This is a genomic window from Nibrella viscosa, assembly GCF_039541875.1.
Taxonomy (GTDB): domain Bacteria; phylum Bacteroidota; class Bacteroidia; order Cytophagales; family Spirosomataceae; genus Nibrella; species Nibrella viscosa.
This window is the reverse complement of the sequence record NZ_BAABHB010000006.1, coordinates 173,015-230,461: the sequence shown is the minus strand read 5'-3', so window position 1 is coordinate 230,461 and position 57,447 is coordinate 173,015. Positions and strand designations below refer to the sequence as shown.

53 protein-coding genes and 3 tRNA genes (2 of these 56 only partly in view) are annotated in these 57,447 nt (G+C 52.0%); 23 read left to right on the top strand and 33 right to left on the bottom strand.

Annotated features, from left to right (window positions below; genetic code table 11):
* The 6 genes from ABD931_RS16730 to ABD931_RS16705 form a co-directional block, all read right to left on the bottom strand.
* Positions 1-1,336 carry the 5' portion of an ABC1 kinase family protein gene (locus tag ABD931_RS16730; RefSeq protein ID WP_345268972.1) on the bottom strand. The gene continues 11 nt to the left of window position 1, outside the view, so the window shows 1,336 of its 1,347 coding nt (coding positions 1-1,336); the start codon lies at positions 1,334-1,336; its stop codon lies beyond the left edge, outside the window.
* An 82-nt stretch (positions 1,337-1,418) separates the two neighbouring features.
* On the bottom strand, positions 1,419-2,102 hold the full coding sequence (locus tag ABD931_RS16725) for a TetR/AcrR family transcriptional regulator (RefSeq protein ID WP_345268971.1): 684 nt from the start codon (positions 2,100-2,102) through the stop codon (positions 1,419-1,421).
* A gap of 81 nt (positions 2,103-2,183) precedes the next feature.
* Positions 2,184-4,283, bottom strand: coding sequence for a ComEC/Rec2 family competence protein (locus tag ABD931_RS16720; RefSeq protein ID WP_345268970.1), 2,100 nt, complete (start codon positions 4,281-4,283; stop codon positions 2,184-2,186).
* Complete coding sequence (locus ABD931_RS16715; RefSeq protein ID WP_345268969.1) at positions 4,280-4,729, bottom strand: GNAT family N-acetyltransferase; 450 nt, start codon at positions 4,727-4,729, stop codon at positions 4,280-4,282. Before ABD931_RS16715 ends, ABD931_RS16720 begins: the two co-directional genes overlap by 4 nt.
* A gap of 4 nt (positions 4,730-4,733) precedes the next feature.
* A complete protein-coding gene (locus ABD931_RS16710) occupies positions 4,734-6,053 on the bottom strand; it encodes a M43 family zinc metalloprotease (protein ID WP_345268968.1) in 1,320 nt (439 codons plus the stop codon).
* Positions 6,034-6,984: a PhoH family protein gene (locus tag ABD931_RS16705; RefSeq protein ID WP_345268967.1), complete on the bottom strand. Its 951-nt coding sequence runs from the start codon at positions 6,982-6,984 to the stop codon at positions 6,034-6,036. The genes ABD931_RS16710 and ABD931_RS16705 overlap by 20 nt, the downstream gene beginning before the upstream one ends.
* A 370-nt stretch (positions 6,985-7,354) precedes the next feature.
* Here ABD931_RS16705 and dnaB point away from each other — a divergent pair, with 370 nt between their 5' ends.
* Positions 7,355-9,967 carry a replicative DNA helicase gene (gene dnaB / locus ABD931_RS16700; protein WP_345268966.1) on the top strand — a complete coding sequence of 871 codons (2,613 nt, stop codon included), beginning with the start codon at positions 7,355-7,357 and terminating at the stop codon, positions 9,965-9,967.
* An 82-nt stretch (positions 9,968-10,049) separates the two neighbouring features.
* On the opposite strand, the gene rlmD is transcribed toward dnaB, so the two are convergent.
* Positions 10,050-11,477: a 23S rRNA (uracil(1939)-C(5))-methyltransferase RlmD gene (rlmD, locus tag ABD931_RS16695; protein WP_345268965.1), complete on the bottom strand. Its 1,428-nt coding sequence runs from the start codon at positions 11,475-11,477 to the stop codon at positions 10,050-10,052.
* 136 nt (positions 11,478-11,613) lie between these two features.
* Here rlmD and ABD931_RS16690 point away from each other — a divergent pair, with 136 nt between their 5' ends.
* Positions 11,614-13,788, top strand: coding sequence for a T9SS type B sorting domain-containing protein (locus ABD931_RS16690; RefSeq protein ID WP_345268964.1), 2,175 nt, complete (start codon positions 11,614-11,616; stop codon positions 13,786-13,788).
* A 49-nt stretch (positions 13,789-13,837) separates the two neighbouring features.
* Here ABD931_RS16690 and ABD931_RS16685 read toward each other — a convergent pair whose 3' ends face one another.
* Positions 13,838-14,284, bottom strand: a complete 447-nt coding sequence (locus tag ABD931_RS16685) for a CHRD domain-containing protein (RefSeq protein ID WP_345268962.1) — start codon at positions 14,282-14,284, stop codon at positions 13,838-13,840.
* Between the two features lie 105 nt (positions 14,285-14,389).
* Positions 14,390-15,025, bottom strand: coding sequence for an SH3 domain-containing protein (locus ABD931_RS16680; protein ID WP_345268961.1), 636 nt, complete (start codon positions 15,023-15,025; stop codon positions 14,390-14,392).
* Positions 15,026-15,188: 163 nt separating this feature from the next.
* Between ABD931_RS16680 and ABD931_RS16675 the strand changes: the two genes are divergently transcribed.
* Both ABD931_RS16675 and ABD931_RS16670 read left to right on the top strand, forming a co-directional pair.
* A tRNA-Lys gene (locus ABD931_RS16675) sits at positions 15,189-15,264 on the top strand.
* Between the two features lie 80 nt (positions 15,265-15,344).
* Positions 15,345-15,420 (top strand) — tRNA-Lys (locus ABD931_RS16670).
* 111 nt (positions 15,421-15,531) lie between these two features.
* On the opposite strand, the gene ABD931_RS16665 is transcribed toward ABD931_RS16670, so the two are convergent.
* Positions 15,532-15,915, bottom strand: a complete 384-nt coding sequence (locus ABD931_RS16665; RefSeq protein ID WP_345268960.1) for a DUF3127 domain-containing protein — start codon at positions 15,913-15,915, stop codon at positions 15,532-15,534.
* Positions 15,916-16,190: 275 nt separating this feature from the next.
* On the opposite strand from ABD931_RS16665, the gene ABD931_RS16660 reads away from it, so the two are divergent.
* A tRNA-Leu gene (locus ABD931_RS16660) sits at positions 16,191-16,272 on the top strand.
* Between the two features lie 59 nt (positions 16,273-16,331).
* Here the strand turns inward: ABD931_RS16660 and ABD931_RS16655 are convergent.
* Positions 16,332-16,949 (bottom strand): deoxynucleoside kinase, encoded by a 618-nt coding sequence (locus tag ABD931_RS16655; protein ID WP_345268959.1) that lies wholly within the window; start codon positions 16,947-16,949, stop codon positions 16,332-16,334.
* Positions 16,950-17,127: 178 nt separating this feature from the next.
* Here ABD931_RS16655 and trhO point away from each other — a divergent pair, with 178 nt between their 5' ends.
* Positions 17,128-18,096 carry an oxygen-dependent tRNA uridine(34) hydroxylase TrhO gene (gene trhO, locus ABD931_RS16650; RefSeq protein WP_345268958.1) on the top strand — a complete coding sequence of 323 codons (969 nt, stop codon included), beginning with the start codon at positions 17,128-17,130 and terminating at the stop codon, positions 18,094-18,096.
* A 41-nt stretch (positions 18,097-18,137) separates the two neighbouring features.
* Here the strand turns inward: trhO and ABD931_RS16645 are convergent, their stop codons facing one another.
* Complete coding sequence (locus ABD931_RS16645) at positions 18,138-18,647, bottom strand: GNAT family N-acetyltransferase (protein ID WP_345268957.1); 510 nt, start codon at positions 18,645-18,647, stop codon at positions 18,138-18,140.
* 57 nt (positions 18,648-18,704) lie between these two features.
* Between ABD931_RS16645 and surE the strand changes: the two genes are divergently transcribed.
* Positions 18,705-19,478, top strand: a complete 774-nt coding sequence (surE, locus tag ABD931_RS16640; RefSeq protein WP_345268956.1) for a 5'/3'-nucleotidase SurE — start codon at positions 18,705-18,707, stop codon at positions 19,476-19,478.
* Positions 19,479-19,500: 22 nt separating this feature from the next.
* Positions 19,501-21,072, top strand: coding sequence for a GH3 family acyl-acid amido synthetase (locus ABD931_RS16635; RefSeq protein WP_345268955.1), 1,572 nt, complete (start codon positions 19,501-19,503; stop codon positions 21,070-21,072).
* 112 nt (positions 21,073-21,184) lie between these two features.
* On the opposite strand, the gene ABD931_RS16630 is transcribed toward ABD931_RS16635, so the two are convergent.
* Positions 21,185-21,820 (bottom strand): LysE family translocator, encoded by a 636-nt coding sequence (locus ABD931_RS16630; RefSeq protein ID WP_345268953.1) that lies wholly within the window; start codon positions 21,818-21,820, stop codon positions 21,185-21,187.
* Positions 21,821-21,837: 17 nt separating this feature from the next.
* A complete protein-coding gene (locus tag ABD931_RS16625; RefSeq protein WP_345268952.1) occupies positions 21,838-22,386 on the bottom strand; it encodes an NUDIX domain-containing protein in 549 nt (182 codons plus the stop codon).
* A gap of 71 nt (positions 22,387-22,457) precedes the next feature.
* Here ABD931_RS16625 and ABD931_RS16620 point away from each other — a divergent pair, with 71 nt between their 5' ends.
* Entirely contained in the window at positions 22,458-23,486 is a 1,029-nt protein-coding gene (locus ABD931_RS16620) for a cation diffusion facilitator family transporter (protein ID WP_345268951.1), read from the top strand.
* A gap of 235 nt (positions 23,487-23,721) precedes the next feature.
* Complete coding sequence (locus ABD931_RS16615) at positions 23,722-24,639, top strand: sugar phosphate isomerase/epimerase family protein (RefSeq protein ID WP_345268950.1); 918 nt, start codon at positions 23,722-23,724, stop codon at positions 24,637-24,639.
* Between the two features lie 78 nt (positions 24,640-24,717).
* Here ABD931_RS16615 and ABD931_RS16610 read toward each other — a convergent pair whose 3' ends face one another.
* The 3 genes from ABD931_RS16610 to ABD931_RS16600 form a co-directional block, all read right to left on the bottom strand.
* Entirely contained in the window at positions 24,718-25,413 is a 696-nt protein-coding gene (locus tag ABD931_RS16610) for an SDR family NAD(P)-dependent oxidoreductase (protein WP_345268949.1), read from the bottom strand.
* Positions 25,414-25,498: 85 nt separating this feature from the next.
* Positions 25,499-26,227 (bottom strand): GTP cyclohydrolase I FolE, encoded by a 729-nt coding sequence (gene folE / locus ABD931_RS16605; RefSeq protein WP_370469327.1) that lies wholly within the window; start codon positions 26,225-26,227, stop codon positions 25,499-25,501.
* Positions 26,208-26,627 (bottom strand): 6-pyruvoyl trahydropterin synthase family protein, encoded by a 420-nt coding sequence (locus tag ABD931_RS16600; protein ID WP_345268946.1) that lies wholly within the window; start codon positions 26,625-26,627, stop codon positions 26,208-26,210. Before ABD931_RS16600 ends, folE begins: the two co-directional genes overlap by 20 nt.
* A gap of 349 nt (positions 26,628-26,976) precedes the next feature.
* On the opposite strand from ABD931_RS16600, the gene ABD931_RS16595 reads away from it, so the two are divergent.
* The 6 genes from ABD931_RS16595 to ABD931_RS16570 all read left to right on the top strand — a co-directional run bounded on the left by ABD931_RS16595 (position 26,977) and on the right by ABD931_RS16570 (position 32,827).
* Positions 26,977-28,206, top strand: coding sequence for a sugar MFS transporter (locus ABD931_RS16595; RefSeq protein WP_345268945.1), 1,230 nt, complete (start codon positions 26,977-26,979; stop codon positions 28,204-28,206).
* A gap of 74 nt (positions 28,207-28,280) precedes the next feature.
* The gene (locus ABD931_RS16590) at positions 28,281-29,354 is read left to right on the top strand and encodes a GHMP family kinase ATP-binding protein (protein ID WP_345268944.1); all 1,074 of its coding nucleotides are present in this window, start codon (positions 28,281-28,283) and stop codon (positions 29,352-29,354) included.
* 195 nt (positions 29,355-29,549) lie between these two features.
* On the top strand, positions 29,550-31,568 hold the full coding sequence (ispG, locus tag ABD931_RS16585; protein WP_345268943.1) for a (E)-4-hydroxy-3-methylbut-2-enyl-diphosphate synthase: 2,019 nt from the start codon (positions 29,550-29,552) through the stop codon (positions 31,566-31,568).
* 97 nt (positions 31,569-31,665) lie between these two features.
* Positions 31,666-31,848: a DUF6728 family protein gene (locus tag ABD931_RS16580; protein ID WP_345268942.1), complete on the top strand. Its 183-nt coding sequence runs from the start codon at positions 31,666-31,668 to the stop codon at positions 31,846-31,848.
* A 4-nt stretch (positions 31,849-31,852) separates the two neighbouring features.
* Positions 31,853-32,203: an MmcQ/YjbR family DNA-binding protein gene (locus tag ABD931_RS16575; RefSeq protein ID WP_345268940.1), complete on the top strand. Its 351-nt coding sequence runs from the start codon at positions 31,853-31,855 to the stop codon at positions 32,201-32,203.
* Between the two features lie 69 nt (positions 32,204-32,272).
* A complete protein-coding gene (locus ABD931_RS16570; protein ID WP_345268939.1) occupies positions 32,273-32,827 on the top strand; it encodes a tetratricopeptide repeat protein in 555 nt (184 codons plus the stop codon).
* Between the two features lie 78 nt (positions 32,828-32,905).
* Here ABD931_RS16570 and ABD931_RS16565 read toward each other — a convergent pair whose 3' ends face one another.
* The 3 genes from ABD931_RS16565 to ABD931_RS16555 form a co-directional block, all read right to left on the bottom strand.
* Positions 32,906-34,114, bottom strand: coding sequence for a thioredoxin family protein (locus ABD931_RS16565; RefSeq protein ID WP_345268938.1), 1,209 nt, complete (start codon positions 34,112-34,114; stop codon positions 32,906-32,908).
* Positions 34,115-34,137: 23 nt separating this feature from the next.
* Positions 34,138-34,497 carry a gliding motility protein GldC gene (gene gldC / locus ABD931_RS16560; protein ID WP_345268937.1) on the bottom strand — a complete coding sequence of 120 codons (360 nt, stop codon included), beginning with the start codon at positions 34,495-34,497 and terminating at the stop codon, positions 34,138-34,140.
* A 235-nt stretch (positions 34,498-34,732) separates the two neighbouring features.
* A complete protein-coding gene (locus tag ABD931_RS16555) occupies positions 34,733-35,470 on the bottom strand; it encodes a DUF4197 domain-containing protein (RefSeq protein WP_345268936.1) in 738 nt (245 codons plus the stop codon).
* 76 nt (positions 35,471-35,546) lie between these two features.
* Here ABD931_RS16555 and ABD931_RS16550 point away from each other — a divergent pair, with 76 nt between their 5' ends.
* From ABD931_RS16550 to ABD931_RS16535, 4 genes are all read left to right on the top strand, one after another.
* Positions 35,547-36,803 (top strand): competence/damage-inducible protein A, encoded by a 1,257-nt coding sequence (locus ABD931_RS16550; protein ID WP_345268934.1) that lies wholly within the window; start codon positions 35,547-35,549, stop codon positions 36,801-36,803.
* 44 nt (positions 36,804-36,847) lie between these two features.
* Positions 36,848-38,224 (top strand): dihydrolipoamide acetyltransferase family protein, encoded by a 1,377-nt coding sequence (locus ABD931_RS16545; RefSeq protein WP_345268933.1) that lies wholly within the window; start codon positions 36,848-36,850, stop codon positions 38,222-38,224.
* A 100-nt stretch (positions 38,225-38,324) separates the two neighbouring features.
* The gene (locus ABD931_RS16540) at positions 38,325-38,939 is read left to right on the top strand and encodes a hypothetical protein (protein ID WP_345268932.1); all 615 of its coding nucleotides are present in this window, start codon (positions 38,325-38,327) and stop codon (positions 38,937-38,939) included.
* The gene (locus ABD931_RS16535) at positions 38,936-39,463 is read left to right on the top strand and encodes a 5' nucleotidase, NT5C type (protein WP_345268931.1); all 528 of its coding nucleotides are present in this window, start codon (positions 38,936-38,938) and stop codon (positions 39,461-39,463) included. The genes ABD931_RS16540 and ABD931_RS16535 overlap by 4 nt, the downstream gene beginning before the upstream one ends.
* 51 nt (positions 39,464-39,514) lie before the next feature.
* Here ABD931_RS16535 and ABD931_RS16530 read toward each other — a convergent pair whose 3' ends face one another.
* From ABD931_RS16530 to ABD931_RS16495, 8 genes are all read right to left on the bottom strand, one after another.
* Entirely contained in the window at positions 39,515-40,348 is an 834-nt protein-coding gene (locus ABD931_RS16530) for an acyl-CoA desaturase (RefSeq protein WP_345268930.1), read from the bottom strand.
* A gap of 93 nt (positions 40,349-40,441) precedes the next feature.
* A complete protein-coding gene (locus ABD931_RS16525; RefSeq protein WP_370469326.1) occupies positions 40,442-41,107 on the bottom strand; it encodes a DUF4159 domain-containing protein in 666 nt (221 codons plus the stop codon).
* Positions 41,108-41,180: 73 nt separating this feature from the next.
* Positions 41,181-41,879 carry an RsmE family RNA methyltransferase gene (locus tag ABD931_RS16520; protein ID WP_345268927.1) on the bottom strand — a complete coding sequence of 233 codons (699 nt, stop codon included), beginning with the start codon at positions 41,877-41,879 and terminating at the stop codon, positions 41,181-41,183.
* Positions 41,880-41,896: 17 nt separating this feature from the next.
* Entirely contained in the window at positions 41,897-43,096 is a 1,200-nt protein-coding gene (locus tag ABD931_RS16515; protein WP_345268926.1) for a vWA domain-containing protein, read from the bottom strand.
* Between the two features lie 79 nt (positions 43,097-43,175).
* On the bottom strand, positions 43,176-44,018 hold the full coding sequence (locus ABD931_RS16510) for an AAA family ATPase (protein ID WP_345268925.1): 843 nt from the start codon (positions 44,016-44,018) through the stop codon (positions 43,176-43,178).
* A 98-nt stretch (positions 44,019-44,116) separates the two neighbouring features.
* The gene (locus ABD931_RS16505; protein ID WP_345268923.1) at positions 44,117-44,680 is read right to left on the bottom strand and encodes a hypothetical protein; all 564 of its coding nucleotides are present in this window, start codon (positions 44,678-44,680) and stop codon (positions 44,117-44,119) included.
* A 102-nt stretch (positions 44,681-44,782) separates the two neighbouring features.
* Positions 44,783-45,961, bottom strand: a complete 1,179-nt coding sequence (locus ABD931_RS16500) for a M28 family peptidase (RefSeq protein ID WP_345268921.1) — start codon at positions 45,959-45,961, stop codon at positions 44,783-44,785.
* A gap of 93 nt (positions 45,962-46,054) precedes the next feature.
* On the bottom strand, positions 46,055-48,244 hold the full coding sequence (locus ABD931_RS16495; protein ID WP_345268920.1) for a glutamine synthetase III family protein: 2,190 nt from the start codon (positions 48,242-48,244) through the stop codon (positions 46,055-46,057).
* Between the two features lie 420 nt (positions 48,245-48,664).
* Here ABD931_RS16495 and mtaB point away from each other — a divergent pair, with 420 nt between their 5' ends.
* Positions 48,665-49,996, top strand: coding sequence for a tRNA (N(6)-L-threonylcarbamoyladenosine(37)-C(2))-methylthiotransferase MtaB (gene mtaB / locus ABD931_RS16490; protein WP_345268919.1), 1,332 nt, complete (start codon positions 48,665-48,667; stop codon positions 49,994-49,996).
* Between the two features lie 170 nt (positions 49,997-50,166).
* Here the strand turns inward: mtaB and ABD931_RS16485 are convergent, their stop codons facing one another.
* The 3 genes from ABD931_RS16485 to ABD931_RS16475 form a co-directional block, all read right to left on the bottom strand.
* Positions 50,167-51,495 (bottom strand): ammonium transporter, encoded by a 1,329-nt coding sequence (locus ABD931_RS16485; protein WP_345268918.1) that lies wholly within the window; start codon positions 51,493-51,495, stop codon positions 50,167-50,169.
* A 59-nt stretch (positions 51,496-51,554) separates the two neighbouring features.
* A complete protein-coding gene (locus tag ABD931_RS16480; RefSeq protein ID WP_345268917.1) occupies positions 51,555-52,748 on the bottom strand; it encodes a porin in 1,194 nt (397 codons plus the stop codon).
* A gap of 295 nt (positions 52,749-53,043) precedes the next feature.
* Positions 53,044-53,394: a 4Fe-4S dicluster domain-containing protein gene (locus ABD931_RS16475; RefSeq protein ID WP_345268916.1), complete on the bottom strand. Its 351-nt coding sequence runs from the start codon at positions 53,392-53,394 to the stop codon at positions 53,044-53,046.
* Positions 53,395-53,530: 136 nt separating this feature from the next.
* Between ABD931_RS16475 and ABD931_RS16470 the strand changes: the two genes are divergently transcribed.
* Both ABD931_RS16470 and ABD931_RS16465 read left to right on the top strand, forming a co-directional pair.
* Positions 53,531-54,565 (top strand): aldehyde dehydrogenase family protein, encoded by a 1,035-nt coding sequence (locus ABD931_RS16470; protein ID WP_345268915.1) that lies wholly within the window; start codon positions 53,531-53,533, stop codon positions 54,563-54,565.
* A gap of 93 nt (positions 54,566-54,658) precedes the next feature.
* The gene (locus ABD931_RS16465; protein WP_345268914.1) at positions 54,659-55,498 is read left to right on the top strand and encodes a universal stress protein; all 840 of its coding nucleotides are present in this window, start codon (positions 54,659-54,661) and stop codon (positions 55,496-55,498) included.
* A 63-nt stretch (positions 55,499-55,561) separates the two neighbouring features.
* Here ABD931_RS16465 and ABD931_RS16460 read toward each other — a convergent pair whose 3' ends face one another.
* On the bottom strand, positions 55,562-57,274 hold the full coding sequence (locus tag ABD931_RS16460) for an alpha/beta hydrolase (protein ID WP_345268913.1): 1,713 nt from the start codon (positions 57,272-57,274) through the stop codon (positions 55,562-55,564).
* 138 nt (positions 57,275-57,412) lie between these two features.
* On the bottom strand, positions 57,413-57,447 hold the final stretch of the coding sequence (locus ABD931_RS16455) for a hypothetical protein (RefSeq protein ID WP_345268911.1). Its footprint extends 589 nt past the window's final position; 35 of the gene's 624 nt are visible here — the last part of the coding sequence; the start codon falls outside the window, past its right edge — the gene reads right to left on this strand; the stop codon is at positions 57,413-57,415.

Genomic DNA, 57,447 nt, shown 5'->3' with positions numbered 1-57,447 from the left:
CGCCCTGCAGTTCATCCCGGAGCTTGCGCGACAGCAGCCAATCGGGCTTATGGGTAATTACGGTTGCTTTCAACTCATTCAACATGGAATACAAGCCGTAATACGTGCGATTGATGTATAAGCCATCCTGCGAGCCTCTGGCCACTTTGGAATTCTTCAGCTCATCAATCTTGGATAATTCTTCGGCAAAGGCGTAGACGCGGTCAAAATAAGCATCGTTGCCGAAGTCAAACTCGCGAACGCTGAAGGGCATTCCCAGCATGAAGATCATCTGCTTGAACAGGTCGGTGAAAAACGCTTCTTCTTTTGGACTGTCGCCGGGGACCAGAAACTCCAGGTTGCGGAAGATTTGCTTAGTCAGGGCCTCATCGTCCAGGGTGTCGAAGTTGATGAGCCGGAAATAATTCTCGTAGAAATAATCCGGGATTACCTTCACGCAGCCGAAGTCGATCACGCCCATCGTACCGTCGGCCCGCATCAGAAAATTGCCGGGATGCGGATCAGCATGAACCTGCTTCAGGGTATGTACCTGGTAATTGTAAAAATCCCACAACGCCTGCCCAATCTGGTTGCGCACCTCCTGCGATGGATTCGTTTTCAGGAAATCTTTCAGGTGCAGCCCTTCCAGCCAGTCCATCGTCAGAATGCGCTTGCTGGACAGTTCCGGGTAATATTTGGGGAATACCAGATTAGCAATATGGGCGCAGGATTCAGAAATAGCCACCGAACGTTTCAGTTCCAGATCATAATCGGTCTCTTCGAGCAACTTGGCCTCCACCTCTCCCATATAGCGGTCAATATCGCGCTCATTGAGGTTCAGCAGCCGTACCGCCAGGGGCTTGGCAATTTTCAGGTCGGAGGTCACGCTATCGGCCACGCCGGGGTATTGCACCTTTACGGCCAGCTTTTTGCCGCCTTTCCAGGCCTGATGCACCTGTCCGATGGAGGCTGCATTGACGGCCTCCATATCGAACCGGTCGTACAACTGCTGCGGAGATTTGCCGAAGTAATTACGGAAGGTTTTCACCACCAGCGGTCCTGACAAAGGCGGAGCCGAGTACTGCGACATGGCAAACTTATCGACATAGGCCCTGGGCAAAATGTTCCGGTCCATGCTCAGCATCTGCGCCATCTTGAGCGCACTGCCTTTCAGTTCACTCAGCGCGTCGTAAATGTCGGCCGCGTTATCCGAATGCAGTTCCTCATTCCCCAAACCCGGCTGAACAAGCTTTTTGCTGTAATGCTTAATATAATTGCCACCCACCTTGATGCCCGCCTTCACGAACTGGCTCGCTCTGGCGACTTTGGTGGTGGGAATATGGTTTTGTGATTTCATAGGTTAGTCGATAGTCGTTGGTCGATAGTCAATAGGACTGTCGCCGTGTATGAGCGACTACTGACTATCGGCTACCGACTAATTATCTATTTTGGTAAATAAACTTGGCAAGGTCGATCAGCGAATCCAGCGGGGAGCGGCCTACCAGGTCGAAGGTGGTGTTTACGGCTTTTTCGATGGCCGTATCCGTTTTTTCAAAGTTTTTACTCACATCGCGCACCCAGAAATCCAGGATATACAGGGTCTGAATCCAAAGGCCATCGGCGTAGCGGTCGGTGACAAACGGACGGGGTTCAACCTCCCGGCTTTCGCGGCCTTCGGCCAGCAGATCGCGGGCAAAGTCGAAGAAAGCGTCTTTAAAGGGATCGAGCGAACGGCTGCGAGAGACGGTACTCCGCCGGGCGCGCAGCACCGGATTGGGCTCGTTACGGGCAGTTCCCGACGCTTCACGCAGCCGGTTGAAGCTGTAGGTGACAAAGCTCCGCTGGCTTTTCAGCCCTTCGATCCAGGTGTAGTAAAAGGCGAGCAGCTTTTCCCGAACCGAATAGGTCAGGTACACGGTGTCGGCCTCTACCGTTTGCCGGGCTTCCTGAAAGAAAGCCAGCCAGATGTCGGCCTCAATGGCGTCGAACGAAGCGTAGTAGTTGTAAAACTCAACTTCGGGAATTTTCAATTTCTTGGCAAACTGATAAACGGAGGGTGGTTGTTTGCCATGTTCCAAAACGTAATCACTGTACGTTTTGCGGATTTTTTCCAGCGTTTCCATACACTGAAGAAACGGCTGGTTCAGGGAAAAAGTTTTAGTAAAACCGGCGTTACAACCGCCTTTCGGCTTATTTATTTTTACCTACAGGTCAGCGACAAACGCCCCCTGCTGCCGGACCGAAAAACAGCGGATCGTCTGTTTGGCGGCTGCGGCCAGTAGCTGATCCGTCAGCGCCGTTTTGTTGGAATCGTCAAAGAGGATTTGCCGGGCCACCACGCGTCCGTTCAGTTGCTCCCAGGATCGGAGGGCATTCCGGCGAATGATCAGGTAATCCACCACGGCCGGCAATTGCCAGCGTTGGTACCCGCTTAGCCGGTTCACCAGCAGAATACGTTTTCCCTGCCACACCAGCATCCGGTAATCGCTGCTTCTGACTTCGGGAATGGCAGACACAGCCGTATCCGTCAGAGATGCCACCGTCAGATTGGTGACGCCCCACTGGCCAAACGTGTTTTTCAGGTAAAATTCAAACGTCCGGGGGTCTTTGCTGATGTCGAGGTCGGTAAACAGGGTTGCTTTTGAGCCTTCAACAAAACTCACTGCTGTTTTGTGCGGGAGAAAATGCACCGCCAGCCGACGCTGATGCTTTTGCAGGTAGTGGTCGGTGAGCAGGGTGCCGGTCAGCGAGACACCCAGAAAGCAGGTGAACCAGAGGTACGACTTTTGCCTCGTTACCAGCAGCGCTACCCCGCTCAGGATAAGCAGGTATACCAGTACCAACTGCCCTGGCGACAGCCAAAGGCCCTCCCAGTTGGCCCCTGGTAACTGACCGGTCATGGCCACCGACTGGTTGAGCAGCCAGGTCGTGTGCTGCAACAGCCAGCCGGCTACTGCATTCAGCCCCGGAACCCAGCATACGGCCAGGGTGGCCATCGCTACCGGAAGCAACACCTGCGACAGCAGCATCACAGCGGGGTTGGCCAGCAGAAAGTAAGTTGGAAACTGATGAAAATAGAATACCGCCAGCGGAAAGGTAGCCAGTTGGGCCACCAGGGCCAGGGCCGTCATCTCCCATACCTTATTCAGCCACGAATACCGGAACGAAAGCGACTGGTACAAACCCGACTGCCAGGCCCCGATACCCGCCACGGCCAGATACGATAACTGGAACCCCGCCGAGAACAGGGCGTACGGATCGGCGCAAAGGATAAAAAATGCCGAAGCCGCCAGGGTATTGGGCATAGTATGCGTTCGCCCCAGCATTCGGGCCAGGATGAGCAGGGTCAGCATACCCGCCGAGCGCAGCACCGGTGGCGAAAAGCCGGTCATTAAGGCGTAAAACCAGAGAATGCCCAGTTGAATACCGCCAAGTAGGTATTTTCCACCCCGCCGTTTTTCCAGAAACCCCAGCAGTACCGCCAACACACCAAACAGGATGGCTACATGCAGCCCGGACACCGACAGAATATGCACCGCCCCCGATGCGGCATACGCCCGGTACTGCTCCGGATCAACCTCATCCCGAATACCCAGGATCATGGCGTTGATTATTCCGTATTCAGGTCTGGAACCTACCTGTCGGGTAAATACACTATCGGCCAGCCGGTTAACCTTATTAGCTACGGCCACCAGCCGACTGGGCGGAGCATAGCCAAGCACCTGCCGCTGATGGTGTTGCAGGTACTGCTGGTGATAAATGCCTCTGATGGCAAGAAACCGCTTATAGTTGAATTCGCCGGGGTTCAGCGGAGGGTCAATGGTGCGCGGGGCACCCGCTACCAACCACACGTCGCCGTATTGGGGCAGGGGAATACCGGCTTTAGCGAGGTAGGCTATCACCCGGCCACTGAGCGGTTGATAGTGCCCGTCGACCAGTCCCCGGCGCAGGGCCAGTTCAACGCGGTAGGTTTTAGCCCGCTCTTCGGGTTGGCTGGTCACCACCGCTTCATAGGCCTCCAGCGGCCGGGTCAGGTTTAGCAGGTTGCTGGAACGCGTGGCTGGGGTATGCAGGCTGGTAATGCCCCAGCCGAGGGCAAACAGCATTAGCAGACTCCCGATGCCTGACCAGAGGGTAAGCGGCCTAGGCTGCTGCCGGAGCTTTCTATGCCAGCCCCAACCGAACAGTACGGCACCCGATACACCGAGTCCGACGACCAGAACGGCCAGATCCGGCTGCCAGACATAAAAAAGGATGCCGCCGGTGAGGGCGGCTGCGTAGCGAACAAACGGGTAGCCTTTCATGAAACCGGGTAGGCCGTCATGGGCAAGACCATTTTGTAATGCATTATGCCGCACTCATCGAAAAGGTCACCCACCGGTTCAAAACCGAAGCCGGCATAGAGGGGCATGGCGCTTACCTGTGCGTGCATATATACGGTCTCCGGATGCCCGTGGTACAGAAACACATCATCCAGCACGGCGCGTACCAGGGCTTTACCGACGCCCTGGCCCCGGTAGTCTTTCCGGACGGCAAACCGTTCCAGCTTAATACCTTTAGGTGTTTCGCGCCAGCGGGCGGTTCCGCAGGGCACTGCATGGGAACGAGCCAGAAAATGACGGCTGGTTTTTTCGTATTCGTCGTATTCCTCGTCGGCGGGCACCTGCTGTTCTTCTACAAATACCTCCCTGCGGATGACAAAAGCCTGGTCTAAATCGGCAGGCTGCGTAATCAGTATAACCTCTATCATAGGCTTACCGGACCAATAGCCGGCTGCTTATCTTTTCTGAATCAGTAGTCACCTGAACCACATACATACCGGTAGGTAATCCAAATACCGGCAGAAAAACCCGGGTGCTGGGCACGTCGGTGTATTGCACCGACCGGATCAGCCGGCCGTTCAGGTCCAGAACCCTCAGCGTAAAGGTTTTAAACCCGGTAAATAGCACATCGGCAATAGCCTCTGCATCGGCCGGATTCGGCGATAGCTGGAGGGTGAGGGTCTCGGTTTGGGGCAGGGATTCCAGCGATCTGAGTAATCGCTGCCGGCGGGGACTTAACGTTAAAACCGCCCGAACCCGGTTGCGCTGACCCTGGGTAAACAGGTTCATGCACCGGTCCGGCGAATAATCCATGTAATTTTCGATCTGATTACGGGTCCGGACATTGTTACAATTAGAGAAGGTCTGGGTACACTGGGTGGTTTGGTTAGCCCGTTCGGTGGGGGGCGTATCGGCTACGTAATCATCTCCGCAGACGGAGTCGCCCCAGGTATGAATCAGCCCAAGCCAGTGCCCGATCTCGTGGGTAGTTGTCCGGCCGCAGCAATAGGTGCTGTTGCGAACGGTACCAATACTCCGGCCAAAATACCGATAGTCGATAATCACCCCATCCGTAAATTCATTCGTTTCGCCCACACTTAAGCCCGGAATGGTAGTCCCACCCTCCGGAAACTGAGCAATACCCAGGTAATTGTTTGCAAGCGGAGCTACCCAGATGTTTAAATACCGGTCGCTGGGCCAGTACGCAATCTGCGACAGCAGAACATCGTCTCTGAACACATCAAAGCTTTCTTTGGCATTGTAGTGGCGGGTAATGCCGGTGGTCGACCGCCCGTTGGGATCGGTCTGGGCCAGAAAAAATTCGATACCCATATCAGCCCCAACCGGATCGGTATTGAAACCGGGCGTACCCTCCTGCCGGCGGTAATCTTCGTTCAGCACCCGGATCTGAGAGGCAATCTGCTCGTCGGAAATATTGGGGTTATTGTCTCCCCCAATAAAGCCGGAGGTATTGTAGTGAATGACGTGAACCACAACAGGAATCCGATAGATCGTCTCGGTGGTCCGGCCCTGCGCCTGCTGGGTTTTAAATGCCAGGATCTTTTGATTGAGGGCGTCAATATTAGTCCGGCGGAAAGGGTCCCGTTGCCTCAGCACCTGTTCGTACTCCACATGACCGCAGCGTTTCAGGGCGGTGTCGGGCAGAGGCTGCGCCTGAAGAGAAAGGAAAGAGCCGGCCAGCCAAAGCCAGCCGACTCCCGAACATACTGTATTACTGACCCGCTTCTTCATAGGCGGCAATAATCTCTTTGACTAATCGGTGACGAACCACATCGCGTCCATCCAATTCAACGAAGGCAATGCCTTTAATATTTTTGAGAATATCCACCGATTCAATCAAACCTGACTTCTGCTTATGCGGCAGGTCAATTTGCGAACGGTCGCCGGTGATGATGGCTTTGGAACTGGGTCCCATCCGGGTCAGGAACATCTTCATCTGCATGGGGGTGGTATTCTGCGCTTCGTCGAGCAGGATAAAGGCGTTGTTCAGGGTACGCCCGCGCATATACGCCAGTGGTGCAATCTCAATTATTCGGTTTTCGAGGTAATATTTAAGCTTTTCAGCCGGGATCATGTCGTCCAGCGCATCATAGATCGGGCGCAGGTATGGATCAATCTTTTCTTTCAGATCACCGGGCAGAAAGCCCAGGTTCTCGCCGGCTTCTACGGCCGGGCGGGTGATAATGATCTTCCTGACTTCCTTATTCTTAAGCGCCCGCACAGCAATGGCCACGGCCGTGTAGGTTTTACCCGTACCGGCCGGTCCAACGGCAAACACCAGATCGTGTTTCTCGGCGGCTTCAACCAGTTTCTGCTGGTTGGCGGTCTTGGCCCGTACTACCACCCCTTTGGTACCATATACCAGCACATCATCGTCGGCTACGATCTCCGGACGCGCTTCCGGCTGGGTGCCTCCGCTTATATATTCCTTCACATTCTCGTGGGTTAGTTTACCGTATTTCTGGTAATGCTCCATCAGGGAATCCAGAATGTCGGTAATACGGGTAATTTCCGGAGTTGTGCCTTTAATGCGGATCTCGTTGCCCCGCGAAATGATCTTACTCATCGGAAAGGCAGCTGCCACTTCCTTAATGTTGTTATTTTCCACGCCCAGAAACTCAGGTAAGGATACATTCTCAAGCGTGATTACTTTTTCGACCAAATGCTCAGTTCGTTTAAAGGTTTGTGCGTATTCGTAGTCCGAAATATATCGGGTTTGTTTAAGAGTACAACAAATTTTCCGTAAAATTTATTCGTTGCTGCCTAAGTTTTATATGAAGAAAAAAACAAGTCAGCTTTTCGTTGATTTATCGCTAAAGCCCGTGTATATTGCTCACGCCGGTCCTGCTCCTAACCTGTAAAATGAAGCGTTTTTTCAACAAACCGTCCTGCCTAAAATTCAACTATTTTTTTGGCGTCGTTAGTCATTTTACAATCAGGTTGTTGAGCATATCAAATAACCAAAACCCCTGACCCGGTATGGTGCCCCGTCTTGCCTTATGTAGTAGCGTTTGCGTATACTTGCGTTAGTCATGGAAAACGCCAAGCCGAACAACTTTCGAAAACCACCTTCCGGCCAACCAGGTCGCCAACAAGCCAGTAACCGCTGGCTCGATACAGGTTTAGGGAAATTACCTCCACAGGCAACCGATCTGGAAGAAGCGGTGCTGGGCGCGTTGATGATTGAAAAAGACGCGCTCTCGGCTGTTATCGACATCCTGAAGCCGGAAAGCTTTTATAAAGAAGCGCACCAGCGGATCTACAATGCTATCCTGACGCTCTTTTCCGACTCTGAACCGATCGACCTCCTCACGGTAACCGCGCAGTTGCGTAAATCCGGCGAAATTGATGTGGTCGGGGGAGGTGGGTATATTACCGACCTGACTACGCGGGTCAACTCGGCGGCCAATATTGAATACCACGCCCGGATTATTACCGAGCAGGCCCTGAAACGGTCGCTGATTACCATGTCGTCGGAGATCCTGCGCGATGCTTACGAAGACACGACCGACGTCTTTAACCTGCTCGACCGCACCGAGCAGTCTCTGTTCCGCATTACCGAATCAAACATCCGGAAGAACTACGCGGACATGAGTACCATCGTTCGGCAGGCACTGAACGAGATGGAGACCAAGAAGAACCAGCAGGGTCTGACCGGTGTTCCATCAGGCTTTACAAACCTCGACCGGCTTACTTCGGGCTGGCAACCCACCGAATTGATTATTCTGGCCGCGCGGCCGGCGATGGGTAAATGCCTGGGTAAAGGCACCAAGGTAGTGATGTTTGACGGTTCGCTCCGAAAAGTCGAAGATGTACGGACCGGCGATCTGCTGATGGGCAACGATTCTACGCCACGCCGGGTGCTGTCTATCGCTCGCGGACGAGAGCGCATGTACTGGATACGCCAGAACCGCGGTATTGATTACCGGGTGAACGAAAGCCACATCCTTTCGCTGAAACGCAGCCGGAACGAAGGACCTCACCGGAACGGCGATGTCCTGAACATATCGGTCGGCGAGTATCTGACAAAATCGGATAAGTTTAAATCAAACTACAAAGGGTATAAAGTTGCCGTTGACTTCCCAGAGCAGGCTACACCCGTTGATCCGTATTTCCTTGGACTTTGGCTCGGCGACCGTATCGACGGACCGGGCCATTCCTACAGTTCAAGGATCAGTACTATAGACGCAGAAGTAGTCGAGTACCTGAATGAGTATGCTCATGCGCTCGAGCTGTCGGTTAGCCATTATCAGCAGGCGGGAAAATGTCCGGCCTATTCAATTACCAAAGGATTCCGGGGAAAACAGCAGTTCTTTTCGCTTCAAAAGGAGTTGCGGAGTATGAACCTGCTGGCCAACAGGCATATTCCGCAACCGTACCTGGTTAACTCCCGGCAAAAACGGCTGGCCCTGCTTGCCGGGTTGATCGACAGCGACGGGCATTATTTGGTACAATCCAACGGATATGAGATTACCCAGAAAAGTCTTGAACTGGCGCAGCAGATTAAATACCTGGCCGACACACTGGGATTCCGTACGTCGCTAAACGCTAAAAAAGCCAGTATTACCTCCATTAGCTTTGAGTCTGAAGTATACCGGGTTCGAATCTATGGCAATATCGACAGCATTCCGGTACGCATCGAACGTAAGAAAGCCCGGCCGCTCCAGAGTGGCTGCGACTGGCGCATGACCGGAATCACGGTGGAATTTGACAAAGAAGACGATTACTACGGGTTTACCATTGACGGTAATCACCTCTTCCTGCTGGAAGATATGACCGTAACTCACAACACGGCATTTGTGGTATCGGCGCTCCGGAACGCGGCCGTAGATCATGGGAAGCCGGTGGCTATTTTCTCGCTGGAGATGTCGTCGGTACAGTTGGTCAACCGGCTTATATCAGCTGAAGCGGAGATTGATAGCGAGAAAATCCGCAAAGGTACCCTGGCCCCGCACGAGTGGACGCAACTCCACCACAAGATCCAGCGACTGACCGAAGCACCCATCTTTATTGACGATACCCCTGCCCTATCCATTCTGGAACTCCGGGCAAAATGCCGGCGCCTGAAGGCGCAGCACGATATTCAGATGGTGGTGATTGACTACCTCCAGTTGATGACGGGAGACACTACCAAAGGCGGAGGGAACCGCGAGCAGGAAATTGCGTCGATTTCCCGGGCCCTGAAAAACCTGGCCAAAGAGTTGAACGTACCCGTAATTGCCCTCTCGCAGTTGAGCCGGGCTGTTGAAACGCGGGGGGGCGACAAAAAGCCGCAGCTCTCCGACCTTCGCGAATCGGGTTCTATCGAGCAGGATGCCGATATGGTGATGTTCCTGTACCGCCCGGAGTACTACAACATCACCCAGGACGAGAACGGCAATTCAACCGCCGGCGTCGGAGAGGTTATTATTGCCAAGAACCGGAGTGGTTCGCTGGATACGATCCAGCTCCGGTTCGTCAACCGCTTTACTAAGTTCTGCGACCTTGACTCCTACTTTGAACCGGTTCAGACACCCGGTTTCAGCAGCAATGTCTCCGGTCTGAGCAGTTTCGATAATCCACCGCCCGGCGGCACTATCCGCAGCAAAGCCAACGACCTTACCAATTTCGGCTACGCCGACCCCACGCAGGAAACGCCTTTTTAAATGATTAATGATGAACGATGAATGGGCTGACGCAGGTTTACATTCATCGTTCATCATTAATCATTCCGCCCGGCGGCCCGGATCATTTTCGCTGAAGCAGCACAACGTTCTCCACATGATGCGTATGCGGGAACATATCGACGGGTTGCACGGCCAGAACCTCGTATTTTTCGTCGAGCAGGTTCAGATCACGGGCCTGCGTGGCAGTGTTGCAGCTTACGTACACGATACGCTCGGGGGCTGCTTTGAGGAGTTGCTGCGTGACGGCTTCATCCATACCGGCGCGGGGCGGATCGGTAATAACTACATCGGGCCGACCATATCGGCCGAATAGCTGTTCGGTGAGCAGGTTCTTCATATCGCCGGCCAGGAATGTAGTATTGGTAATGCCGTTGACCTGCGCGTTCACCTGAGCGTCTGCCACCGCCGTTTCAACGTATTCGATGCCGACTACATCTTTAGCCTGCCGGGCCACAAAAAGAGCGATGGTGCCGGTACCGGTGTAGAGATCATAGACTCGTTCACGGCCGGTCAGCCCGGCCATTTCCCGCGCTATCCGGTATAACTGGTAAGCCTGCTGTGAATTGGTCTGGTAGAACGACTTCGGGCCCACCTGAAACACCAGGTCCTCCATCCGCTCCTCAATATAGGGAGCTCCCGCAAAGGTAATCACCTCCTGATCCTGGTAGGTGTCGTTCTTCTTGGTATTGATAATATAATTGAGTGAGGTAATCTCCGGAAACTGGGTTTTCAGATACGTCAGCAGGGAATGCAGCGTCTCCGGATGATCCTGCGCCACCTGCAGCGTCACCATCACCTGCCCCGTCGAAGCCGTCCGGATAATCAGCGTCCGGAGGTAACCCGTGTGGGTTTTCAGGTTATACATTGACAGGTTTTGTGCCAGGGCATAATCAGTGAAAGACAGGCGAATCGCATTCGACGGATCGGGCTGGAGGTGGCAGTGCGTAATCGGCAACACTTTATCGAAGCGCTTCGGAACGTGAAACCCCACCGTCCGCTGGTCGAACACCTGACCCGACTGAACCTCAGCCTGGGTGAGCCACCGCCCTTCGGCGCAGGTAAACTCCAGTTTATTCCGATAGTAGCGCGTTGGATCGGCCGGCAGGATCGGCTGAATCTCAGGCAGGGCCACTTTGCCGATGCGCGTCAGGTGATCGATCACCTGCTGGCGCTTAAACCGCAACTGCTCTTCGTACCGGATGTGCTGCCACTTGCAGCCTCCGCAGGTGCCGAAGTGCCGGCAGAACGGCTCCGTCCGCACTGCCGAATAGTCGTGTACTTTCTCGGCAACGCCTTCCCGGTACTGTTTTTTTCGGTTGGTAATCCGAATATCCACTACATCGCCGGGCGCGACCACAGGGCCACCCTCCCGGCCTTCAACAAATACCACCCCCTCCGACGTCCGGACAAGGCATTTGCCTTCGGCAGCCACATCGTCGATCCGAACCTGCTCCAACCGTTCGGGGGATTTATGGGTCTTTACACGCATAGTTCCTAAAAAACTGCTAATTTAAGCAACCGTTCCCGGACGGTAATCATACTAACCCGTGCCAATGAAACACGCCTACCTTCCTTTTTTTGGTAAATATCTGATAATCTGCATACTAGCTTGCATTTCGTCCCGTGTGTGGGCAACGCATATTGTTGGCGGAGAACTGGAGTTACAAAAGCAGCCAGCCGGCAGCGCCTACAGCCATCGGATAAACCTGAACCTGTACTTTGATGATATCAACGGCAATCCGGGAGCTGAAGACATCACCATCAACGTGTATGTTTACCGAAAGCGGGATAACGCGCTGATGGGCGGTGTCGAACTGATTAGGGTCAGCAACCAGTTGGTCAACTACTCGGTACCCGCCTGTGCCATCAGCATTTTGCGTACGCGACTCATCCGGTATACCCGGGATCTGACGTTTTCGCAAACGTTCAACGATCCCGGCGGTTATTATCTGGTTTGGGAACGCTGTTGCCGCAACAATACCATCAGCAACATTTTAAATCCCGGCGGTGCCGGTTCGGCCTTTTACCTGGAGTTTCCGGCTCCCTGGAACGGCCCGACGGCTGTTGTGAACTCCTCCCCTGTTTTTGGCACCGCCAAAGGTGACTACATTTGCCTGGGTCGGCCGTTCACCTTCGATTTCAGCGCCAAAGACCCGGACGGCGACAGCCTGGTTTACAGCCTGGTTACACCCTATAATGGCTTTAGCAACCAGAATCAACCGAATCCACAGGTATCCAATCCGGGGCCGTACCCAACCGTAAACTGGACCAGCGGCACCAGCCTTCAAAACGTCATTCCCGGACCGGCACCGCTGCGGGTCAATCCCCAAACCGGATTGCTGACGGTCACCGCCAACCGCACCGGCCTGTTCGTGTTCTCGGTACAGGTCGAAGAATACAGACGCCCGGCACCCGGCGCGGCCCGGCAACGGATAGGTCTGGTTCGCCGGGATTTTCAGTTGCGGGTAATTGAATGCCAGCTCAACGACCCGCCCAAAATCCTACTGCGGCCCAACGGTCAGCAAGACTTTTACAAAGCAGGCACGATCCTAACCATTTCGGAGCAGGAAACAAACTGCCTGAGTTTATTGATTACAGACCCCAACCCCAACCAGCGCATTCAGCTTTATAACCTGAGTGGTTCCCTGCCGGGTTTGGTCATAAACCCGACCGAACTGATTACCCGCACTACCCGCGACACCCTCCGGGCCGATTTCTGCTTTGGCCGGTGCGTTGGCCCCGGCGATGGCTCACCCGTTACGCTGGTTATTCTGGCAACCGACGAAGGATGTCCGCAGGGCTTGAGTGATACGCTGGTTGTCCGTCTGAACATAGTGCCGGACAATAACCGAAAACCCATCTCTCGTACCGATTTACCAAACAACCGAGGCCAGGTAACGGTAGGCTCCTCGCTGACGTTCACCGTCTTTGGCACCGACCCTGACAATGACCCAATTACGCTACAGGCCGTTGGAAGGGGCTTTTCGCTGGCCCAGGCCGGAATGGTATTTGCGCCGGTTTCTGGCGTCGGCAATGTATCCCAGGTGTTTCAGTGGCGTCCCCAGTGTGCGCAAACCGGCAACTATACCGTCGATTTCATCGTCACCGATACCCGCTGTAACCGGGCGCTCCGCGACACCGTGAGCGTTCAGTTAACGGCACTGGGCACACCTGGCCGCCCACCCACGGTAGTTACCACACTGGGGCAACCCGTTATCGAACTGACCGTAACGCCGGCAGGCTCACCCGAAGGATCGATAATATTTGATGTGCTGGCAAACGATCCCGACCGGGACACATTGCGGTTGCTGGCCCAGGGCCGCGGTTTCGACTGGCAGGCTGTCGGTATGAACTTCGTTAACAAAACCGGTTTGCCGACACTACAGTCTACCTTTCGATGGGATCCCACCTGCACCCTGCTACAAGGGAAAGAAGAAGCCACTTTTACGCTGGACTTTGTAGCCGACGATCGCACTTGCCAGCCCAAAAATAAGGATACCACCACGGTGCGGTTTACGCTGAAAGACCTGCCGGTTAATTATGACATCACCATTCCGAACGTATTTACGCCCAACGACGACGGGGCCAACGATTATTTTGCGGTACCGGACTTACCGATGGACAACTGCACCGAGCAATTCCGCTCGGTCGAAATCGTCAACCGCTGGGGCAAACGCGTCTTTTATTCAACTGACCGGCAATTCCGGTGGTATGGTCAGAATTTTCCGGCGGGCGTATATTATTACAGCATACACTATACCCGGCGGGTGTATAAGGGAGGAGTTAATTTGCTCCGCTAACGACAAAACCAGTACAGTGGGATCTGTCGTTAGCGGAAAAGCAAGGCCTTTATTCGATAGGATTAGCCCGGTTCTGCATGATATTGCCGCGAATTTCGCCGGCCGGGTTGTTGGCTGAGCCAACCTGCACGTAATAATTGCGGAAAATCAGGTCATTTTCCTGCGCCGGCGTCAGGGTCAGGTTTCCGGAGTTGGATAAGACAAACTCCTGAGGTCCGATGGTACCCGGCGCTCCCCGATAAATTCTGATATACGTAGGTGTTACACCCTGAGTGGTTACGGTGTAGCTCAACACGCGGGTAGCTTTATTGTATTTACCCGTAAAACTACCGGTAGCAGAGCTTGAGGAAGCCGGAATCATATTCCGGGCACTGAGCGGAGCCTCAAAGTTTAAGGTGTTGAATTTATCCGGGTCTTTATCGTTTTCGCAGGAACTAAACGGTAGGGTTAACGCCAGCAAAGCCGGAACCATTACCAATAAGGATTTACGAGTCATACACAGTAGAATTGGGATAGTCTGATGTTAAAGGCACAAGTATACTAGTTTTGTGTCAATTTGCGGTGTATGCTGCGATCCACATAAAAAATTCTCCAGCCATACCTATATGACCCAGATATTGTCCTTCCGGATGTAGTACAGCTGGTTATTCCAGAATATCCTCAGCCATATGTCTTTACTACCCAGGATGTTTACTTTATGACCCCGGCCAATTACGTCGGCCACCGGAGCAGCTCCGGAGGGCTCATTACGCAGGAAAACCCGGTCGTGGCTGGTAACGCCCGATTGATACCCCTCGGGTAGATTAACGAACAGCAGTAAGCCGATCAGATAGAACAACACTACCCATTTATGACGTTGCATGATCGTTTCTTTTTTAAACATTTTGGTAATCAGTACCAGAAAAACGTATAAGCCCAGCAACAACATCAGCAGTTGCAGATAAAGACCATATTGTTTGTAGAACAGGTAGAAGTAATTGAGGTCGTCGGTTTCGTAGCCGGTCAGTCCATTAATGCGGGCAATATCGCTCATCCGGCGGAGCACCTGTTCATCCGGGTGGCGGTCAAAATAGACCTGGAGGTAATAGAGTAGCCGCGGCACATCCCCTTTCTGCTCATATGCATACGCCAGTTTTAGCAGCATGGCATCGGTGGCGGGATTACCGTCGGCTAGGGCCTGTTCGTATAACAGCGCGGCCTCTTCATGCATGCCGGCCGCAAACAGAGAGTCGGCCACCTGTAAAGAACGAGGTTGAGCTAAGGCCCGGAAACTCAGCAAGAAGCAAAAAAATAGGCTTATTTTAAGAAATGTGGCTTGCATTAAAATGGAAAAACAGGTACTTTTGCATCGCGATTCGGGAAAGCTTCATGTGAAGCCCAATCAAACGCCAAAGATAGTAGATCTGGTAGCTCAGCCGGTAGAGCAATACACTTTTAATGTATGGGTCCTGGGTTCGAGTCCCAGCCGGATCACCAAAAAAGTTAAGCATTATGAGTTAAGAATTAAAAATTAAGGGTGACGTATAATTCATAACTCTTAATTCTTAATGCCATACGATCTGGTAGCTCAGTCGGTAGAGCAATACACTTTTAATGTATGGGTCCTGGGTTCGAGTCCCAGCCGGATCACCAAAAAATCGGCCACAGCAAGCGCTGTGGTTTTTTGTTTATATCTGGCTTAACAGCTACAAACAGCAGTGCCCCGCTTAATTCACGGGGCACTGCTGTTTAGGCTGCTTTTGATCAGAAAGGCAGATCGCTGCCTTCTTCGTCAAAGGTTACGCCGAAGGGAGTGCCGGCCGGCTGCGAAGCGACTTTGGGCTGGGCAGGCTGGTCGGGGCGAATGGTTTCGCCTTCCAGCAGTTCGATACGCCAGGCTTTAACGTCGGTATACCAGCGGTCGTTGTATTCGCGGGATTCAATGTTCACTGTTACTTTGAGGGTATCACCGGGGCTGTATTGTTGCAAGTCATTGGTTTTATCGCCCCAGGCGGTCATACATACTTTTTTCGGGAACTGGTCAATGGTTTCGATCACAAAATCCTGTTTGTTCCAGGCGCCATTTTTTCCCTGCCCGGTCACTTCCGGCAGAACCTTCACTAATTTTCCCGTTAATTCCAGTGCCATACTCTAAATTTTGATGCGTTAAAAGGTTGAATTTACAAATAAACCAGGAGTTTTTCCTCATTGCTCTGCTGGAAATTTGTGCATAGTCTGGCATATAGCCTTTAAGCGTCCCTAAGTTCAAAAATGGTTCGCCAACCGGAATCTGTATAAGGTACTGATTTCCTGTAAATACCAAAGAATACACCCGTATAGCCCCTGTTTTCAATAAAGTTTCATGTGTTTTCCCTTGTCTTTTTAGGTCATAACCTTTACTTTTGCACCCAGAATTTACTATTGGCCACGTGGTGAAACTGGTAGACACGCCATCTTGAGGGGGTGGTGCTGCAAGGCATGGGAGTTCGAGTCTCCCCGTGGTCACTAATTAACGGAGAAGGCCCTGCCAGTTATACTAGCAGGGCCTTCTCCGTATATCAGACTTACAGTACTTTTGACGTAAAATTAGCATCGATCTGCTCCACCACCTGCCGGAAATCGGCCGGCCGGGTTGCATAATCCAGTTCGTTCACGTCTACCACCACCAGCGGTCCGGCGGTGTAGGTCCGGGCAAATTCTTCGTAGAGCTGATTCAGGCTGCTGAGGTAACTTTCACTGATCGACTGCTCGAAACTACGGCCCCGTTTCCGGATCTGGCTGATCAGTTTGGGCAGGTCGGCGCGGAGGTAGATCATCAGGTCGGGGGGCTGCACCAGGCTTAACATACTCTCAAAAAGTTTGGTGTAGGTCTGGTAGTCCCGCTCCGACATATTGCCGCTCTCGTAGAGGTTTTTGGCAAAAATGTAAGCGTCTTCGTAGATGGTCCGGTCCTGCACCACGCTCTTCTCCGCGTTTCGAATGGTTTTGACCTGCTCGAAGCGGCTGTTCAGGAAATAGATCTGGAGGTTGAAGGCCCACCGCTCCATATCCCCGTAAAAATCGGCCAGGTACGGGTTGCCTTCTACGGCTTCGTACAGAACATCCCAGCCATAATGCTCGGCCAGCAGGTAGGCCAGCGTGGTTTTGCCGGCTCCAATATTTCCGGTAATTGCTATATGCATACAGACAAGTTAGGTTTTTGGGGTGGCGAATCTCCGCAATGAACCCCTGATTACCTAACATATTTGCTATTACTTTTTCTCCTGGTTTCTTATGAAACCCGCAGGGCCGGAACAGTGTTTTCAGGACGTCTGCCGCTCTTTTCGTATATTTGTGGTGATAAACAGGCAGCTACCTGATATGAAACCGTACCGCGTTCTTTTATACTACATCTACACCCCTATTGATAACCCGGAGCAGTACCGCGACGAGCACCACCGGCTTTGTCTCGACCTGAACCTGCTCGGCCGCGTCATTGTGGCTCCCGAAGGGCTCAACGGCACCGTATCCGGCCTGACCGATGACTGCCAGTGTTACATGGATACCTTGAAGACCGACGCCCGGTTTGCCGGTATCGACTTTAAGGTAGAGGAGCACGATACCCATGCCTTTAAAAAACTGCATGTGCGGCTGAAGGAGGAAATTGTCAACTCCGACCTGCCCGTCGACCCCCTGAAGCGCACCGGCATTCACCTGGAGCCGGAAGAGTTTAAAAAACTGAAAGATCAGGATGATGTGGTGCTGATCGATATGCGTTCCAACTATGAGCATACTGTGGGCAAGTTCAAAGGGGCTATTACGTTCGATATGGAAAACCTGCGCGAACTGCCGGAGCACATGCCCGAAATTGCGCACCTGAAAGATAAGAAGATCATAACCTATTGCACCGGCGGTATCAAATGCGAAAAAGCCAGCGCCTACCTGCTGGAGCAGGGCTTCGAAAACGTGTACCAGCTCCACGGCGGAATTATTAAATACGGGCTGGAAGCCGGTGGTGAAGATTTCGACGGCAAATGCTATGTATTTGATAACCGCCTGACGGTAGATATTAATAAGGTAAACCCAAAAGTAATTTCTACCTGCTACCGCTGCGGTACACCCAGCGACCGGATGGTCAACTGCGCCAGTGCCGGCTGCAATAACCATATACCCCTTTGCGAAGCCTGCGGGTGGCAATACGAAGGTACCTGTACCGACGAATGCCTGCACGCTGCCGACAAACGCGTTTACGACGGCACCGGCTATTACCAGAAGCCAACCAGTCATTACACGCCTTTTCTGGGCTATGTGAGCCGGAAGCGGAGTGAGGCAGCAGAGGTTAGTCGATAGTCGTTAGCGCTATCAGCTAGTGATACGTCAGCCACTAACGCCTATCGACTAACAACCAACTCCTTCTCCATCAGGTAATCATTCATCCAGTACGGCCCTACCGGAATGTCTTCTTCGCGGAGAATGCGGAAGCCCCGTTTTTCGTAGAATGTCCGGGCGGTGTTGTACCGGTTTACATTCAGCCATAACGTACGGCCGCCCCGCTCCCGGCAATAGTTCTCTACTCCATCCATCAACAACCGGCCAATGCCTTTTCCCTGCGTACCCGGCAGCACATAGATCTTTTGCAGCTTGTACACCTGCGCGTCGGCATCGATCAGGTTAAAAGATGCAAAGCCAAGCAGGATTCCCTCCTCTTCGGCCAGCAGAAACGTATGGCATTGCGTTGTCATCTGGTCGGTGAGTGAGGAGGCCGAGTACATCCGGTCAAACATGTACTCAATTTGCTCCTTTGATAAGATTGCTCGGTAGGTTGGCTCCCACGTTTGTTCCTGCATATGGATGATGGCCGGAATATCGGCTACGGAGGCAATGCGAAGTTTTACCTTCATTTTCGGGGGTGATTTTGTAATTTTGTCGTCCCGGCAAAGTAACTAAACAACCAGCACATGCCCGAACATAAGCCCCTTATATTAGTAACTAACGACGACGGTATAACGTCGCACGGTATTCGGACGTTAATTGAATTGATGAAAGAACTTGGCCATGTGGTTGTTGTGGCTCCCAATAGTCCGCAATCAGGTATGGGGCATGCTATTACCATCTCGTATCCGTTGCGGCTGTACCCCACCGATATTTTTCCGGATGTGCCGGCCTACGAATGCTCCGGTACCCCGGCCGACTGTGTGAAGCTGGCCAAACACCACGTGCTGAAAGACCGGGCACCGGATCTGGTGGTGAGTGGTATCAACCACGGTAGCAATACAGCCATTAGTGTGCTGTATTCGGGCACCATGTCGGCGGCCATTGAAGCGGCCATTGAAGGCATTCCGGCCGTCGGCTTTTCACTGAACGATTTCAGCCGGCAGCCGGATTTCTCGCATACGCACGACCATATTCTGAGCATTACCCGCAACGTACTCGAACGCGGCCTTTCCAGGGGAGTAGCTTTAAACGTGAATTTTCCGAGCCGCGGGAGTTCTCCCCTGCGGGGCATCCGTGTTTGCCGGCAGGCCCACGCCAAATGGCAGGAAATTTTTGACGAACGACGTGACCCGCACGGCCGCCGGTATTTCTGGCTCGCCGGTGAATTTGTAAACAATGATCCAGGCGAAGATACGGATGAGTATGCCTTGTCACAGAATTATACGTCGGTGGTGCCGTGTCAGTACGACATGACCGCCTACAAGGCAATGCAGGAGATGAGCAACTGGAATTTATAACTAACCCCCTAATTGACCGTTTATGGCACTACTGGGAAGTTTGCTGAAACGCAGTATCCGGCTGACGGATGCCGTTCGGCTCAAGAAAGTTAACCCGCAGAAAGCACAACAGAAAGCCTTTGTCAAACTACTGGCCAAAGCTCGCACTACCGAGTTTGGTAAGCAGTACGCTTTTGAGGAGATAATTCACCTGGCTGTCTTCGGGAAAGACAAGGAATTTTACCGGAAGTTCCAAGAGAAGGTGCCTGTGCATGATTACAACAAAATGTTTAACGACTGGTGGCACCGGACCTTAAACGGAGAGAAAGACATCACCTGGCCGGGCCGGGTCAAGTACTTTGCGCTTAGTTCAGGGACGTCCGAATCGGCCTCCAAGTATATCCCGGTAACCAAAACCATGTCGAAAGCCATACAGCGAACCAGCATCCGGCAAATTCTGACGCTCTCGCGCTACCAGAATCTGCCCGCCCAACTGTATGAAAAAGGTTTTCTGATGCTGGGTGGCAGCACCAACCTGAGTTTTCGGGGTAACCATTTTGAAGGGGACCTGAGCGGCATCACCGCCAGCCAGATTCCGTTCTGGTTTCAACAGTTTTATAAACCCGGCAGAGAGATTGCCCGCGAACGGGACTGGGCCCTGAAGCTGGACGAAATTACCGAACAGGCCAGCCAGTGGGACATCGGGTTTATTGTGGGAGTTCCGGCCTGGATTCAGCTCCTGATGGAGAAAATCATCGCCCACTACAAAGTAAAAACCATTCATGATATCTGGCCGAACCTGATGGTATTCTGCCACGGGGGCGTCTCCTTTGAGCCATACAAGAAAGGGTTCCAGAAATTGCTGGGCCGGCCTATCACCTACATCGAAACCTATCTGGCCTCCGAAGGCTTTATTGCCTACCAGACCCATCCCAACGCCGAAGGCATGCAGTTGGTGCTCAACAACGGCCTGTTCTACGAGTTTATTCCCTTCAACGACCGGAACTTTACGGCCGACGGTGAAATGGTGCCGACCCCTGAAACGCTGATGATTGATGATGTGGAAGAAGGGAAGGAATATGCCCTGCTGCTGTCGACCTGCTCCGGTGCCTGGCGCTACCTGATTGGCGATACGATCCGGTTTGTCTCCAAAGCCCGTAGCGAAATTGTAATTACCGGCCGCACCAAGCATTTCCTCAGCCTGTGCGGAGAACACTTGTCGGTAGATAACATGAACAAAGCGATTGAACTAGTCTCCGAAGAACTGGGTATCGATGTTCGGGAGTTTTCGGTAGCGGGGATCTCCTACGAAACGCTGTTTGCGCACCATTGGTATATCGGTACCGACAGCGCCGTCGATGCCGAACAGCTGCGCGACCGCATCGACGCCCGACTTAAAGAGCTTAACGATGATTATGCAGTAGAACGCCGGCACGCGCTCAAAGACATTTTTGTGACCGTAGTGCCCTCCAGCTTTTTTTATAAATGGATGGAAGCAAAGGGCAAACTCGGCGGCCAGCACAAATTTCCACGTGTTCTCAAGAAAAACCTGATTGCCGACTGGGAATCCTTTCTTCAGCAACAGGGAATCGATGCACAGGCAGTCAGAAGTTAGTTTGAAGTTTGAGCGGGGCCGCCCGGCGGTTTGAGGTTTGACGTTGCTACGCGAGTATTAACTTCAAACCGCCGGGCGGCCCCGCTCAAACTTTAAGCCTCAAAACAACTTCTCACCAATGAACCCAGCTCAGCAGCGGCTGGTACAGGCGTGTGTAAACAAGTTGGGCGGCAACGAACAGAAAAACCATGCCGGTGGTCCGGTTGAAAATGGTGACCACACGGGGCGTAAAGAAACGCTTTAGCCGGTGAGCAAATATGGCCAGTGACGATTCGGCCAGCAGAATACCGAACAGACTGGCTACCATAAAGCTGGTTTGTTCGGCAAAGTTGTAGTGCAGTGAGTTCTTCGTGTAAGCCGCCAGGGTAACCCAGCTGACAAAGTTGATGGGGTTGAGACCATTCAGCAGAAAACCGGTGCTGAAGTAAACCATGAAATTGCCGAACCGGGTCTTGGGATACGCCAGTTGCGGAGTTTGCTTAAACAGGTTGGCCAGCCCCATTGCAATCAGGAACACGACGCCAACGACCGTTACGTAATGCTCAAAGTTGTTAATTTTCGGCAGAAACGAGGTGCCAAATAGGGCGCAGATTACAAAAATAGCGTCGCAAACTACAACGCCAAGGGTAATTTTGATGCCGGCCCGATAGCCGTTTTCGACACTATTCTGGAGTAAGGAAAAAAATACCGTTCCGAACGTTAAGCACAGCAGTACGCCGGTAACGGCTCCATACAGGACAGGTTGCATAAGTTTTGAGATCGGGGTTATATGTTTTTCAGCCGGGCTACCATCAGTATCCCGCAAACGCTTAACGAATCAGTTATCTGGCCATTCAGCACCATCTGAACGGCTTCCGTAAGCGGCACTTTTTTTAGCTGTAAATCTTCAGTTTCTTCGGGAGCCTGGTCGCCCTCCTGTAGATCTTCGGCAATGAAGAGAAAACCCTCTTCGTCAGTGGCCGAATTAGAGGTGTGGATGCGGGCTATCTGCGTCCACTTCCCCGCAATCAAACCCGTTTCTTCCTTTAATTCCCGCCGGGCCGACTCCAGCACATCGGTGCCTACGGGCGATCCACCTTCGGGAATTTCCCAGGAATATTCATCTAAAGGATAGCGGTACTGGCCAACGAGGTACGTATTTCCATCGCTATCGATAGGTATTACGCCAACCGCTTTATTTTTAAAACTTACCACCCCATAAATGCCCGGTGTTCCGGCAGGAGTAATAACCTCTTCGTGTTTGATCGTCAGCCAGTTGTTTTCGTATGCAACAGCCGACGTGAGCGTTTTCCACGGATTATCGGTTACGTTCATACCGACGAAATTACAAACAAAGTGAATACAAACCGTTAATTTTACATTTAAAATACACTAGAATACGTCTAATGCCAACTGCCCAACAAACCAAATACCGGTGGATGGCGCTTTCGTTTGGTGTCAGTATCGTACTGTTGCTGACCAAACTAACCGCTTATTACCTGACTTCATCAACGGCTATTCTGACAGATGCCCTGGAATCAATTGTGAATGTTGTGGCCAGTGGCTTTGCCTTTTACAGTATTTATTTATCCGGTCAGCCCCGCGATACCAACCACCCGTACGGCCACGGCAAAATTGAATTTTTCTCCTCCGGCTTTGAGGGGGGCCTCATCGTTATGGCCGGCTTTTTTATCATCTACCAGGCGGTCCTGAGTTTTTTCGAACCCAACCCAATCACCAATCTCGACTGGGGTATTGCCCTGATCGTGGTAGCCACGGCCGTGAACGCGCTGCTGGGCTGGGGACTCGTACGTACCGGAAACCAGACGCATTCGCTGGCCTTGACCGCCGATGGCCGACATTTGCTGACCGATAGTGTGAGCAGTCTTGTGGTCGTGATCGGTGTGGGCCTAGTCTGGCTGACCGGACAAACCTGGATCGATAGTGCCCTGGCTTTGACCTTATCACTGCTCATTATTTACAACGGCTGGCAGTTGGTGCGTCAGTCGGTTGCCGGGCTCATGGACGAAACGCATACCCCTACGCTGGTACGCGTAGTAGAACTCCTGAACGCCAACAAAAAGCAGAACTGGATTGATGTACACAACCTGCGAGTGCAGAAATATGGCTCCGACCTCCACATCGACTGCCACCTGACGCTTCCTTACTATTGGGCGTTAAAACAAGCGCACGATGAGGTAAACCGGTTTGAAAACATTCTGAAAAGTGGGTTTCCCAGCGAGGTCGAGATTTTTGTCCATGCTGACCCCTGCCTGAAAGAGTGTTGCCACTATTGCCATGTAGCCGACTGCCCTGTTCGGCAGTTTCCCTTCATCCGGGATGTCGACTGGACGGCCGACAATTTGACGGTCAATCAGAAGCATTTTGTACCCTTCCAGCCGGCTATGCCGGAGCAGCCCTCTTCCAATCTGTAAATTTTTCTGTATACATTCAGACACCAACAATTATTTATGGAAATAGTATTGACTAATTTTGAGAAAAATTATAACATTACAACTTGTTGACTTAATCGCTGCTCCAGTTGCGGTTGACGATATTTATTCAGGTTGTATTCAAAAACAGAAAGGCTGATTGCTCTACGATCAGCCTTTTTTTGTTGGCTAACCTTGCGTAATTTTCGGCTTTCTTTCACCCCTAACCCATGTTGAGATGGATCGTCGCTCGTTTCTGATGCATGCCGGCGCAGCCGCCGGTTTAGCGTCCCTGTCTACCCCCCTTTTCGCTGAAACGGCTAAAAAGAAGATGTTCTTCGAGATTTCGCTGGCCGAATGGTCGTTGCATAAAGCCTTATTTGCCAAAAAGATCGATAACCTCGATTTTCCGGCCATTGCCAAAAAAGAGTTCGGCATTGACATTGTTGAATACGTCAACCAGTTCTTCAAGGACAAAGCTAAAGATGCCACGTACCTGAAAGACCTACTAACGCGGTCGAAAGACAATGGCGTTCGCAACCACCTGATCATGATCGACGGCGAAGGTGGCCTGGGCGATACGGATGAGAAAAAACGCCTGCAGGCCGTTGAAAACCATTACAAATGGGTTGAAGCCGCCAAAACACTGGGTTGTAAGACCATTCGGGTTAATGCCTATGGTCAGGGTACGGCCGAAGACGTTTCCAAAGCCGCCATTGATGGCCTGGGGCGCTTATCGGAGTTTGCCCAGCCATATGGCATCAATGTCATTGTGGAGAACCACGGTGGATACTCCTCCAACGGGCAGTGGCTGGCCAACGTGATGAAGCAGGTAAACAAAAAGAACTGTGGAACCCTGCCCGACCTCGGTAACTTCTGCATCACCCGCAACGCAACCGGCTGCGCCGAAGAATACGACCGCTACAAAGGTGTGCAGGAAATGCTGCCCTATGCCAAAGGCATCAGCGCCAAAACCCACGATTTCGACGAAGCCGGCAACGATACCCAGATTGACTACAACCGGATGTTAAAAATGATTAAAGACTTCGGCTTCAAAGGCATCGTCGGTATTGAATACGAAGGCAGCAAACTCGACGAATACGAAGGCATTCGCAAAACCAAAGCCCTGCTTGACCGGGTAGGACCGGTTGTTTGAATGATGAATGATTAACGATGAATGATGAATGTAAAGCTGGCGTAAGCCCATTCATCATTCATCGTTAATCATTCATCATTATTTCAGACTACCCATCCCCCCGTCTACCCCGATCACCTGTCCGGTGACCCAGCCGGCCTGGTCGGAGAGCAGGAAGGCAGCCATGGCAGCTATGTCGTCGGGCGTGCCGACGCGGTTGAGCGGATGGCGCTTGTTGGCCGCATCGCGCTTATCGCCGGCCAGTAGGTTTTGGGCTAAAGGCGTATCTGTTAAGGAAGGAGCAATGGCGTTGACCCGGATCAGGTAAGGGGCAAACTCGGCGGCCAGAGATTTAGTCAGCCCCTCCACGGCCGCTTTGGATACGGCCACGGATGAGTGCAGGCCCATGCCCAATTTGACCGCCACCGTACTGAACAGCACAATACTGCCCGCTCTTGACTTCTTTAGAGCCGGATAAGCCGCGTGAATAGCCGTTACAGCTCCCAGGACATTGACATCCAGATCAGCCTGGTAAGCCTCCCGGTCTAGCCGCTGAAATGGCTTAAGGTTGATGGTGCCCGGACAATAGACCAGTCCGTGCAATGCATCAGGTAACTGGTTCAGGCTGTCGCCGACCGGCTGGGTCACATCCCAGGACATATGCGTCGACTGAATACCTTCCGGGGCAGTCCGTCCGGCGGTAAACAAGGTAGCACCCTGCTGTTGCAGCGAATCGGCCAGCGCCCGGCCGATACCCGAACTGGCCCCGACAATAAAAATAGCTTTACCCTCCATGCAGATACGTAGGTTGAATGATGCTCAACAAAAAAGGGCTGGAACTTCCAACCCTTATTATATGCCCAAACAAACCGTTGTTCAATTAAATTGTTGCATTCAGGGTACCAATATACCGCAGTAGTTCCTGCCGGGTGGCCTCTTCCTGAAACTTACCAAAGTAAGCCGAGGTAACCGTCGAGCTATCGGTATCGTGTACCCCACGAGTAGATACGCAGAGGTGTTTGGCGTCGATAATCACAGCCACGTCCTCAGTTTGCAATACCTTTTTTAATTCGTCGGCAATCTGCATAGTCAGGCGCTCCTGCACCTGTGGCCGTTTGGCAAAATACCGCACAATCCGGTTCAGCTTCGATAGGCCGATTACTTTACCGCTGGAGATATACGCCACGTGGGCTTTCCCCATAATGGGCACAAAGTGATGCTCACAATACGAGTGAACAGTAATGTCTTTCTCCACCAGCATCTGGTTATACTGGTACTTATTTTCAAAAAGTGTTGCCTTTGGCTTATTCTTCGGATTAAGACCGCTGAATACCTCCTTCACAAACATCTTGGCAACCCGCTTTGGCGTTCCTTTCAGACTATCGTCGGCCAGGTCGAGGCCGAGAATGTTCATAATTTCGCGGAAGTGTTCTTCGATAAGCTCAATTTTCAGGCTATCATCAAGGTCAAACGCATCCTCACGCAGGGGCGTATCCAGCGATGTGGCTACGTGAGCCTCCCCCATCTCCTCGGCCTCCTCCACCGTAAGAACCTCCTGTCGAAAATCAGGATGGTTGATATGGATATCGTCAGTTGGCAGGGAATTCAACAAAGTTCCGTTCGGTTTCATACAATCTGATTTTCAGGTCCAGCGAGGGAGCCAGGTGTTCACGTAAAAGTTGGTAGATAATAATAGCAATGTTTTCTGCCGAGGGGTTGAGATTCTGAAACTCGACAGTGTCCGTATTAAGGTTTTTGTGATCAAATCGTTCGATGATCTGCTCTTTCACCACATCGCTCAGGTACTTCATATCAACAACATAACCCGTTTCGGGGTCAATTTCCCCGGTTACCTGTACAATAAGGTCGTAGTTATGGCCGTGATAATTCCGGTTACTGCACTTGCCGAATACCCGTTCGTTTTTTTCGTCGGACCAGGTCGGATTGTACAGGCGATGCGCTGCATTAAAGTGTTCTTTCCTGAACACCGAAACTCGCGGATTACTCATATGTCGTTCATAAAACCAGTTACCGTTGCCCAGCCCGTACAAAGGTTGTGTACTACACTCAGGCACCGTAAAGCGTGTGGTCAGGGCGCTTATGGGAGTGTATTTTCCACCATAACAGTGGTATCAGCTATTTTGTTCAACTTTCCTTCAACAAACGTTAAACAGACCTTGTGCTTCATCTTTAAAACGACTGGTATAAGGGTTTCGTTCCAAAACGATTCTTCAAGGCATTTAAAACAAGTTGTTCAGACAGAACCGTGCCGAAAGAAGGAATTTTTTTCTTTTTTTTACAGCAATATTGCCGACAAACCCCTAACCTGTTTCGTATATCAGTCTTAACACTTCCGTAATGACACCAACGCAAACACCTGCTAAAACGCAAAATTATATTGGTCCCCTCCTGATTGTTGGGGCTCTGTTCTTTATTTTCGGCTTTGTGACCTGGGTAAACAGCGTCCTGATTGCTTTTTTCAAGCAGGCATTTAACCTTAGCACGTTTCAGTCTAACCTGGTAGCCTTTGCCTTCTTTATTTCCTATACGGTAATGGCCATTCCCTCATCAAGAGTCCTAAAAATTACGGGCTTTAAAAACGGGATGTCGCTCGGCTTGCTGGTAATGGCCCTGGGTACGCTGGTGTTCGTGCCGGCGGCCAATGCCCTCTCCTACCCGTTATTTCTGGCCGGCCTCTTCCTGATTGGTATTGGCCTCACTATCCTGCAAACGGCTTCCAATCCGTATGTCACTATTCTCGGCCCCCGCGAAAGTGCCGCCCAACGGATTAGCGTTATGGGCGTAGCGAACAAATTAGCCGGTATCCTCAGCCAGTTTATTTTCGGGGGCTTGCTTCTGACCGGGGCCAATGCCGCTGCGGGATCGGCCAGCCTGGAAAAAGTGGTAACGCCCTACCTAATCCTGACCGGTGTACTGGCCGTGCTGGCCTTGCTGATCCGATTTTCAAACCTACCCGAGGTATCGGAGGAGCAGGATGATGATGCGTCGGCGGCTGTGTCTACCCAACACAGCAGTGTCTGGCAATTTCCTAGCCTGGTGCTGGGGGTGCTGGCGCTGTTCTGCTACGTGGGTGCGGAAGTCATTGCTGGTGACACCATCATCAACTACGGCCGGGCCATCGGGTTCAGCAATGAGGAAGCGAAGTATTTCACCGCCTATACGCTCTACGGGATGCTGGCCGGGTATATTTTAGGCATCTTTTTGATTCCTAAAGTGGTATCGCAGCAGACGGCCCTGCGTTTCGGGGCCATTCTGGGTATTGTGCTGACCATTGCCGCTCTGCTCACCTCTGGCTTTACTTCGATCCTGTGCGTAGCCCTGCTCGGGTTTGCGAATGCCCCCATCTGGCCGGCCGTCTGGCCTCTGGCCCTGAACCGCCTGGGACGCTTTACCAAGATCGGCTCGGCCCTGCTTATTATGGGTATTACCGGCGGAGCGCTGCTCCCGCTGCTGCACGGCTACCTGACTGATGCCGTCAGTCCAAAGTTTGCGTATGCCCTGCTGCTCCCGCTTTTTGCCTACATTTTGTATTACGCAATGGCTGGGCACAAGAAAACGAGTTGGTAAATCTAAGAATGTTTAAGATTCGAGGTTTGAGGTTCGGCTCAGTTAACCTTGAACCTTAAACCTCAAACGCATTTATGCTAAAAGCGTCTACGCCCGGTCGAATTTGCCTGTTTGGCGAACATTTGGATTATTTAGGCTTGCCGGTCATTGCGGCTGCCATTTCCTGCCGTATAGCTATTTCGGCCAAGCGCATGCGGCAGCCGGTTGTGCATCTGCATTTGCCCGACATTGGTGCGGCTGAGCAGTTTGCACTGGACGGCCGGCAACTCCCGTATCAGCAGGATCGGGACTATTACAAAAGTTCGGTAAACCTCCTGCTACGTAAGGGCTTTACCTTTTCGGAAGGTATTGAAGCCACGGTTCAGGGTACTATTCCCATTAACTCCGGTACATCAAGTTCGTCGGCGCTGATCGTTACCTGGCTAAACGTGCTAAGCCGGCTGGCCGATTCGCCCCGCGAGATTTCTCCCACTCAATTGGCCGAGTGGGCCAACATAGCCGAGGTGCTGGAGTTTGGGGAGCCGGGCGGTATGATGGACCACTACGCCACCGCCGTCGGCCATGTGATTTACCTGGAATCAAATCCGGCCATTCAACTTACAGCGCTGAAGCCGGCACTCGGCACTTTTGTGCTGGGCGATTCGCTGGAGCCTAAAGATACCATCGGTATTCTGAGCCGGGTTCGCTACGGCATGGGTAGTATTTTAGCCAAAGTTAACAGCGTTAACCCCGGCTTTTCGTTGCACCATTCCGAGATTACAGAAGTCGGCGAGTTTAAGGATATGCTCACCAAAGACGAGTATACCCTATTGAAAGGAACCCTCGCCAACCGCGACATCCTGCGCGAGGCCCTGACGCTATTGCAGGCTCCCGACCTCGACCACCCGCGTCTCGGCCGACTCCTGAACGAACATCAGGCAAACCTCCGGGATGCTCAGCGTATCTCGACGCCCAAGATAGACCGGATGCTCGATGCTTCTCTGAAAGCCGGTGCGCTGGGTGGCAAAATCAACGGCTCAGGCGGGGGTGGCTGCATGTTTGCCTACGCCCCCGACCAAGCCGAAGCGGTGGCCGAAGCGATTGAACGGGAAGGCGGTAAAGCGTACATCATTCAGGTAGCTGAAGGAACGCGTATCGATGAGCCATAATGCCAGTGGGTTAGGTAAAGTTGTTGTTGAAGGCCATTGATAGTCAGCGGGGCAGAGCGCACAGCGGCCTGTTTTTTTAACGGCAAAGAACCAGCAGTAGGCGAACATTTCCGCTCAAAACAGGGTTTTGCTTATAGATGCCGAACCCGGTATTTTGCGTAAATTTGCCGGGTTATATCGTCATTCAACAACCGTATGCTTGACTCCGTTCAGACGACTCCCACCGCGACTACCTTGTCCGGCAAACCTGTTCTGTATACTCCTTCACTTACTGAATATATCCGCAGGAAAACCATTACCGTTCACATTGGCGATATTCCGCTGGGTTCGGATTACCCGATTCGGGTGCAATCCATGACCACCGTTGACACGATGGATACGGTAGGCTCGGTAGAGCAGACAATCCGGATGATTGAGGCCGGTTGTGAGTACGTCCGCATTACGGCGCCTAGCGTTAAGGAAGCGCAAAACCTGGATAATATCCGGAAAGAACTGCGGGCGCGGGGCTATACTACGCCCCTGATTGCCGATATTCACTTTACGCCCAATGCCGCCGAGCTGGCCGCCCGCATTGTGGAGAAAGTCCGGATCAACCCCGGCAACTATGCCGACCGCAAGCGGTTTGAACATATCGACTACACCGATGCCTCCTACGCGGCCGAACTGGAGCGTATCCGGGACAAATTTTTACCCCTGGTGCGGATCTGCAAAGAGTACGGCACGGCCATGCGCATCGGTACCAACCACGGCTCACTGTCAGACCGGATACTGAGCCGCTACGGCGATACGCCCGTTGGTATGGTAGAATCGGCGCTGGAATTTCTGCGGATTTGCGAAGACGAAAACTATTACAACATCGTACTATCGATGAAGTCGAGCAACCCGCAGGTAATGGTGCAGGCGTACCGGCTGCTGGTGCAACGACTGGACGAAGAAGGTCTGAAACCCTACCCCCTCCACCTGGGGGTCACCGAAGCCGGCGAAGCCGAAGATGGGCGCATCAAATCGGCGGTTGGTATCGGCACGCTGCTGGAAGACGGCATCGGTGATACCGTCCGGGTATCCCTGACCGAAGAACCTGAGCGGGAAGCGCCGGTGGCGAAAGCCCTGATCGACCGCTATACCAACCGATTGGGCCATAGGTATATCCCGCCGATAAGTACCTACCCGCTTGATCCGTTCCAGTACCACCGGCGCATCACGCATGAGGTAGCCAACTTTGGTGGCAGCAATGTACCCCGTGTCATCGCCGATTTCAGTCAGGTACCGGTCACCGAGCATGAGGTGTTAAAACCCATCGGGCATTTTTACCTGCCCTTGCCGGATAAATGGCGCATGAACGACCTCGGAGCCGATTACCTGTATACCGGCTCCCGGCCGGCCGAATTTATGCTGCCCAACGGCCTGAAAGAAATTTTGGAGTACACCCAGTGGCAAACCTATAGCGATCCGCAACATACGTTTCCGCTGTTGAGTGCCTCCGACTATATGCAGGCAAGAGCGGCAGGCGATCCGTTGCACGGTACCCTAAACTTCGTCAGAATCACCCTGGCTGATCTGACCGATTTCCTGTTGAATACGCTGCGCCCCGATAAGCAGGTGGTACTGCTGGCGTATACCGACAATTTACACGCCATGCCTGAACTCCGGCGGTTGTTTGTGGAGTTAATTAATCAGGGGGTGACAGCCCCGGTAGTGGTACAACAGCGCTACCCCGGCCTGCCGGAAGAAGACCTGCCGCTGTACGCAGCTACGGATATAGGCGGGCTTCTGATCGACGGGCTGGGCGATGGTGTCCTGCTCACCAACCCGGACACAAACCAACCCGCAGCCCTGGCGCGGCAAAATGCACTGGCCTTCGGTGTTTTGCAGGCGGCCCGCACGCGTATTACCAAAACCGAGTATATCTCCTGCCCCTCCTGCGGCCGTACCTTGTTCGATCTCCAGGAAACGACCGCCATGATCCGGAAACGCACCGACCACCTGAAAGGCGTCAAAATTGGAATCATGGGTTGCATTGTAAACGGACCCGGCGAAATGGCCGATGCCGATTACGGGTATGTGGGCATCGGACGCGATAAGATTGCGCTCTACCGGGGGCAACAGGTTGTCAAAAAATCCGTCACTGCGGATAAAGCCGTAGATGAACTAATTGAACTGATTCGGGAAGATGGCCGGTGGCTGGAGCCCGAAACCATAGAAAGTGGAGTTTAGCTTTCAAAATAATGACGCAATGATAAAACATTGCTTTGTAACAAACCCTTGACTAATTCAGCCAACCTACTTCGTATCACGAAAACATTCTTTTAAGATGAACCGGATTGCAGGATATTTTAAACTGGGTGAGGTGTTTCGGTATTTTGTTCGTGTTTTCCGCAAACCGGACCCTAACCATCCTACCAGTTTCAATTTGCGTCTGATGCACGGCATCAACCGCATCTCTATCGTTATGTTTCTGATTGCTGTTATGATTTACATCATCAGACATATCTGACACCATGAACATCGAGACGCTGCGCGAGTACTGCCTGAGCAAACCAGGTGCCCAGGAATCGTTTCCGTTCGGTAACGAAACACTGGTTTTTAAAGTGGGCGGTAAAGCCTTCGCCCTGGCTGCTATTGACAGTCACCCCTTAAGTGTTAACCTGAAATGTGACCCGGAGAAAGCGATTCAGTTGCGCGAAGCTTACGAATCTGTGCGACCGGGGTATCATATGAACAAAACACACTGGAACACGGTGCTGTCGACCGGTGAAATCCGGGATAGTCTGCTTCGGGAATGGATCGATGACTCGTATGAACTGGTTAGGAAAAGCCTGCCGAAAGCGGTTCGGGAGCAATTAATTTAAGGATAAGGGTTGTCTAAACCTAAGCCTGTTTGTAACTTAGTAAGCCTGTATTAGAAGCCAGACCGAGTTATGGAAGTTTCGCTGTTGGTGCTGTTGTTTACGATTTACCTGGCCATCCGGTACTTTACTACGGACCACGATACCCCTTCGGATAAAGACCGTAAACGGTTTCAGCGCGGCATCCGATTGGTGCAGGCTCGCCTTTACACCGACGCTTTTGCTTACTTTGACGATGCCGTAAAGCAGTATCCCAAATCGGCAGTCGCTTATGCCTATCGGGGCAAATGCCAACTGGCGCAGGAAAATTATTACTCCGCTATTTACGACTTAACACAGGCCATCAGCCGCGACAACACACAGGCCGACTGTTACCTCGACCGGGGCATTGCCTATTATCAGGTCGAGCAGTTTGCGGACGCCTTTCGGGAGTTCGACAAGGCGGTCTGGTACTTCCGCGACGAAAAACCTGATGCCTATAGGTGGCGAGCCATTGCCCGGTTGAAAATCCAGCAACTGTCACAGGCGGAAAACGACCTCCGCCGGGCCGTGCTAATGGGTGACGAAAACTCCGCCTACCTGCTCACACAGCCGCCGTTTACAACGAAAGAATATCAGCGGAAGTAAATAACTCTCCGAAGGGGGCTAACGTTCCGTTCCATAAAGCTGGCAAAGCATTAGCCCCCTTCAGGGGGTTGGCGGATTTCACTTCAACTTCTGGATCAGCTCCACATTTCGCCGGACGTCCATGTTGTTGGCCTGCGCCAGTTCCATCGATTTTTGGGCGGCTTTGGTAGCCTCGGCTATATTACCGGCCCGACGCTGCGCTTCAGCCAGTTCGTAATACAGATCAGACTGCTCTTTGGGCGTAGCGGTGTTCAGCGTAAACGCCTTAGTTACCCACCTGATAACGGTAGGGACATCAGACGGATCAGGACTCTGGCGGTTAAACAGCCTGGAGATATAAATAAACTCCGGCACCGTAATCGGGTTGGCAGCTACCTGACTGTCCATCCGGGCTACGGCTTTGGCTGTTTGGCGCGTCCGGAAAAAGGCATTTACCTCCGGCAGCAACGTCCGGTTGGCAGCAACCTTGGGGTCGATACCGATTTTAGCCAGATTTGACCGGATTTCCAGAATCTTCTCCGGTGAATACCGGGCACCCCGGCTACTGAACAGCGACGACATAAGGATATTCTCGGCCACATTTCGGAGTTCGTCGGCCTGGGCGTGCTTCTTATACTGATCCTGGTGTATCAGAAAATACTGGAACAACGGATTATCGACATCCATCACCAGCTTCTTCAGGGCCAGCCAGTTGGTGTAATTCGGATAATCACTGGCCGGTATTTGCCGGGCATAGTCTTCCATGGCCTTCATGTTGGCTACCGTATCGCGGGTGACCAGGGAGTACATAGCGTAATCGATCAGGAACGCCGGTGACCGTTCACCTTTGGCGTACCGGTTCTTCATGCCTTGTGTTCGCTGCGCCGGATTTAGCGCGTTGGTACCGTGCCGGATCACCTCATTAGCCGTATTGCTGCTCATGGCCATGTGCAGCAGGTTACCCTGCGCATCGAAGTACAGGAATAGAGGCAACTGGGGTACGTACATTTTCCGGCTGCCCAGAAACGCCTGGGTGGCTTTCTGAGTAATATCCTGCTTGGTGTTTACAAACCGTGCATTGTAAAAATCACCAACCCGGCTATCGTTCAGCGTCGGTATAAAGCTCTGGCAAACGTGACAGGTGGGCGAGTAAATCTCTACAAATACCGGTTTACCGGCCCTACGGGCGGTCTGGAAGACCTCCTCCAGCGGAGACTCCTTAAACAGAATGCCGTTTTTGCCTTTCTGCGCCATCGCTACCGGAAAAGTCAGACAGCAGACAAGCAGCGAAACGAGTAGGTTCTTCATGATATACCTGGATTTGCAGATGCTTACTTACCGCCGGTCGGTTGATTCTGCGCTTTGAATTCCTCTTCAACGCGCTTGCTGATGGTCCGGCAAAGATTTTCGATATCGTCGGCCATAAGCTGATCACCGGTAGCGGTCATGGCCGTATCGGCAAGGCCGCTCATGATTTCAATAATGAACCGCTTCATATCCAGTACCTCCATATCTTTGGTCCAGAGGTCAATCTTCATGGTGCTGCGGTGGTAATGATCCCAGAGGGCAACGGCAATGGCTTTGGTATCGCTCAGGCCCTCGTTAGGGTTATCGGTGGCATCCCAGAAGATCTTATCGGGAACGTTTGAAGGGTCTAATTCGACGGTGAAGCGTATTTCTGATTTCTTCATACAAACAAAACGAGCAATGAAACCCCTAAATTACAAAAAACTCCGAAGCCGCCCGGTATCATCTGACCAAATTCGGCGATTTAGGGCCACCAATTAACACCCTGGCAACTAAAAAAGCCATCCAAACACGGATGGCTTTTGCCCTAACCCAACGAGAAAGCCGGGTTTAAGCGCTCAAAAATTGTTGCGTGCAGGTCCTTAGCCAACCAATAAACTAATTACCCACTCAACTAACTCACTGCCGTGAGCCAAACACCCTCCGCAAAATATCACTGACGCGGGCGGCCGGATTTTCGCGGATTTTCTGCTCTTCCTGCGCAATGAGCAGGAAGAGTCCGTCAATAGCTTTCGTTGTCGCGTAATTAGTCAGATCTGGGTTCGCCTTCTGCACGAATGGTATCTGGTTATAGGTCCGTACGAGGTCGCCGTAGTACCGGGTTGCGTTATTGGCCATCAGGGCGCTGTCGACCACGGGGGTAAACTCATTGACGAGCTGTTGATAGGTAATCCGGCGAAGGTACTGGGTAGCAGCATCGGGCTGCCCCTGTAGAATACCGAGTGCGTCCTGAATTGTCATAGAAGTAATAGCCGAAATGAAAATCGGTCGTGAGCGTTTGGCAGCATCCTCAGCCGCCCGGTTCAGCGACAAAACAAACTGGTCGACCTGGTTGCCAAGTCCGATCTGCCGCAGCCGGGTTTCCACGCGCTGCACTTCCGGCGGAAAAAGCAGTTTGATCGATGGATTCCCAAAATAACCGTTTACGGCAGAGGCCTGTCTGGACCCGTTGGTAATCCCAACCTGTAATGCTTCCTTCAATCCCTGGGCAATTTCATTAGCCGTCAATGAACCAGTACCGGTGGGTTGCGTGACCTTATCCAGGATCCTACCCAGCGTGGTTCGCGGGGTTTGTGCCTGAGTCGTTGTAAGAAACAGTACTGTAAGTGCGGTGGTTATCCCAATTATCTTTTTCATCCTATTTAGCGATTTTATGTACTTTTGACCGAAAAAACGGCAAAAGGTTTAGCCGTCATTTTTCGAAACCTGCATTATGCCTGAAACCATTCACGCCGAAGTAGTAACCATTGGAGACGAAATACTGTTCGGCCAGATTACCGATACCAACACGCAGTGGATAAGTACTGAACTCACTACTATTGGCATCCGGACCGTTCGTAAATCCTCCGTAGGTGACCAGGCAGACGCCATCCTCCAGATCTTACAGGAAGCCCACCAACGCGTTAATCTGATTATCCTGACTGGCGGCCTTGGCCCTACAAAAGACGATATAACCAAACATACCCTTTGCCGGTACTTCAACACCGAACTGGTTATGAACCCTGATGCGCTGGAGATGGTGACGGGCTTTTTTGCCAAGCGCGGCCGGGCCATGACCGAGATGAACCGGCTTCAGGCTGCACTGCCGGCCAACTGCGTTTACATTCCTAACCACTGGGGCACCGCCCCCGGCATGTGGTTCGAGTTCGACGGACGGGTATACGTTTCCCTGCCGGGCGTGCCGTTTGAGATGAAAAGTCTGATGACCAACCTGATCCTGCCTAAGTTAAAAGCGCATTTCCGGACGCCGGTCATCCTGCACAAAATGATTCGGACTGTAGGCATAGGCGAGTCATTTCTGGCAGAACGCATTGAGCCGTGGGAAGACGCCCTGCCTCAGCACATCCGGCTGGCGTACCTGCCAAGTTTCGGACAGGTCAAGCTGCGGCTGACGGCCACCGGCAGCACGGCGGAGCCGTTGCAGCAGGAGTTGGAGGTACAGGTTGCCCGAGTGCTGCCCCTGATTGAGCAGTATGTGTTCGGCTTCGATTCAGATGAACTGGAAACAGTGGTGGGTCGGCTGCTGAATCAGAAAAAGCTGACGCTCGCCATTGCCGAAAGTTGTACCGGTGGTTATGTTTCTGCGCAAATCACCAAAGTTCCGGGTGCTTCTGCGTATTTTTGGGGCAGTATTGTCAGCTACGCTAACGATATCAAGGTTAAATCGCTGGGTCTAGACCCGGGTATTCTGGCCGAACACGGAGCTGTGAGCGAACCCACCATCCGGAGCATGGCTGAAGGTGTACGCAGGGCACTCGGCACCAGCGTAGGCATTGCCACCAGCGGCATTGCCGGTCCCGATGGCGGCACACCGGATAAACCCGTCGGTACGATCTGGATCGCCTGTGCCACCGACCGTTGCACGGTAACACGCCTGCTGAAACTGGGACAGTACCGCGATCAGAATATTCAACTGACCACGAATTATGTCCTGAATCTGCTCCGCGAGGAGTTGCTGACGCTGAATTAACTTCATCAATATTAACAAACTACAGTACCAAACCCCATTCGACTATGGCTCTGGTAGATATGGTAATGCCCAAAATGGGCGAAAGCATTATGGAATGTACGGTGATCACCTGGCTTAAAAAGCCTGGCGACCGCATCGAGGCCGACGAATCCATCCTGGAGGTAGCCACCGACAAGGTAGATACCGAGGTTCCTGCTTCTCATTCCGGCATTCTGAAAGAAGTGTTCGTAAATGATGGCGACGTAGTGCCCATCGGTAAACCCATCGCCCGGATTGAGATTGAGCAGGAAGCTGGTGATGAGCCAACCCCAACAGAAAACCCGGACTACGATACACGGGTATCCGACGAACTCCTGGTACCGGAGACCGTAGAAGCAGCTGCGCAGGAACTGGAAGCCGGCATTTCGGCGATGAGTACGCGACAGCCGGAACCGGTAGCATCGGGCAGCGTTACGTACGGCAACCGGTTCTACTCGCCCCTGGTGCTCAGCATTGCCAAAGAAGAAGGAATTTCGGCGGAGGAGTTGACCACCATCCCCGGCACAGGAGCCGAAAGCCGGGTCACCAAAAAGGATATTCTCGCGTATGTTCAGCAGCGCAAAAAACGGAGCGCTGCAGCTACCCAGCCGACCAGCACGCCACCGGCCGGTAAGCCTGTAACGCAGCCGGAGGAACCCGCAGCCCCCGCGCCGAAAGCAATATCCGTAAATGGTCAGTCGGATATAATTCAGATGGACCGGATGCGAAAGATGATTGCCCAGCGAATGGTTGAATCCAAGCAGATCTCTCCGCATGTTTCGTCGTTTGTCGAAGCCGATATGACGCCGGTTGTGCAGTGGCGCAATGCGGTCAAAGAGGATTTCAAACGCCAAACCGGCGAAAACCTGACGTTTACGCCGATTCTGATTGAGGCTGTTGTGAAAGCCATTAAGGATTTTCCGATGATCAATATTTCAGTGGAGGGTGACAACATCATTGTCAAAAAGCCGATCAACATCGGCATGGCGGTGGCCCTGCCCAACGGCAACCTGATTGTGCCGGTGATTCACGAAGCCGACCAGTACAACCTCATCGGCCTGACCAAAAAGGTAAATGACCTCTCGAAGCGGGCCCGCGAGAATAAACTGACGGGCGATGACCTGGCCAACGGCACCTACACCATTTCCAACATCGGCACCTTTGGCAATATAATGGGTACGCCCATTATTCTGCAACCGCAGGTAGCTATTATGGCGTTTGGTGCCATTCAGAAGAAGCCGGCCGTGATTGAAACTCCGCAGGGCGATCTAATTGGTATCCGGCAGATGATGTTCCTGTCGCACTCGTACGACCACCGGGTGGTCGATGGCTCACTCGGCGGTCAGTTTGTTAGGCGCGTAGCCGATTATCTGGAAAACTTTGACACGAACCGGACATTGTAAAAAAACCGATTACTCATTGGATTTTGGTAAAACGTTGCATTCTAAATAGGTTTGTGGCAGTTAATTTAAACGTTTTAGAACCATGCACTACCCCAAAACTATGTACTTATTCCTGCTGCTCCTGGTAGCAACCATCCATACCGCATTTGCGCAGGATAAAGCCGGCATTGCCCGCGTCGAGAAAATTCAAGGGATCGAAGCATACGTAATGTGCGAACCTCTCCGCGATTACGATAAAGTGTTTGATATCGGGACTGGTGTTAAAGCATCCTCGTTGCTCACGGGTGGGGTGGTTAACGAAGGCGTTGCCGACAAAGCGGATCAGTTTGTGCGGTTCGCGGTAAAAGAAGGCAAGAAGGAAAACAAGGAATTTGATGCCGTTTTGATTTCAGGCTCTAAAACAGCCGTAGCTATCAAATTTAAAACGCCGGCTTCCGAACAAAACAAAGGCTTAGCCAGAGTCAAAAAAATAGACGGCTATGAGGTGTATGTGCTGAGCGAGCCGTTGCGGGATTATGAGCGGGTGGTGGATGCATCGGGTGGCGTAAAAGCGAAATCGTATTTTACGGGCGGCCTGGTCAACAATTCAATTGAAGAAGATATGGCGCAGTTTGTCAAACGGATTAAGAAAGAGGCTGCCGACGATAAGAAAGTGTTCGAAGCCATCATTTACTCGGGTGGCAAAAGTGCCATTGGCGTAAAATTTAAAGGATGAAACAACGCATTGCTATCGACATGGATGATGTCATAGCGGATACCAACCAGAAGTTTATTGATATTTACCTCAATGGTGAAGCGCCCCGCTTCACCATTGAGCAATTAAAAGAAAAATCGTTTCACGAGCTGCTCGACGAGCAGGAATTCCGGACGCTGTTCCGGAATGTGTATGAGCCGGGCTTTTTCCGCGACATTCGGATCATGGACGGAGCGCAGGAGGTGGTAAACCGGCTAATGGAGCGATACGAGGTATTTATCGCCACGGCTGCCATGGAATTCCCCAACTCTTTTGCAGACAAATACGAGTGGCTGGCGGAGCACTTCCCGGCTATCCACTGGCGCAATATCATTTTTCTGGGCGATAAAAGCGTGCTCAACACCGACTACCTGATCGATGATCTTCCCCGCAACCTCCATACGTTTTCGGGTGAGGGGCTGCTCTTCACCGCCCTGCACAACCGGCACGAAACCGACTACAAACGGGTTAACAACTGGCAGGAAGTAGCCGGCCTGCTGCTCTAAAACAAAGAAGCCCCCGACTAGTCGGGGGCTTTTTCTGTTGGTAGCTGCCGATTAAGCTTCTACACGTCTGTCTTCTACATTCACTACTTGCTTTTCCTCTATCAGTCGATCGTGTCCTACTTCCAACTGAGCTTCTTTGGCCTTGGTTGCCGGCCGTACCTGAATAATTTTCAGCCGGTTCAGCACTTTAATAACCGGGTAAGTCGGATCAAACTCCCACCAGCGGGCTCCAAAGTTAGCGCTGTTCGGGCGCTTGTGGTGGTTGTTCTGGAAAAGTTCGCCCAGCATCAGCAGGTCAAACACCAGGGAGTTTTTAGACCTGTCGTGGTTATCGTAGTTGGCATAGCCGTATTTGTGACCGCTCCAGTTTACGATAGCACCGTGGATCGGCCCCATCAGGAAGTGAATCGGCAGCAGTGCGAAAAACGCCCAGTGCATATCCAGATAAATGTAGGCGAAGATATAGAAGAGGCCATACACTACACCCCAGCCGATGCGGCTCATCCAGGAGTCGCCAATTTTTTCGATCAGTGCCCATTCCGGATAGTTGCGGTCGAACTGACGCTCTACCGGCCGCTTGCGGTGCAGTACGGCATTATAAATGTCTTTGGTCTTCCACATCATCGTAAACACGTTTTTGGTATGATGGGGAGAGTGTGGGTCTCGTTCCGTATCACTGAATGCATGGTGCATCCGGTGCAGAACAGCATAGGCCCGCGGGCTCAGGTACGAGGAACCCTGTGAAACATAAGTCAGCAGGTAAAAGAACCGCTCCCAGAATTTACTCATGGTAAACATCTTGTGGGCAGCATACCGATGCAGAAAAAATGTCTGACAGAACAGGGACAAATACCAGTGTCCAATAAATGCAAGCAATACAATCACAGCTGAAAAATTTAGGGTGGTATTAAGAAAACAGAATGTTATTACAAAAGTAAACTTTTTTGCCGAAAAAAGGCTATGTCTCACAAAAAAGTCCTATTGATAGGATGTGGTAGCATACTGCAGCAAATTGGCTCCCATCCGCAGGGCTTGCTGCCGAACCGGCTCAGGGTCATTATACACCGTCTGGTCTTCCCAGCCGTTGCCCAGGTCGCATTCAAAACTGAAAAAACACACTAATCGTCCTTCCCAGATCAGGCCGAAGCCCTGAGGGGCTTTACCATCGTGCTCGTGTACTTTGGGCAAACCGTTCGGAAATTTAAACTTCTGGTGGTAGATAGGATGCGAAAAGGGTAATTCCACAAAATTCAATTCCGGAAATACTTTCTTCATCTCCCGCCGGACAAACTTCTCCAGGCCATAGTTATCATCAATATGCAGAAAGCCGCCCGACATCAGATACCGGCGCAAGTTCTGGGCTTCAGCATCGCTAAACAAAACGTTGCCGTGGCCGGTCATGTGAACAAACGGGTACGAAAATAATTCGGGACTACCTACATCCACAATATCCTCTTCGGGATAAATGTTCATGCGAAGATTGGTATTGGCAAATTTAATAAGGTTGGGTAGGGAGGTTTTGTTGGCGTACCAGTCGCCCCCGCCATTGTATTTTAATTTGGCAATCTTATAGGCGTATTGCGCCTGTACATCGGTTACCAGCCAGAAACTAATCAGAAGCAGCCAAAGCTTTACATAGTTCATCATATTCAATCAGGACTCTCTACTAACGCTCCGATAGCAGTTTCAGTATCTACCGAAAAGTGAACGTCAGTGTTTAAATATTAGCTAAGTTTATTATCTGGCAAGCGGTTAAGGCAGCCGTTTCGGTACGCAACCGATTTTCTCCCAATATAACCATTCGAAAGCCTGCGTCAACTGCCTGCTTCAATTCGTCCACAGAAAAATCTCCTTCCGGACCAATCAGCACCACACAGGCGGTCTGGGGTACTGTAACCCTGAACAAATGTTCAGGTACGCTTAGTTCGGGCAGGTGCGCAATAAATCGGTGTTCCTCCTCAATGGCCCGCAACAGGTAGTCAAACGAGACAGCCTCGTCGAACTGCGGCAGGTAGTACTGTAGCGACTGCTTCATGGCGGCTACGGCAATCTTGACCAGCCGATCGGTTTTCAGCACCCGCCGTTCGGAGTGGCGGCTGATGAAGAAACTGAAGCGCTCCACCCCTATTTCTACGGCCTTCTCGACCAGCCATTCAATACGGTCGATGTTTTTGGTTGGTGCTACGCAGAGCCGGATGGAGAATGGCCGGCGTAGTGTGGTGTGAAACTCAACCAGGCGAACATGGCACTGCCGGGGATCGGGCTTGGTAATCAGGCAGTCAAATCGGGTGCCTTTTCCGTCGGTCACACTGATGGAATCCCCGGCACCCAGCCGCAGGGTTTTAACGGCATGGCGGGAGTCTTCTTCGGTCAGGTAAAAGAGTTGGGCAAAATCCGGCTGGTAGAATAGATGCATAGCAGCACAAAAATAACTTAGTCGGCCGAATAACGCACCTTCGGATTTTTGAGGGACTTCATGGCCTGGGTGAGACCGTTGATGGTGAGTGGAAACATCCGGTCGTCGCACCAGTCCTGAATCAGTTTGATACTACCGGTGTATTTCCAATAGCCCGGTGCCGTCGGATTGAGCCAGACCAAATGCGGGTACTGTTGTTTGAAGCGGTTGAGCCAGACAATACCGGCTTCTTCGTTGTAATGCTCAATGCTGCCTTTCGCGGTGGTGATTTCGTAAGGAGCCATAGAGGCATCACCCACAAAGATCACTTTATATTCTTTGTTGTACTTATGCAGCACCTCCCAGGTTGAGATACGGTTGTGCCGGCGGTCGTTGTCGCGCCAGAGCGTTTCGTAGACGCAGTTGTGGAAATAAAGAAACTCCAGCCGCTTGAACTGGTAGCGGGCGGCCGAAAATAATTGCGAACATAACTCAATATGCTCATCCATCGACCCGCCGACATCGAATAGCATCAGCACCTTCACCCGGTTCTGCCGCGACGGCTGCATCTGTATATCAAGTATCCCACCTTTCCGGCTGGTCTCTTCAATGGTTCCGTCGATGTCCAGTTCGTCGTCCAGTCCATCGCGGGTCAGAATCCGCAGCCGGCGTAGGGCCATTTTCATATTACGGGTATTCAGTTCCAGGTCATCGTCCAGGTTGCGGTAGTCGCGCTGTTCCCAGATTTTAACGGCGGTCTTATTACCTTTCGCGTCGCCACTCATCCGAAAGCCTTCGGGGTTGTAGCCCATCGCTCCAAACGGTGACGTGCCTCCCGTTCCAATCCAGCGGTTGCCGCCTTCGTGCCGCTTATCCTGCTTGTCGAGTAGTTCCCGCAGTCGCTCCCACAGCGCATCTAATCCGCCCATTGCCAGAAGTGCCGCTTTCTCCTCATCCGATAGATCCTGGAGTAAGGCATTCGCCAGCCAGTCTGGCGGCACATCCGTCAGCACCGGTACTGATTCCGACTCTTTGCCGGCTATATACTCGCTAAACAAGCGGTCAAACAAATCCAGATGCTGCTCATGCTTCACCAGCGTCGTCTTCGACAGGTAATAAAACTCGTCTACACTCACCCCACCAGCCTCGCTCGTTAACGCTTCCAGCAAGGTAAGGTACTCCGGCAACGTCACCGGCAACGCATGTTGCCGCAGGAGGAAGAAGAAGTCGAGAAACATGGGGTGTTAAGCGTTAAAAGTTATGAGTTAAGAGTTATGAGTTGTCGGTGACTGGTAATTCATAACTCTTAACTCTTAATTAATAAGGTCTTCCCCGACTGCGGAGGGCAGTTAGCAAATCGGTATCCTGTTCGTTTTTGAGCAGCGCCCCAATGTAGGGCGGTAGCTCTTTCAGGGCTTCCAGGTCGGTCAGGTCGTCAGGGGTTATGCCGGCTACAAGCAGCAGGCGAATCCAGTCAATCAGTTCGCTGGTCGAAGGCTTTTTCTTCAGTGCCTTTACATCGCGAACGTTGTAGAAGACCGATAATGCCTGGGTCATCAACTCCTGAGCAAGCCTGGGAAAATGAACCTGCACAATCTGTTGCATCGTTTCCCGGTCCGGAAAGCGGATGTAATGGAAGAAACACCGGCGCAGGAAGGCATCGGGCAGTTCCTTTTCGTTGTTGGAGGTGATAATGACCACCGGCCGGTGCCGGGCGCTGATCGTCTGCCGCAATTCATAGCAGTAGAACTCCATCCGGTCGAGTTCCTGGAGCAGATCATTCGGAAATTCAATATCGGCCTTGTCGATCTCGTCAATCAGCAACACCGCCTGTTCTTCCGACTCAAAGGCTTCCCAGAGCTTTCCCCTCTTGATGTAAGCCGCCAAATCGCCCACGCGGGCGTCGCCCAGTTGCGAATCGCGCAGCCGCGACACGGCATCGTACTCATACAAACCCTGCTGCGCCGTGGTGGTCGACTTAACGTGCCAGGTATACAGGGGCTTCTGTAATGAGTGGGCCACCTCATACGCCAGCAGGGTCTTCCCGGTACCCGGCTCCCCTTTTATCAACAACGGCTTTTGCAAGTGAATCGCAGCATTGACGGCCGTACTCAGCTCACGCGTTGCTATATAATTCTCCGTTCCTTCAAAAAGCGTCATACATTCCTGAATGATGAATGATTAACGATAAATGGGCGATTCAGGACAATGTAAAGATGAGTCAGTCCATTCATCATTTATCGTTAATCATTCATCGTTTATTCTTCCTGTCCGTCGCTGGAAAATGAATACAGGGTATTGTCCAGTTTAAGGTTATTAGCGTTGAAATCGTGGATAAATTCCTCAATCACCTCATCGGTAATTTCTTCTACATTGAGGCAAACATCCAGGCCGATACCGTATTCAAAATCGTGGTCGACCTCGATATGCTCCTGTACTTTTACCGCTTCGGTTTCCTCCATTTCCTCAATAAATTCGGTCAGCATGAGTTCGATTTCCTCTTCCTCCTCCGGATCGATTGTGTAATTGGGTTTCCGATCTTCGGGTGGTATGTATTTCGGGAAGCTTTTCTTCACCTTATCGATGGCCATTTCGTAGACCAGACTGCTATGGTGCAGGCGCAGGGTATACATCACGGCATCGTAGATCACCTCGTTGCCTTTATACGAGCCGATAAACTGGATATGAACGCATTCGCCGGAGTCCAGCACATCCAGTTCATCATCCTCGACTTCGACAAAGGATCTACCCTCCTGTTGTAATTCTTCTTTTAACCCGGCAATTTCTTCGGGATCGTATCCCTGGTTTTTATAAGCAGCCATAGCAGTGCATTCTGTTGTTGAAAAATAAAGCGGTAAAGCTACCTATCTCGCATCGGTTAAACAAAATCATTTAATTCCCGCTCGATAGTAATCCGGCATCGGTTAAGCAGTCAGTTGCCTGACCGATGCCCATTGGCAGGCGAGGGCTTCGGCAAAATCGATGGCGGTATGCAGGGCATTTGTGTCGATAGCCGCCAGCGTATCCTCCCGGCAGTGGATACGTGGCATCCGGCCCTTTTCGGCCAGCGCGCACAGGGTAATCACGGGCACGCCGGCCCGTACCAGCCAGACACTGTCGAAATCGGCGGTATGCCATTCTCCGGTCTGCATCCGGGTTCGGAAGTCCGGTAGTTGGGCCAGCCTGGTAGCCAGCGCCGTTAATGGATTTGAATACCTGATTGCCTCCAGTGTTCCGGTTTGTTCAATCAGGGTCAGTTTGCCGGTGCCCAGGGAATCAAAATTAATGACGGCTGTTTGCCCGGCCGGCCATTCAGGGCGGTGCTGCTGTACATAGTGATAGGCACCAATCATACCGGCTTCTTTGGCACTGGTCAAAATTACTTCCAGGTCCAGGTTAGGTAAGTTTGCCTGCCGGAGCCGGTCGGCCACCGCCAGGGCTGCCGCTACGCCGGTTGCATTATCACTTGCCCCGTTGGTATAACCGTATAGCCAGTAACCCGCCGTAGACAACACGGCCTGTAGCACGAAATAGCCGAGGCAGCCATACCGCACATACAATACATACGGCAGGCCCCAGCCGGCGGCTTCGAGCGTAGCGGAGACTCCGGCTGTAATCATCAGAAAAAGGGTGAGCATCAGGGCTTTATTGACGTTACCCACCAGCCCGGATGCATAGAGTAGCGAAACAGGTGCGGTATCATAATGCGCCATCAGCACCAGTTTAGATACTGGCGCTTCGGTAGGGCGGGCGGGCCACCGACCAATTACATTGCGGGCGGTATGCTGCCAGGGGAAAAGAATAACCGGCGAATACCGCCAGTTGAAATAGAGCCACGCTAGCACCACAAAGCTCCAGATCAGTACCAGCGATGTCATTTTCAGATACGGCACCAGCCATAAACCAGTTACCAGACCCCCTACTAACCAATATACCACCGTAACGTAAGTCTTCGGAGTCCGGAACGGCTCCATCCGGATGTTGGCGTGCAGGTCGGTGAGGTAGTTCTCCAGCAGTTGGGCCGCTTCGGTTTCGCAGGGCGTGGCAGCTCCGCGATGCGGCAAACGGGTAAGCTCGCGCAGAAACGTATCCAGAGGGAACATGGGCTTAGGTGACGGTCTGGCTGCTAATATGCTGATTATCGCTAAAAAAGAAAAGCCCACCTGTCGGCGGGCCTTTCTGTACGGTGGGTACACTTATTTCACGAACAGCATTTCGCGGTATTTCACCAGCGGCCAGTCTTCGTCGTCGATAATCAATTCCAGTTTGTCTACCTCGTACCGGATCACATCGAAGAAGTCTTTAACGTCGGTAGCGTACATCTTTGCTGTATCGGCCGTATTGCCCAGGTTATTGGCTTTTTTACGGGTTTCCGTCATTTCGTGTACATTATTCTTGATCGTCAGAACCCGGCGTGAAATTTCGCGAATCAGGTCTTTCACCGGTTCAGCTTCTTCGGTCATGCCCAGGTCGACCAGCGACCTGGCGGTTTCGGCCAGTTTATTCTGGTACTTCAGCGCGGTAGAAACGACGTGGTTCATGGCCAAATCACCCATAACCCGCGACTCGATCTGTACTTTCTTGATGTACTTCTCCAGTTCAATTTCGTAACGGGATTCTACCTCCGCGTGGCTCAGTACGCCCAGTTTCTCGAACAACTCTAGGGATTCAGGCTTCAGGTATACTTCCAGCGCTTCGGGCGACGATTTGATGTTCGACAGGCCACGCCGGGCGGCTTCTTCGACCCACTCATCCGAATACCCGTTGCCTTCAAACAGAATCCGCTTGGTGTCGGTATAGTATTTCTTCAGGATGTCGACAATAGCCAGTTCTTTTTTCTCACCGGCTGCCAATCGAGCATCCAGATCCTGCTTGAACTGATTTAACTGATTAGCCACGATTGAGTTCAGCACAATCATGGTCGATGAGGAGTTGGCACCACCACCCACCGCGCGGAACTCAAACTTATTACCCGTAAACGCAAACGGCGAGGTACGGTTCCGGTCGGTGTTGTCGCGCAGCAGCGACGGAATCCGGTTGATGCCTAATTTGTAATACACGTTATCGCCTTTGTTCAGCGAAATTTCCGACTTCACTTCCAGGTCTTCCAGTGCTTTAGTCAGCGATTCACCCAGGAAGATCGACACAATAGCCGGAGGGGCTTCATTGGCACCCAGACGGTGTTCGTTACCGGCCGATGCGATGCTGGCGCGCAGCAGGTCTGCATTGTCGTGCACAGCCTTCACTACGTTCACCAGGAAGGTCAGGAAACGCAAACTTTCTTTGGGCTTGGTGCTCGGAGCCAGCAGGTTTACGCCCGTATTGGTCCCCATCGACCAGTTGTTATGCTTACCGCTACCGTTGATACCGGCAAATGGCTTCTCATGGAACAGCACCTTGAAATTATGCTTCTCGGCCACTTTCTCCATCAGGTCCATCAGCAGCGCATTATGGTCGATGGCCAGGTTTACCTCTTCAAACGTTGGGGCTACCTCAAACTGACCGGGAGCCACCTCGTTATGGCGCGTACGAACCGGGATACCCAGCTTCATGGCTTCAAACTCAAAGTCGACCATAAACGCGTTGACCCGGGGAGGAATGGTACCAAAATAGTGGTCCTCCAACTGCTGCCCGCGGGCCGGTGAGTGACCAAATACGGTACGACCCGACATTACCAGGTCCGGACGGGCGTAGAACAAGGCTTTATCAATTACGAAGTACTCCTGCTCCGGACCCAGCGTGGCGGTCACTTTGGTAACGTTCCGGTCGAAATACTGACATACGGCCGTCGCAGATTTGTCCAGGGCGGCCAGTGCTTTCAACAACGGTGTTTTATAATCCAGCGCTTCGCCGGTGTAGGATATAAATACAGAAGGAATGCAAAGGGTCTTTCCACCCGCCCCATTGTCCATCAGAAACGCCGGTGACGAGGGGTCCCAGCCGGTATACCCCCGCGCTTCGAAGGTATTACGTAGACCACCGCTCGGAAACGACGATGCATCCGGTTCCTGTTGTACAAGAGCACCCCCTTTAAATTTTTCGATGGCTTTACCATCCATCGTAATGTCGAAGAAAGCATCGTGCTTCTCGGCCGTTTCGCCGGTCAGCGGCTGGAACCAGTGCGTATAGTGGGTAGCCCCTTTGGAAACCGCCCATGCTTTCATGGCATTGGCAACCTCATCCGCAATTTCACGGTCAATCCGGCCACCCGTTTCGATAGCTTCGGTAATTTTCAGATAAGCCTCCGGTGAGAGAAGCGCCCGCATTACCTCGTTATTAAAGGTATTGGAACCATAGTAGTCGCCAACGCGCTCGGCCGGTGGAGTTACGGGCAGGGCTTGCCGGCTTTGTGCAATTTCGAGTGCCTTAAAGCGAAAGTTTGCCATTTGACTAAAGTAGGTGGTTTTGGGTGAAAAACATCCAAACTTACGACTTTCTACGCAACATTTACAAGAAATCACCAAAATTTTAAACCTATTTTAAATACTTTTTCTGTTTTTACGCCAAAACCGCAAGTTATTACTCGGTTATCGCTAAGCTTGGAAAAGCACTATTCTCACAAGAAATTGAACTCTTTCGCAAAATAATATAAGGAAGTAATGATCCGCTTTATAAGAAAATTAGGCATTCTTCCTTATCGGCCGAACGTAAGATCTAGTTTAGGCATAAACTCAGGGTATGAACCTAAATTTGCGCGACAAATACCTGGTGAATTCGTAATTTTGCGTGATTTTCTCTCAATTTGACCGGCAATTCGAACGCAGGTTACCCTTTTTCTGTATACCTGTAGAGGCTAATTCGAACCAATGAAAAAAGTAGCTTTTTATACCTTAGGCTGCAAGCTGAACTTCTCCGAAAGCTCAACGCTGGCCCGCCTGCTGGAGCAGCGCGGATATGAGCGGGTGGAGTTCAATCAGCAGCCCGACATCTTCATTATCAACACCTGCTCCGTTACCGATAACGCGGATAAAAAATGCCGCAAAATCGTGCGGGAGGCCCAGAAAATTAACCCCGACGGCTACGTGGCCATCGTAGGCTGCTATGCCCAGTTGAAGCCCCAGGAAATTGCCGGCATTCCAGGCGTGGATGCCGTACTGGGAGCTGCTGAGAAATTCCGGCTGCCCGATCTGATCGGCACGTTCGAAAAGGCACCTGCCGGACAGGGGAAAGTATATAATACATCTATTGAGGAGGTTGTGGATTATCACGCGTCCTGGTCACTGAACGACCGTACCCGGACCTTTCTGAAAGTGCAGGATGGCTGCGATTATCCCTGCGCCTACTGCACCATTCCGCTGGCCCGCGGCCGCAGCCGGAGTGATACAATTGCCAATGTAGTACAGGCAGCGCACGAGATTGCCGCCCGGGGGGTTCGCGAAATTGTGCTTACCGGGGTTAATATCGGCGATTTTGGCCTCCACAACGGCGAGCGTCAGGAGACCTTTATGGAACTGGTTCAGTCCCTGGATGGCGTAAACGGCGTCGAGCGGTTCCGGATCTCGTCCATCGAGCCTAACCTGCTGACCAACGAGATCATTGCCTTTGTCGCCCAATCGAAGCGGTTTGTCCCGCACTTCCATGTGCCCCTGCAGTCGGGCAGCAATACGGTGCTCGGGCTGATGCGCCGTCGGTACCGGAGGGAGTTATACGCCGACCGGGTGGCTGCCATTAAACGTTTTATGCCGCATGCCTGCATTGGCGTCGACGTCATTGTCGGGCATCCCGGCGAGACGGAAGATGCGTTCAACGAAACGTACCGGTTCCTGAACGATCTGGATATATCGTACCTCCACGTCTTCACCTATTCGGAACGCCCCAACACGCACGCGTTAGATATAAAACCCGTAGTTCCGGCCGGTAAGCGGGCAGAACGCTCAAAGATGCTTCATATCCTGTCCGATAAGAAAAGGCGGGCGTTTTATGAATCGCAGGTTGGCCGTGAGGCAACAGTGTTGTTTGAAGAGGATATAGAAAACGGGCAGATGCAGGGATTTACGGAAAATTATGTCCGGGTAACGGCGCAGTACGATCCGTTATTGATTAATGAAACCAAACGCGTCCGGCTCACCGGTATTACCCCCGAAGGTCTCATGGAAGTAGCCGAAACAGAGCCGGTGCCGGTTCATACGCCTGCCTGACAGCTTCAACCCAACAACAAAGGCCCGTGTGGGGCCTTTTTCTTTTCCCGTCAAAAAAATGAAGGTATCCGCTAAAAGCAGATACCTTCGACGAGTACAACAAAACCACAGTCGCACTGAATAGGCAGTCGTATGCCGTGCAGCAAGGCCTGTGGCTCTGCCGTGTTATCTTAAGCGTCAATCAGGAATTCGTCGTGCTGACTAACATCCAGACCTACTTTTTCGTCATCTTCTTTCACCCGCAGCGGTTCGATGGCGTTGGTTACGACCAGAAGCAGGTAAGACATGCCAAAGGCGAAGGCCGAAACAAGTACCAACGCCAGCAGGTGAGTCAGGAACAGCTTGGTTTCGCCAAAAGCCAGGCCCTCGTCGGCAACGGCTGCGTTCACGCCTTTGCTGGCGAAAATACCGGTCATCAGCATGCCCACCATACCGCCTACACCGTGGCAGGGGAATACATCCAGGGTATCATCCAGGGTTGACTTGGTCCGCAGGTGAGCCACAAAGTTACTGATGATGGCGGCTACCGTACCGATAAAAATTGAGGTCGGCACGGTTACAAAACCGGCGGCCGGCGTAATGGCCACCAGACCAACTACCGCCCCGATACAGAAGCCAAGCGCCGACACTTTCTTGCCTTTTGCAGCATCAAACAGAACCCAGGCCAGGCCCGCAGCTGCAGCCGCCGTGTTGGTAGTGGCGAACGCTGAGGCTGCCAGAGCGGATGCCCCAACCGCCGAACCGGCGTTAAACCCAAACCAGCCGAACCACAGCAAACCGGTACCCAACAAAACAAAAGGAATATTAGCCGGCGGGAAAAACTCAGCCCCTACGTGTGACTTCCGGCGTTTGAGGTAAATAGCGCCCGCCAACGCAGCCCAGCCGGCCGACATATGCACAACGGTACCACCGGCAAAATCCAGCACACCCAGGTTGAACAGGAAGCCCTGCGGATGCCAGGTCCAGTGCGCCAGCGGAGCGTATACGAAGATGCTGAACAGGATCATGAAGAGCACATACGACCGGAAGTTGATTCGCTCGGCCATCGAGCCCGTAATCAGGGCCGGCGTAATTACCGCAAATTTAAGTTGGAAGAAAGCAAATACCACCAGGGGTATAGTTGCGGCCAACTCCCAGGGCTTGCCGTCGAGTACCCCATTAAACATGAAGAACGTCATTGGATTCCCCACAAAACCGCCGATAGACTCCCCAAAGGCCAGGCTAAAACCAACCGTTACCCACAGCACACTGATAACGCCCATGGCAATAAAGCTTTGCAGCATGGTCGAAATCACATTTTTGTTATTCACCATGCCGCCATAAAAATAGGCCAGACCAGGTGTCATGAGCAAAACAAGGGCGGTAGCTACCAGCATCCAGGCTGTATCGCCGGTATCCAGTCCTTCAGTTACGATTGTCTTCGGTACGGCCGGCATCAATACACCCAGCACACTCAGGGCCAATAGGAGCACCAGCGGTAAGTAAGCAGGCTTTTTCATACGCATAGTCAGATTTTTGTTGTACTTGGAAAGAAAGTTTGGTACTAGTTGAATCGAGATTAGAACTTGTAAATCATAGCCATACCCAGAGTGGCCTGTGAGCTTTTAGTAAACTCGCCGTTACTGTCTTCAAACTGAAAGTTTTTTTCGGCCCCGCGTGCTGTTGGTTTGGCATAGCTGTCGACCCGAAATTCCGGTTTTAGCAGCAGGTGACCGTCGGCGGCCGTAATGTTGGCGGTGATCGTGATGGAATTAACGCTGGTGCCTTCGCCCAGGGCGTTGCGTAGGGCCCGGGCTCCACTCTTGTTGTCGAAAATCTCGTAGCGGGCCCCTAAGCCAACTTTATCAGAGATAGCGTAGTTGGAGTACAGCGCCACCCCGCCCCAGTTTTTGGTGTTTCCAATGTTTCCGGTCCCCTGGTAGTCACCTTTTTGGCCACCATAAGCAGCATTCAGTCCCAGAAAAAACTTATTGGTTATCTGATAGGTAGTCGTTAGGTCCAGAATAGCATACATCCCGGTCGAATCTTTGCCGTTGGCTTTCGGATTGGCTTCGTTACTGACCATTCCATTCAAATACAGGTTCCAGCCCGATGCAGGAGAGACAAAAAACTGCCCGATCAGACCTTTTGAGCGGTTATTATCATTCAAATTATCAATGTTGTTAACTACACCAACCATCAAGGCGGTACGATCGCTAAAGGCGTAGTTGGCTTTTACACCAATATGGTAGAACGGACCGTTGTTGAAGAGATTTGACAGCGAATAGTTATAGTTCACCGGTGCGTCAATCACCTCGTAGCCAATATGGGTACCAAACTGCCCGGCGGTAAAGGTCAGTTTATCGGTAGCTTTCCAGTTAAAATACGCCTGCTTGATCGCGAGGGCAGTTGAATTGGAGCCCAGCGGCCCCACCAGGTTACCATAGTTACCTAAATCAGCATTCGGACCGAAAGCCAGGTCAACCACGACATCTGATTTGGTGGTGCTATACCCGATCCGGGTCTGCACTAAACCCAATGAGAACTGACCGGCACGCTGATCGAAAGCCCTGGCATTACCTGCCGCTCCGAGGTTGCTCCGGGAGGCCGGCCGGTTAAAATTGGCAAAATAGTAGCTATCGATGTAGCCGGAAAAAGTGAATTTCCCTTTGTTCTCATCATCCTGCTTGGGTGCCGAAGACGATACAGGGTCTTCTGCCTTACCAATCGCGGCCATTGCGATTAGAGATATAAGTAAAACTCCTCTTTTCATACAAAATGTTTGGTGTTTTTTGGTGAATTCAAACTTTTATACCGACACACAAAGATTATACGCAAATTTTGTTTTTACAATATCTACCCAGATTATTAAAGGCATTTTCGCATTTTTTAGGTAATTTTGTTTAAAACTTCTTACTATTTAAACCTTAAATACAATAAATTTCAAAAATTTCTATCCGTTAGCCCTATTTTCAAACATAGCTATTCAAGTAATCACATTATACCAAACAAAAAAGCCCCCGGCCGAGATGGCCGGGGGCTTTTCAAAAACTCGTACGAATCAACGTTTACTCTTCTGCATGAAGCCAGGCTTTTTTGGCCAGCAGGGTATCCTCATCTTCTTCCCGATCAGGGTCGGGAACACAACAGTCGACAGGACAAACGGCCGCGCACTGCGGCTCTTCGTGAAAACCGACGCACTCCGTACATTTATCGGATACGATATAATAGAATTCATTGGACACCGGAACCTGCGGAGCTTTACCGCTCACCAGGGTGCCATCGCCAAAATCAACTTCCTCCAGGCTGGTTCCCCCTCCCCATGTCCACTCAACGCCACCTTCGTAGATGGCCGTATTTGGACATTCGGGTTCGCAGGCTCCGCAGTTGATGCACTCATCGGTGATCATTATTGCCATGAGTTGTACAAGTTTATAGCTGGAAACTCTTTTTTTGCTTTGTTATTGGACAACAAATATAATTATTTAAAGGTTGGGGCCAAACTAAAATTTATTTTTGCGGGTTGCTCTTTTCAGTAGCATTTCTTCTCTATTCATGCGGCAATCCGAACGACTGCAAACATTTGTTCAATTAGGTACTTTTTTACGTTCGCCCGAGGCTCAGCCTGAACTCGAACAGGTAGCCCGGCGAGCATTTCAGCTAAATCCGTGGTTTACAACCACCAACACCTTAACTGCTTTACGTGCTATTGCCACCCGGTACTTAGATGCCGATATGCTGAACCAGTGGGCATCCCGCTACCGGGCTGAGCCTCCGGCACCTAAACAGGTCGGCGTAGTCATGGCAGGCAATATTCCCGCCGTTGGATTCCATGATATGCTCTGTGTGCTGGTTAGCGGCCATCACCTGCTAGGAAAACTGAGCTCTCAGGATTTTGTATTAATCCAATATTTAATACAAAAAATCACCGAAATAAATCCGGCGTTTACCGAATTTATCACCGTTGCCGAACGCCTGAACGCTGCCGATGCCTATATCGCAACCGGCAGTGACAATACGGCACGGTATTTTCACCACTACTTCGGTAAAAAACCGAATATTATCCGCCGGAACCGGACTTCTATCGGTATACTGATGGGTGAAGAGCAGGACGATGAGCTGGTAAAACTGGGCCAGGATATGTTGCTGTATTACGGCCTGGGCTGCCGCAATGTCTCTACCTTGCTGATCCCGGACGACTACCGGCCTGAAACACTTATGCGGGCGCTCGAACCGCTCGCCCCCGAGTATATCCATCAGAATAAATACGTTAATAATTACGACTACAACAAATCGATCTACCTCGTCAATCAGGTTCCGCATTTTGACAACGGCTTCCTGCTGATGACCCAGAACGACACCCTGGTTTCCCCTATTTCGGTCATCTATTACCAGGTGTACCGGAATCTGGAAGAAGCCGATGCGTTTATCCGAAAACACGCGGAGACGATTCAGGTAGTTGCATCGGCTGCCCGCCGGCATAGCGAGGGCTGGTATCCCGGCAGTGTGGCATTTGGGCAGACCCAGCAACCCGGCCTGTTCGATTACGCCGACGGTGTGGATACTATGGCGTTTCTGGCTACACTTTAGTTGACGAAAGTTAGCTCGCGGCCTAATGCTCGTCATGGATTAAGTGCCGGTTTGGCGGTTGTTTTGGGGTATCAATCCAAGAAACCAAAGCCCATGCAAACGATCCTGGTACCTACCGACCTGAGCGACTTTTCGCTGAATGCGATGAACGTTGCCGCCACTATCTGCCGCGCCAGGCAGGCCAATATTCTGTTGCTGCACGTGGTACCCATTCATGCGCTTTCGCTGACCTGCTCGGATGTTTCGTTTCCGGTAGGCTCGTACGATCTGCAACGTTTGATGTCAGAAACGCTGGCAACGGCTGCGGACGAGCTGCGCCGGATTGCCTCCCGGCCCGAATACCAGGGACTAACCATTGAAACAGCTATTTTAGACGATACCGATGGGCTGACCAACGCCATTACTACCCATCCAGCCGATCTGATCGTGATGGCGTCGAGGGGCACTGCTGATATTGAAACGTTTTGGGAAACCTCCAATGCCGAAACAGTGGTCCGGTTTGCCAACTGCCCGGTACTGGTGGTGAAGGAGTCGCAGACTGCATTCGCCCCGAAAACGATTCTGTACGCGGTGGAAGTCGATGATCAGTTGAAGAAATGGCAGCGGTATCCTTTTCAGTTAAACGAGGGCAGTGAAGACGCCGACGGATACTTCCTGTACGTGTATACGCCATCGGATAACCGCGAGCCGCAGGCCATTCGGGCGTGGATCGAAGAACTGGCTCTAAGCAAAGGCATGGCGCATTACGATATTGCTATCCGCAGCGACAAAACGGCCGCCGAAGGCATTATTCGGTACGCCGAAGAGATTGAAGCCGATCTGATTGTGCTGTTTACCCACGGCCGCAAAGGATTAGCTCATCTGTTACTGGGTAGTGTAGCCGCTGACGTTCTGAATCACGCTGGTATTCCGGTACTGATCATGCGACTGTGATTGTTGCCTTTTTGAAAGCTATCCGGTAAAGCGGAGCGCCCCCAACGGTGCTCCGCTTTCTTTTTAGTACCGCCAGGATCTCAGGTCGGCGCCGGCGGGTGCCGAGGTTTCGAGTCGTTTCAGGATTTTGGGCAGGTATAGGGTATTGTACCGGAGCCGGCTAATGTAGTTGGGCTGAGTATGATCGCCGTTCCAGCAATGTTCGGCGCGGTCGCCGTAGTCCACCTCGCCGTAGTAATGCGGAGATTTTGTCTGCTTCAGAAAATCCTCCATCAGATACACGGCATTGTTCAGGTAATAATTGTCCATGTCGCCACAATAGATATGGATTTTACCTGTCAGCTTCGGCCCCAGTTTGGCCCAGTCCCGCTTCAGAATATGGAGTAGGTCGTAATTTTCGCGCCAGTAAGCCGCTACCGTCGGATCAATTTCGCCCGTTAGTTTATTCCAGATCGGTTTTGGGTAACCATCCGGCCCAACGGGTGAATAAACGGCCTGCCAGATGTCCCATTGATCGCCGGAGCGGCCATTGGTGCCCAGGGCCAGTTCACGGTGGTTCATATCCTCTACCGTACATTTGACATGACCCAGGTAATCGCGCTTGCCCGGCCGGGGAGTGCGTTTAAACGGACTGTCGAGGTAGTAGGCATTTTTGTCTTTGTAAATATCAACAACCGTATAGGCACTGAAGGTAATTGGGTCGGGGCAGGCGGCAAAACAGCCGTTGTATTCGTCCGGGTAAAAGACCTGAGCCGCCAGCGCTTCCCAGCCACCCGTTGAGCCGCCGTACAGGAAGCGGGCCCACCCCTGACCAATGCCCCGAAAACGGCGTTCTATTTCGGGTATGAGTTCATAGGTAATAGCGTCGCCGTAGGGCCCCTGGTTGGCCGAGTTCACGGCATAGGAGTCGTCGTAATACGGGGTAGGGTGCTGAATCTCCACGATTAGCATCCGGGGGAAGTCTTTGCTGGTCCACTGCCGGTAAAAATTATACGCTTCCTGGGCAACAATCTTCCGGTAGCCGTATAGATTAAACCGTTCGATGTAATCGGTTGTGTCCATCTTCGGGTCTGGGGGCGTTTCGCTGAAGCCGGAAAAATCACCGGGAAAATGTCCGTGAAAAACGCAAAGCGGATAGCGGGCGTCCGGGTGTTCATCAAAGCCGGCGGGCAGCAGCACGTGGGCCCCCAGGAACATGGGCCGTCCCCAGAACTCACTCAGCAATTTGCTCTGAATTTTTATGTGCTTTATGTATCTGGTATCCGCAGGTGCCGGAATAGGCGGGTTTTCCTGATCCATCACGAGCCGGATGAATTGCTTCTGTTTGGGATCTATCCTGATTTTTACCGGTTTGCTGAGCAGATTACCGGGAGCGGTGCGCCAGTTCTGCCCCTCGCCCCGGTCCATCGGCAATTTCACTACGTGACCGTCTTTCCGCCGGAAGGTTTCGTAGCGGTGCAGCAGGGCCTGTACATAATAATCACCGGGAGGAACATCGGCCAGGCTGCGCCGTGGATAGCCAAAGGCACGGCTATCGACCACCACCGGCTGGCCGGGCTTCAGGGCATCGACGTTCACACCAAAAACCATTTGCGTTTGTGCATCGTCGTTGATCTGAAACCGGGGTTCCGCTTTGTCGTTATTGGCCAGGATAAGCAAAAGTCGTCCGTCGAGGGGCTGATCGCTGCGCGAGGCCGGAAAGCTTACGGAAAACTGCGGCTGCGCCCATACAGTTTGGGCCAGGCAAAGAATACTTAGGACAGGTAAAAGGCGCATCGGTGAGCATCATTGTTTGGCCGCTGAATATATGTAATTTTTGTCAGTATCTGGCACAAACGAAAAACGGCCCGTTTCTGACGGGCCGTTTCGGAACGGGTAACCTAATGAGGAAGGTTGAACACAGGTTACCAATGGTTAATGCTCGCTTCCGGGCGCGTTTTGCTTTTTCG

Bases quoted from the DNA above. Each gene is read 5' to 3' on its own strand.
- ABD931_RS16620 (WP_345268951.1), top strand. From the start codon at position 22,458: ATGCCAACTGCCCAACAAACCAAATACCGGTGGATGGCGCTTTCGTTT.
- ABD931_RS16610 (WP_345268949.1), bottom strand. From the start codon at position 25,413: ATGGAGGGTAAAGCTATTTTTATTGTCGGGGCCAGTTCGGGTATCGGC.
- ABD931_RS16615 (WP_345268950.1), top strand. From the start codon at position 23,722: ATGGATCGTCGCTCGTTTCTGATGCATGCCGGCGCAGCCGCCGGTTTA.
- dnaB (WP_345268966.1), top strand. From the start codon at position 7,355: ATGGAAAACGCCAAGCCGAACAACTTTCGAAAACCACCTTCCGGCCAA.
- ABD931_RS16475 (WP_345268916.1), bottom strand. From the start codon at position 53,394: ATGGCAATAATGATCACCGATGAGTGCATCAACTGCGGAGCCTGCGAA.
- ABD931_RS16500 (WP_345268921.1), bottom strand. From the start codon at position 45,961: ATGTTCCCTCTGGATACGTTTCTGCGCGAGCTTACCCGTTTGCCGCAT.
- ABD931_RS16545 (WP_345268933.1), top strand. From the start codon at position 36,848: ATGGCTCTGGTAGATATGGTAATGCCCAAAATGGGCGAAAGCATTATG.
- ABD931_RS16725 (WP_345268971.1), bottom strand. From the start codon at position 2,102: ATGGAAACGCTGGAAAAAATCCGCAAAACGTACAGTGATTACGTTTTG.
- trhO (WP_345268958.1), top strand. From the start codon at position 17,128: ATGAAACCGTACCGCGTTCTTTTATACTACATCTACACCCCTATTGAT.
- ABD931_RS16465 (WP_345268914.1), top strand. From the start codon at position 54,659: ATGCAAACGATCCTGGTACCTACCGACCTGAGCGACTTTTCGCTGAAT.
- gldC (WP_345268937.1), bottom strand. From the start codon at position 34,497: ATGAAGAAATCAGAAATACGCTTCACCGTCGAATTAGACCCTTCAAAC.
- ABD931_RS16535 (WP_345268931.1), top strand. From the start codon at position 38,936: ATGAAACAACGCATTGCTATCGACATGGATGATGTCATAGCGGATACC.
- ABD931_RS16685 (WP_345268962.1), bottom strand. From the start codon at position 14,284: ATGACTCGTAAATCCTTATTGGTAATGGTTCCGGCTTTGCTGGCGTTA.
- ABD931_RS16480 (WP_345268917.1), bottom strand. From the start codon at position 52,748: ATGAAAAGAGGAGTTTTACTTATATCTCTAATCGCAATGGCCGCGATT.
- ABD931_RS16460 (WP_345268913.1), bottom strand. From the start codon at position 57,274: ATGCGCCTTTTACCTGTCCTAAGTATTCTTTGCCTGGCCCAAACTGTA.
- ABD931_RS16575 (WP_345268940.1), top strand. From the start codon at position 31,853: ATGAACATCGAGACGCTGCGCGAGTACTGCCTGAGCAAACCAGGTGCC.
- ABD931_RS16630 (WP_345268953.1), bottom strand. From the start codon at position 21,820: ATGCAACCTGTCCTGTATGGAGCCGTTACCGGCGTACTGCTGTGCTTA.
- ABD931_RS16665 (WP_345268960.1), bottom strand. From the start codon at position 15,915: ATGGCACTGGAATTAACGGGAAAATTAGTGAAGGTTCTGCCGGAAGTG.
- mtaB (WP_345268919.1), top strand. From the start codon at position 48,665: ATGAAAAAAGTAGCTTTTTATACCTTAGGCTGCAAGCTGAACTTCTCC.
- surE (WP_345268956.1), top strand. From the start codon at position 18,705: ATGCCCGAACATAAGCCCCTTATATTAGTAACTAACGACGACGGTATA.
- ABD931_RS16540 (WP_345268932.1), top strand. From the start codon at position 38,325: ATGTACTTATTCCTGCTGCTCCTGGTAGCAACCATCCATACCGCATTT.
- ABD931_RS16520 (WP_345268927.1), bottom strand. From the start codon at position 41,879: ATGCATCTATTCTACCAGCCGGATTTTGCCCAACTCTTTTACCTGACC.
- ABD931_RS16710 (WP_345268968.1), bottom strand. From the start codon at position 6,053: ATGAAGAAGCGGGTCAGTAATACAGTATGTTCGGGAGTCGGCTGGCTT.
- ABD931_RS16470 (WP_345268915.1), top strand. From the start codon at position 53,531: ATGCGGCAATCCGAACGACTGCAAACATTTGTTCAATTAGGTACTTTT.
- ABD931_RS16580 (WP_345268942.1), top strand. From the start codon at position 31,666: ATGAACCGGATTGCAGGATATTTTAAACTGGGTGAGGTGTTTCGGTAT.
- ABD931_RS16550 (WP_345268934.1), top strand. From the start codon at position 35,547: ATGCCTGAAACCATTCACGCCGAAGTAGTAACCATTGGAGACGAAATA.
- ABD931_RS16635 (WP_345268955.1), top strand. From the start codon at position 19,501: ATGGCACTACTGGGAAGTTTGCTGAAACGCAGTATCCGGCTGACGGAT.
- ABD931_RS16625 (WP_345268952.1), bottom strand. From the start codon at position 22,386: ATGAACGTAACCGATAATCCGTGGAAAACGCTCACGTCGGCTGTTGCA.
- ABD931_RS16600 (WP_345268946.1), bottom strand. From the start codon at position 26,627: ATGAGTAATCCGCGAGTTTCGGTGTTCAGGAAAGAACACTTTAATGCA.
- ABD931_RS16485 (WP_345268918.1), bottom strand. From the start codon at position 51,495: ATGAAAAAGCCTGCTTACTTACCGCTGGTGCTCCTATTGGCCCTGAGT.
- rlmD (WP_345268965.1), bottom strand. From the start codon at position 11,477: ATGCGTGTAAAGACCCATAAATCCCCCGAACGGTTGGAGCAGGTTCGG.
- ABD931_RS16655 (WP_345268959.1), bottom strand. From the start codon at position 16,949: ATGCATATAGCAATTACCGGAAATATTGGAGCCGGCAAAACCACGCTG.
- ABD931_RS16510 (WP_345268925.1), bottom strand. From the start codon at position 44,018: ATGACGCTTTTTGAAGGAACGGAGAATTATATAGCAACGCGTGAGCTG.
- ABD931_RS16715 (WP_345268969.1), bottom strand. From the start codon at position 4,729: ATGATAGAGGTTATACTGATTACGCAGCCTGCCGATTTAGACCAGGCT.
- ABD931_RS16595 (WP_345268945.1), top strand. From the start codon at position 26,977: ATGACACCAACGCAAACACCTGCTAAAACGCAAAATTATATTGGTCCC.
- ABD931_RS16570 (WP_345268939.1), top strand. From the start codon at position 32,273: ATGGAAGTTTCGCTGTTGGTGCTGTTGTTTACGATTTACCTGGCCATC.
- ABD931_RS16590 (WP_345268944.1), top strand. From the start codon at position 28,281: ATGCTAAAAGCGTCTACGCCCGGTCGAATTTGCCTGTTTGGCGAACAT.
- ABD931_RS16525 (WP_370469326.1), bottom strand. From the start codon at position 41,107: ATGAACTATGTAAAGCTTTGGCTGCTTCTGATTAGTTTCTGGCTGGTA.
- ispG (WP_345268943.1), top strand. From the start codon at position 29,550: ATGCTTGACTCCGTTCAGACGACTCCCACCGCGACTACCTTGTCCGGC.
- ABD931_RS16505 (WP_345268923.1), bottom strand. From the start codon at position 44,680: ATGGCTGCTTATAAAAACCAGGGATACGATCCCGAAGAAATTGCCGGG.
- ABD931_RS16720 (WP_345268970.1), bottom strand. From the start codon at position 4,283: ATGAAAGGCTACCCGTTTGTTCGCTACGCAGCCGCCCTCACCGGCGGC.
- ABD931_RS16565 (WP_345268938.1), bottom strand. From the start codon at position 34,114: ATGAAGAACCTACTCGTTTCGCTGCTTGTCTGCTGTCTGACTTTTCCG.
- ABD931_RS16515 (WP_345268926.1), bottom strand. From the start codon at position 43,096: ATGTTTCTCGACTTCTTCTTCCTCCTGCGGCAACATGCGTTGCCGGTG.
- ABD931_RS16555 (WP_345268936.1), bottom strand. From the start codon at position 35,470: ATGAAAAAGATAATTGGGATAACCACCGCACTTACAGTACTGTTTCTT.
- ABD931_RS16495 (WP_345268920.1), bottom strand. From the start codon at position 48,244: ATGGCAAACTTTCGCTTTAAGGCACTCGAAATTGCACAAAGCCGGCAA.
- ABD931_RS16645 (WP_345268957.1), bottom strand. From the start codon at position 18,647: ATGAAGGTAAAACTTCGCATTGCCTCCGTAGCCGATATTCCGGCCATC.